At 56.3% G+C, this 57671-nt stretch carries 47 protein-coding genes and 1 tRNA gene (2 of these 48 cut by a window edge); 9 read left to right on the top strand and 39 right to left on the bottom strand.

Annotated elements, in window-relative coordinates; translation table 11 throughout:
- From SADFL11_RS05475 to SADFL11_RS05465, 3 genes are all read right to left on the bottom strand, one after another.
- Positions 1-497: the 5' portion of a DUF2867 domain-containing protein gene (locus SADFL11_RS05475; protein ID WP_008195486.1), read on the bottom strand. Its footprint begins 34 nt before the window's first position; 497 of the gene's 531 nt are visible here — the first part of the coding sequence; its start codon is at positions 495-497; its stop codon lies off the left edge, out of view.
- A 90-nt stretch (positions 498-587) separates the two neighbouring features.
- Positions 588-4073: a transcription-repair coupling factor gene (mfd, locus tag SADFL11_RS05470; protein WP_008193347.1), complete on the bottom strand. Its 3486-nt coding sequence runs from the start codon at positions 4071-4073 to the stop codon at positions 588-590.
- A 19-nt stretch (positions 4074-4092) separates the two neighbouring features.
- Positions 4093-4410, bottom strand: a complete 318-nt coding sequence (locus SADFL11_RS05465; protein WP_008192622.1) for an FAD assembly factor SdhE — start codon at positions 4408-4410, stop codon at positions 4093-4095.
- A gap of 216 nt (positions 4411-4626) precedes the next feature.
- Here SADFL11_RS05465 and recG point away from each other — a divergent pair, with 216 nt between their 5' ends.
- The gene (gene recG / locus SADFL11_RS05460; RefSeq protein ID WP_040452058.1) at positions 4627-6729 is read left to right on the top strand and encodes an ATP-dependent DNA helicase RecG; all 2103 of its coding nucleotides are present in this window, start codon (positions 4627-4629) and stop codon (positions 6727-6729) included.
- On the opposite strand, the gene SADFL11_RS05455 is transcribed toward recG, so the two are convergent.
- Together SADFL11_RS05455 and SADFL11_RS05450 are read right to left on the bottom strand one after the other, a co-directional pair.
- Entirely contained in the window at positions 6726-8039 is a 1314-nt protein-coding gene (locus SADFL11_RS05455) for an MmgE/PrpD family protein (protein ID WP_008191846.1), read from the bottom strand. The genes recG and SADFL11_RS05455 overlap by 4 nt on opposite strands.
- Positions 8040-8159: 120 nt before the next feature.
- Positions 8160-8897 carry a DUF502 domain-containing protein gene (locus SADFL11_RS05450; protein WP_008191604.1) on the bottom strand — a complete coding sequence of 246 codons (738 nt, stop codon included), beginning with the start codon at positions 8895-8897 and terminating at the stop codon, positions 8160-8162.
- 160 nt (positions 8898-9057) lie between these two features.
- On the opposite strand from SADFL11_RS05450, the gene SADFL11_RS05445 reads away from it, so the two are divergent.
- On the top strand, positions 9058-9432 hold the full coding sequence (locus tag SADFL11_RS05445) for a YbaN family protein (RefSeq protein WP_040450488.1): 375 nt from the start codon (positions 9058-9060) through the stop codon (positions 9430-9432).
- A gap of 27 nt (positions 9433-9459) precedes the next feature.
- On the opposite strand, the gene SADFL11_RS05440 is transcribed toward SADFL11_RS05445, so the two are convergent.
- The 3 genes from SADFL11_RS05440 to glmU all read right to left on the bottom strand — a co-directional run bounded on the left by SADFL11_RS05440 (position 9460) and on the right by glmU (position 13204).
- Positions 9460-9897: a GNAT family acetyltransferase gene (locus tag SADFL11_RS05440; protein WP_008195510.1), complete on the bottom strand. Its 438-nt coding sequence runs from the start codon at positions 9895-9897 to the stop codon at positions 9460-9462.
- A gap of 2 nt (positions 9898-9899) precedes the next feature.
- The gene (gene glmS / locus SADFL11_RS05435; RefSeq protein ID WP_134852916.1) at positions 9900-11726 is read right to left on the bottom strand and encodes a glutamine--fructose-6-phosphate transaminase (isomerizing); all 1827 of its coding nucleotides are present in this window, start codon (positions 11724-11726) and stop codon (positions 9900-9902) included.
- Positions 11727-11848: 122 nt separating this feature from the next.
- Positions 11849-13204, bottom strand: a complete 1356-nt coding sequence (glmU, locus tag SADFL11_RS05430) for a bifunctional UDP-N-acetylglucosamine diphosphorylase/glucosamine-1-phosphate N-acetyltransferase GlmU (protein ID WP_040450491.1) — start codon at positions 13202-13204, stop codon at positions 11849-11851.
- A gap of 184 nt (positions 13205-13388) precedes the next feature.
- On the opposite strand from glmU, the gene SADFL11_RS05425 reads away from it, so the two are divergent.
- Positions 13389-14582, top strand: a complete 1194-nt coding sequence (locus SADFL11_RS05425) for a hypothetical protein (RefSeq protein ID WP_008191108.1) — start codon at positions 13389-13391, stop codon at positions 14580-14582.
- Between the two features lie 30 nt (positions 14583-14612).
- On the opposite strand, the gene SADFL11_RS05420 is transcribed toward SADFL11_RS05425, so the two are convergent.
- From SADFL11_RS05420 to SADFL11_RS05410, 3 genes are all read right to left on the bottom strand, one after another.
- Entirely contained in the window at positions 14613-15353 is a 741-nt protein-coding gene (locus SADFL11_RS05420; protein WP_008192212.1) for a cytochrome c biogenesis CcdA family protein, read from the bottom strand.
- A 142-nt stretch (positions 15354-15495) separates the two neighbouring features.
- On the bottom strand, positions 15496-16536 hold the full coding sequence (locus tag SADFL11_RS05415; protein WP_167578956.1) for a TAXI family TRAP transporter solute-binding subunit: 1041 nt from the start codon (positions 16534-16536) through the stop codon (positions 15496-15498).
- A gap of 227 nt (positions 16537-16763) precedes the next feature.
- Positions 16764-17030 carry a hypothetical protein gene (locus SADFL11_RS05410; protein WP_008189278.1) on the bottom strand — a complete coding sequence of 89 codons (267 nt, stop codon included), beginning with the start codon at positions 17028-17030 and terminating at the stop codon, positions 16764-16766.
- 396 nt (positions 17031-17426) lie between these two features.
- Here SADFL11_RS05410 and SADFL11_RS05405 point away from each other — a divergent pair.
- Positions 17427-17502 (top strand) — tRNA-Lys (locus SADFL11_RS05405).
- 197 nt (positions 17503-17699) lie between these two features.
- Here SADFL11_RS05405 and SADFL11_RS05400 read toward each other — a convergent pair.
- The 28 genes from SADFL11_RS05400 to tpiA all read right to left on the bottom strand — a co-directional run bounded on the left by SADFL11_RS05400 (position 17700) and on the right by tpiA (position 52092).
- Positions 17700-18002: a hypothetical protein gene (locus SADFL11_RS05400; protein ID WP_008190278.1), complete on the bottom strand. Its 303-nt coding sequence runs from the start codon at positions 18000-18002 to the stop codon at positions 17700-17702.
- Entirely contained in the window at positions 17999-18451 is a 453-nt protein-coding gene (locus SADFL11_RS05395) for a hypothetical protein (RefSeq protein WP_040450495.1), read from the bottom strand. Before SADFL11_RS05395 ends, SADFL11_RS05400 begins: the two co-directional genes overlap by 4 nt.
- Positions 18451-19521, bottom strand: coding sequence for a major capsid protein (locus tag SADFL11_RS05390; RefSeq protein WP_040450497.1), 1071 nt, complete (start codon positions 19519-19521; stop codon positions 18451-18453). Before SADFL11_RS05390 ends, SADFL11_RS05395 begins: the two co-directional genes overlap by 1 nt.
- On the bottom strand, positions 19521-20285 hold the full coding sequence (locus SADFL11_RS05385; protein WP_134852915.1) for a hypothetical protein: 765 nt from the start codon (positions 20283-20285) through the stop codon (positions 19521-19523). The genes SADFL11_RS05390 and SADFL11_RS05385 overlap by 1 nt, the downstream gene beginning before the upstream one ends.
- Before the next feature lie 106 nt (positions 20286-20391).
- Positions 20392-20676 (bottom strand): hypothetical protein, encoded by a 285-nt coding sequence (locus SADFL11_RS05380; RefSeq protein WP_008191156.1) that lies wholly within the window; start codon positions 20674-20676, stop codon positions 20392-20394.
- Between the two features lies 1 nt (position 20677).
- Positions 20678-22369, bottom strand: coding sequence for a phage portal protein (locus tag SADFL11_RS05375; RefSeq protein ID WP_134852914.1), 1692 nt, complete (start codon positions 22367-22369; stop codon positions 20678-20680).
- A 93-nt stretch (positions 22370-22462) separates the two neighbouring features.
- Entirely contained in the window at positions 22463-26353 is a 3891-nt protein-coding gene (locus SADFL11_RS05370) for a phage tail tape measure protein (protein ID WP_040450503.1), read from the bottom strand.
- 196 nt (positions 26354-26549) lie between these two features.
- Positions 26550-28427 carry a phage terminase large subunit family protein gene (locus tag SADFL11_RS05365; RefSeq protein ID WP_040450505.1) on the bottom strand — a complete coding sequence of 626 codons (1878 nt, stop codon included), beginning with the start codon at positions 28425-28427 and terminating at the stop codon, positions 26550-26552.
- The gene (locus tag SADFL11_RS05360; protein WP_134852913.1) at positions 28420-28962 is read right to left on the bottom strand and encodes a terminase small subunit; all 543 of its coding nucleotides are present in this window, start codon (positions 28960-28962) and stop codon (positions 28420-28422) included. Before SADFL11_RS05360 ends, SADFL11_RS05365 begins: the two co-directional genes overlap by 8 nt.
- Positions 28959-30167 (bottom strand): hypothetical protein, encoded by a 1209-nt coding sequence (locus SADFL11_RS05355; RefSeq protein ID WP_040450507.1) that lies wholly within the window; start codon positions 30165-30167, stop codon positions 28959-28961. The genes SADFL11_RS05360 and SADFL11_RS05355 overlap by 4 nt, the downstream gene beginning before the upstream one ends.
- Before the next feature lie 620 nt (positions 30168-30787).
- A complete protein-coding gene (locus SADFL11_RS05350; RefSeq protein ID WP_008192620.1) occupies positions 30788-31351 on the bottom strand; it encodes a hypothetical protein in 564 nt (187 codons plus the stop codon).
- Positions 31348-31944, bottom strand: coding sequence for a hypothetical protein (locus SADFL11_RS05345; protein WP_040450509.1), 597 nt, complete (start codon positions 31942-31944; stop codon positions 31348-31350). Before SADFL11_RS05345 ends, SADFL11_RS05350 begins: the two co-directional genes overlap by 4 nt.
- The gene (locus SADFL11_RS05340) at positions 31941-32243 is read right to left on the bottom strand and encodes a hypothetical protein (protein WP_040450511.1); all 303 of its coding nucleotides are present in this window, start codon (positions 32241-32243) and stop codon (positions 31941-31943) included. The genes SADFL11_RS05345 and SADFL11_RS05340 overlap by 4 nt, the downstream gene beginning before the upstream one ends.
- Positions 32240-32404 carry a hypothetical protein gene (locus SADFL11_RS25215; RefSeq protein ID WP_008192983.1) on the bottom strand — a complete coding sequence of 55 codons (165 nt, stop codon included), beginning with the start codon at positions 32402-32404 and terminating at the stop codon, positions 32240-32242. Before SADFL11_RS25215 ends, SADFL11_RS05340 begins: the two co-directional genes overlap by 4 nt.
- Positions 32404-32829, bottom strand: a complete 426-nt coding sequence (locus tag SADFL11_RS05335; protein WP_040450513.1) for a hypothetical protein — start codon at positions 32827-32829, stop codon at positions 32404-32406. Before SADFL11_RS05335 ends, SADFL11_RS25215 begins: the two co-directional genes overlap by 1 nt.
- A 46-nt stretch (positions 32830-32875) precedes the next feature.
- Positions 32876-33046 carry a hypothetical protein gene (locus SADFL11_RS25210; protein WP_008196942.1) on the bottom strand — a complete coding sequence of 57 codons (171 nt, stop codon included), beginning with the start codon at positions 33044-33046 and terminating at the stop codon, positions 32876-32878.
- 138 nt (positions 33047-33184) lie between these two features.
- Entirely contained in the window at positions 33185-37753 is a 4569-nt protein-coding gene (locus tag SADFL11_RS05330; protein WP_081450456.1) for a bifunctional DNA primase/polymerase, read from the bottom strand.
- Positions 37754-38089: 336 nt separating this feature from the next.
- Positions 38090-38734, bottom strand: a complete 645-nt coding sequence (locus tag SADFL11_RS05325; RefSeq protein WP_008192651.1) for a hypothetical protein — start codon at positions 38732-38734, stop codon at positions 38090-38092.
- 336 nt (positions 38735-39070) lie between these two features.
- Positions 39071-39556, bottom strand: coding sequence for a helix-turn-helix transcriptional regulator (locus SADFL11_RS05320; protein ID WP_040450517.1), 486 nt, complete (start codon positions 39554-39556; stop codon positions 39071-39073).
- 247 nt (positions 39557-39803) lie between these two features.
- Positions 39804-40409 (bottom strand): hypothetical protein, encoded by a 606-nt coding sequence (locus SADFL11_RS05315; RefSeq protein WP_008195920.1) that lies wholly within the window; start codon positions 40407-40409, stop codon positions 39804-39806.
- A gap of 83 nt (positions 40410-40492) precedes the next feature.
- Positions 40493-40678: a helix-turn-helix transcriptional regulator gene (locus tag SADFL11_RS05310; protein WP_040450520.1), complete on the bottom strand. Its 186-nt coding sequence runs from the start codon at positions 40676-40678 to the stop codon at positions 40493-40495.
- A 104-nt stretch (positions 40679-40782) separates the two neighbouring features.
- Positions 40783-42033, bottom strand: coding sequence for a tyrosine-type recombinase/integrase (locus SADFL11_RS05305; protein WP_008194417.1), 1251 nt, complete (start codon positions 42031-42033; stop codon positions 40783-40785).
- A gap of 560 nt (positions 42034-42593) precedes the next feature.
- On the bottom strand, positions 42594-45773 hold the full coding sequence (locus SADFL11_RS05295; protein ID WP_008193670.1) for an efflux RND transporter permease subunit: 3180 nt from the start codon (positions 45771-45773) through the stop codon (positions 42594-42596).
- A complete protein-coding gene (locus tag SADFL11_RS05290; protein ID WP_040450522.1) occupies positions 45774-46937 on the bottom strand; it encodes an efflux RND transporter periplasmic adaptor subunit in 1164 nt (387 codons plus the stop codon).
- Between the two features lie 1277 nt (positions 46938-48214).
- Complete coding sequence (locus SADFL11_RS05285; RefSeq protein WP_008192118.1) at positions 48215-49039, bottom strand: VOC family protein; 825 nt, start codon at positions 49037-49039, stop codon at positions 48215-48217.
- A 30-nt stretch (positions 49040-49069) separates the two neighbouring features.
- A complete protein-coding gene (locus tag SADFL11_RS05280; protein ID WP_008192600.1) occupies positions 49070-50698 on the bottom strand; it encodes a CTP synthase in 1629 nt (542 codons plus the stop codon).
- A gap of 132 nt (positions 50699-50830) precedes the next feature.
- Positions 50831-51223, bottom strand: a complete 393-nt coding sequence (gene secG / locus SADFL11_RS05275; RefSeq protein ID WP_040450528.1) for a preprotein translocase subunit SecG — start codon at positions 51221-51223, stop codon at positions 50831-50833.
- A 110-nt stretch (positions 51224-51333) separates the two neighbouring features.
- Positions 51334-52092, bottom strand: coding sequence for a triose-phosphate isomerase (gene tpiA, locus SADFL11_RS05270; protein ID WP_040450530.1), 759 nt, complete (start codon positions 52090-52092; stop codon positions 51334-51336).
- Positions 52093-52298: 206 nt separating this feature from the next.
- Here tpiA and SADFL11_RS05265 point away from each other — a divergent pair, with 206 nt between their 5' ends.
- The 5 genes in view from SADFL11_RS05265 to SADFL11_RS05245 are tightly spaced (at most 3 nt apart) and all read left to right on the top strand, a layout consistent with a single transcriptional unit that may run on beyond the window.
- Positions 52299-54218, top strand: coding sequence for a SurA N-terminal domain-containing protein (locus tag SADFL11_RS05265; RefSeq protein WP_040450532.1), 1920 nt, complete (start codon positions 52299-52301; stop codon positions 54216-54218).
- 1 nt (position 54219) lies between these two features.
- Positions 54220-55233 carry an anthranilate phosphoribosyltransferase gene (trpD, locus tag SADFL11_RS05260; RefSeq protein ID WP_008191920.1) on the top strand — a complete coding sequence of 338 codons (1014 nt, stop codon included), beginning with the start codon at positions 54220-54222 and terminating at the stop codon, positions 55231-55233.
- A 3-nt stretch (positions 55234-55236) separates the two neighbouring features.
- Positions 55237-56049, top strand: coding sequence for an indole-3-glycerol phosphate synthase TrpC (trpC, locus tag SADFL11_RS05255; protein ID WP_008194762.1), 813 nt, complete (start codon positions 55237-55239; stop codon positions 56047-56049).
- A 3-nt stretch (positions 56050-56052) separates the two neighbouring features.
- Positions 56053-56559, top strand: a complete 507-nt coding sequence (moaC, locus tag SADFL11_RS05250; RefSeq protein ID WP_008196247.1) for a cyclic pyranopterin monophosphate synthase MoaC — start codon at positions 56053-56055, stop codon at positions 56557-56559.
- Positions 56559-57671: the 5' portion of a molybdopterin molybdotransferase MoeA gene (locus tag SADFL11_RS05245; protein WP_008196418.1), read on the top strand. It continues 93 nt past the right edge of the window; the window shows 1113 of its 1206 coding nt (coding positions 1-1113); its start codon is at positions 56559-56561; its stop codon lies beyond the right edge, outside the window. The genes moaC and SADFL11_RS05245 overlap by 1 nt, the downstream gene beginning before the upstream one ends.

The raw sequence follows: 57671 nt of genomic DNA, 5'->3' as shown, positions 1-57671 counted from the left end.
ATGCTCTGTTTCACTAGCATTTTGTGCGCCGGCAGGATTGCTGCGAGATAGGCGTAACCAAAGAAATTGTGACGCTTGCAGCACGTTGAAACGAAAACCTTCGGTTCAGGCGTCAACTGCCTGAAGACCGAGAGGCGGAAGTCCTGATGCCAGTCATCTTCGCCGAGCATAATTTCATTCTCTCGGACCTCATAGACCTTGAAGAACGCGATCCGATCTCCAGGACCAACCTCAGATAACGGCTTCGGCGGAGCTTCGTTCGCCAAATCGTCTGTGGTCTTGAGGTTCACAGTTCTGGCGAGGCGGTCACGAAGCTTTAGCAGACCCTGCGCCCAGGGCATGTCGATGGTGGTCATGTGCTTGGCAAGAACGCGCATATCGCACTCGATGAGATCCGGCCGTCCGGTCAAATCCCCGCTGTAGACGTCCATGTAGTCTTTTGAAGCGTGATAGGCGTTAAGCTGACTGTCCAAAGGAAGACTGACGGCGGCACTCATCTGACGAACTCCTCAGAAGTTATTGAGACCGCTACTTTATCAGCTCTCTATCAAAACGCTGCGGACATAGTGCCGCAATGTCCACTGCCTTCAAGCCGCCGCCAGACGGGCCAGCTTGGTCAGGATCGTCGCCGCGCCCTTCAAACGCTTGTCGGTGTTTTCCCAGTCGCGGGTCAGAACCACTTTCTGATCCGGCCGGATCTTGGCGAGCACACCCTGCTCGGCAATGTAGGACACAAGGCCAGCGGGGTTCGCAAACTCGCTGTTGCGGAAAGACACAACGACACCCTTCGGACCGGCATCGACCTTTTCGACATTTGCCTTGCGGCACAGTCCCTTGATGTAGACGATCTTCAAAAGATGCTGGACCTCTTCCGGCATCGGGCCGAAGCGGTCGATCAGTTCGGCGCCAAAGGCGTCAATCTCCTGCGCTTCCGTGACATCACCGAGACGCCGGTAAAGCTGCAGACGCAGCTGCAAATCGCCGACATAATCTTCCGGTATCAAGACGGGCGTGCCGATGTTGATTTGCGGCGACCATTTTTCCTCGCCGAAATCAGCGCCGCCGTCCTTCAGCTTGGCAACCGCTTCTTCCAGCATTTGCTGGTAGAGCTCGAACCCGACCTCCTTGATGTGCCCGGACTGCTCGTCGCCCAGAAGATTGCCGGCACCGCGGATGTCCAGATCATGACTTGCCAACTGGAACCCGGCACCCAGCGTTTCCAGGGATTGCAGGACTTTCAAGCGCCGTTCGGCAGTGGGCGTGAGCGTCTTGTTGGCCGGAACCGTAAAGAGCGCATAGGCGCGTGTTTTCGACCGGCCAACGCGTCCGCGCAGCTGATAAAGCTGGGAAAGCCCGAACATATCGGCACGGTGTACGATCAACGTGTTTGCGGTCGGAATATCAAGACCGGATTCCACAATCGTGGTCGACAAGAGAACGTTATATTTGCCCTCATAGAAGGCGTTCATGACGTCTTCGAGCTCGCCCGGCGGCATCTGACCATGCGCAACGGCGACTTTCAGTTCCGGGACAGCCTCTTCCAGGAAGTCCCTACGTTCGGCAATGTCTGACAGGCGCGGACAAACGTAAAAGCTCTGGCCGCCGCGATAGTGTTCGCGCAGCAAGGCTTCGCGGACCACCAGCGGGTCGAACGGAGACACGAAAGTCCGCACCGCCAGCCGGTCAACGGGCGGCGTTGCGATCAGTGACAATTCCCGCACCCCCGTCAAAGCCAGTTGAAGCGTTCTCGGGATCGGCGTTGCGGACAGTGTCAGAACATGAATATCCGATTTCAGTTCTTTCAGCCGCTCCTTGTGCTTCACCCCGAAATGCTGTTCCTCATCGATGATCAGCAGTCCAAGATCGCGGAACTGGATGGATTTGCCCAAAAGTGCATGGGTGCCGACAACAATGTCGACCGAACCGTCGGCAATGCCCTTCTTGGTCTGGGTCAACTGGCGCGTCGGCACCAGCCGGGAGGCGTGTGCGACATTTATTGGGAGCCCGTGAAAGCGCTCCGAGAACGTCTTGAAGTGCTGCCGGGCAAGCAGTGTCGTCGGGACGACAACGGCGACCTGGCGGCCGGACATGGCAGCAAGGAACGCGGCGCGCAGCGCCACCTCAGTTTTGCCAAAGCCAACATCGCCGCACACCAGCCGGTCCATCGGCCGCCCGGAGGAAAGATCCTCGAAGACAGAATCAATGGCGTTCAGCTGATCATCCGTTTCCTCGTAAGGAAATTTGGTGGCGAACTCGTCGTAGACCCCTTCCGGTGTTTCCACTACAGGTGCGGTCTTGAGCGCCCGCTCCGCCGCTGTTTTGATCAACCCGTCGGCGATCTCCAGGATGCGTTTCTTGAGCTTGGCCTTGCGGGCCTGCCAGGCACCACCGCCGAGCTTGTCGAGCTGCGCTTCCTGGTCTTCTGATCCGTAGCGGGACAGAAGTTCAATGTTTTCAACCGGCAGATAGAGCTTGTCGCCGCCGGCATATTGCAGTTCCAGGCAGTCGTGCGGGGCGCCAATGGCCTCAACGGTCTTCAGGCCGATGAAACGCCCGATGCCGTGCTCCACATGAACCACCAGATCGCTTTCCGACAATCCGGTCGCCTCGGTGATGACATTCGCGCCCTTGGACTTGCGGCGGGATTTGCGCACAAGCCTGTCGCCCAGAATGTCCTGTTCACCAATAAACGCGATATCGGAGAGTTCAAATCCATGTTCGATGCCCAGAACACACAGTGCTGAAGTCTTGGCTGGAAGCTTTTCCGTTTCCTCCAGCGTCTCCACATTATGAATCGCGCCAAGACCATGATCGCCAAGGATCTGACCGAGACGGTCCCGGGACCCGTCCGACCAGCAGGCGATGACGGTGCGCTTGCCGCTTTTTTGAAGCTCGCGGACATGGGTCGTGAGAGCATCAAAAATATTGACATCACCGGCAGTCCGTTCGGCGGCAAAACTGCGCCCCTGGCGGCCACCAAGTTCGATGACGGTCTTGCCGCTGCCTGGCGGCGGTGTGAAGGGATCAAGCGTCGCCGTCGCCCGGTCGGCAAGCGCCGCAGTCCATTCATCCTGTGTGAAGTACAATTTTTCTGGTGGCACAGGCATGTAAGGCACAGTACCGGCACCCGATCCCATCTCGCGGGCTTCTTCACGGGCCTTGTAGTGTTCGGCAACCTGGTCCAGCCGCTCACGCACCGCATCCGCGCTGCGGGCGTCCAGCACGACCGGTGTGTCGCCAATGAAATCAAACAGCGTTTCCAGCTTGTCATGAAACAACGGCAACCAGTGTTCCATGCCGGCATAACGGCGGCCGTCACTGATCGACTGGTAAAGCACATCGTCCCGGCTGGCAGCGCCAAAGCTCGCAAGATAGGAACGGCGGAACCGAGAGATGCTCTCCTCAGAAAGCACCACCTCACTCATCGGGACGAGATCGAGGCGTTTCAGCTGTTTCGAGGTCCGCTGGGTTTCCGGGTTGAACGAGCGGATCGATTCCAGCGTGTCACCAAAGAAATCAAGGCGCACCGGCTCTTCTTCTCCGGGAGCGAACAGATCGACAATACCGCCGCGCACTGCGTATTCGCCGGTTTCGCGCACGGTTGGCGTGCGGGAAAATCCGTTCATCTCCAGCCATTTGGAGATCGCGGCCATATCGACCTGATTGCCGGGTGCCATGGACAAGGTCTGCTCGGCCATGAACGCCCGTTCCGGAATCCGCTGAACGGCCGCGTTCAGTGTGGTGACCAGAAGGACTTTGCGCCCCTTTGCGATACCGCGCGCGAGCTGACCAAGGGCCAGAAGACGCCGGGCACTGATCGCCGGATTTGGCGAGACCCGGTCATAAGGCAAACAGTCCCATGCCGGCAGCTGAATGATCTCGGCACCTGGATCAAAGTACCCGAGAGCCTCGCTGATCATGGCCATGCGCGTCGCGTCTCGGGCAACAAAAACCAACGCCAACCCTTGGGCCGGTATTTCTGTCAGCAAGCGCGCAAGCGCATAGCTTTCCGCACCATCGGGCACGCCAGCCAATGTCACATTGGCCTGGTCCTTCAACAGGCTGTCGAACACGAAAACCGTCCTTTTATTCTTATTTTACAAAGCCGGCCGGTCCAGCGGCTTCATGATAGGCAATGATCCGGCGGTAAAGCGGGCCGTCCCATTCTGCAGGCAACGACTTGCGGCCCGTCATCCAGGCATAAAGATCCTGATCGTGCGCGGTCAGAAGATGTTCCAGCTCACGCAGCTCGTCTTCATTGAGTTCATCAATTTTGGCGTTCGCAAACCCGCCAAGCAGCAGATCCATTTCCTTCATGCCCCGGTGCCAGCAACGAAACAGGATCTTCTTGCGCCGCGCATCCCGGCTACCGGTTACATTGTCATTGGTCGCACTCGGATGATCGGACATGGAAAACCTTCGGATCTGGAGCCAGAAGAAAAGACAGACGCGTGGCCTATCACCTTACCGGATCGAATGAAAACTGGCGACTATATAGCGCCCAACTTGCTGGATGTCAGCGGTCAAGTTCACAGAATGTTCCAATTGTTGCACTCAAGCCAATCTTCATGGCAGAACAGATCCCGCCCGCTTCGCCGCCTGTCTGACAAAGGTACGACACCTTCCATGCGCCCCCCGGTCCTTGATCCGCTGTTTGCTCCCGTCTCCACGCTGCCCGGGATCGGTCCGAAGATTGCCAAACTGGTCGCAGGCCTAGTCGGCGGTCAGCCGGACCGAGAGGCGACAGTTGCCGATTTGTTGTTTCACATCCCGCACAGCCTGATTGACCGGCGTCATAAACCGGGAATCGCTTATTCGGAAAACGGCGACATTGTCACGCTGGATGTCACCATCGGACGCCATTCTGCCCCGCCGCGACACTCCAAGGCGCCCTACCGCATTTCCGCCTATGACGAGACAGGTCAGATCACCTTCGTCTTCTTCCATTCCCGTCAGGACTGGCTTCAAAAAACCTTCCCGGAAGGCGAACGGCGGATCGTCTCCGGCAAGGTGGAATGGTTTAATGACCGGCCTCAGATGGTGCATCCGGATTACTCGGTGTCTCCGGAAGAGGCCGACCAGATGCCGCCGATCGAGCCGATCTATCCGTTAACAGCGGGCCTTGCCTCCAAGACGCTGCAGAAGGCCATGAAGGCGGCTTGCGAAAAGATCCCGCATTTGCCGGAGTGGCTGAATGAGCCGTATCTGCACCAGACCGGCTGGCCGGACTTTGCCGAAGCGCTGAAGACCCTTCACGCGCCGAAGGGACGGCAGGATGTCGAGCCGCAATCGCCCTTCATGCAACGGGTTGCCTATGACGAACTCCTGGCCAGTCAGCTCGCGCTTGCGCTGGTGCGGGCCAACATGCGCACGCTTGGCGGGATTGAACGCAAGCCCGATGGAAAACTACAGGCGGCCGTCATCAATGCCCTGCCCTTTGAGCTGACCGACAGCCAGAAAGACGCGATCAAGGACATCAACGCGGACCTCGCCAAACCCACGCGCATGCTCCGTCTTTTGCAGGGCGATGTCGGTGCTGGTAAAACCGTTGTTGCGCTGGCAACCTTGGCCCAGGTTATACAAACAGGGGCCCAGGGCGGCCTGATGGCCCCGACCGAAATCCTGGCCCGCCAGCACTATGCCTCCATGGCGCCGATTTGCGAGCAGGCCGGAATCCGGATGGCGCTGATGACCGGCAAGGACACGCAAAAGGAACGCCGCCTGCTTCAGGAAAAACTGGATGCGGGCGAGATCGACCTGGTTGTCGGCACGCACGCGCTGTTCCAGGGCTCGGTGACGTTCAAGGACCTCGGGATGGTCGTCGTCGACGAGCAGCACCGGTTCGGCGTGCATCAGCGCCTGGCACTATCCTCCAAGGGGCGCGGCGTCGATGTGCTTGTCATGACAGCAACCCCCATCCCGCGCACGCTCGTTCTGACGTGTTTTGGTGACATGGATGTCTCCAAGCTTCTCGGCAAGCCTGCCGGGCGAAAGCCGATCAAGACCGTGTCCGTATCACTGGACCGCCTCGAAGAAATCATCGGCCGTGTTGGCGCTGCGACCCGGGAGGGACAAAAGGTCTATTGGGTGTGCCCACTGGTTGAGGAATCTGAAAAAATAGATCTGGCGGCCGTGGAAGATCGGCACCGGGTGCTGGAACACGCGCTCGGCGAGCGAGTCTCATTGGTGCATGGGCGGATGAGCGCAGCAGAAAAAGACGCGGCGATGGACGATTTCAAATCCGGCCGCACCCGGGTTCTTGTCGCCACTACCGTGATCGAGGTCGGCGTTGATGTTCCAGATGCCACAATCATGGTGATCGAACATGCCGAGCGTTTTGGCCTGGCTCAACTTCACCAGCTGCGCGGCCGGGTCGGTCGCGGCGACAAGCCGTCCTCTTGTGTGTTGCTCTACAAAGGCCCGCTCGGGGAAACAGCCGGTGCGCGTCTCAACATCATGCGCGAGACCAACGATGGCTTCCTGATTGCGGAAGAAGATCTGCGTCTGCGCGGCGGCGGGGAAATTCTCGGCACACGCCAGTCCGGGACACCGGGTTTCCGGATTGCCCGGGCGGATGAACATGCCGATTTGATGGAAGTTGCCCGCGATGATGCGCGGCTCATTCTTGAGACGGATCCGGACCTGAAATCAAAACGTGGCGCGGCCCTGCGCTGCCTGCTTTATCTCTTCGGCCGCGACGCCGCGATCCAACTGCTGCGGGCAGGTTAGCCGGCGACAAGTTTTCCTATTGCCCGCGCATTCATCTGGTCCAGCCGGTCAAGGATTGACCAAATGTGATCTCCTTCTTGACCGAGGCAAGCGTGCGCTTTGGATCGTAGTTTGCCTTCCAGGGTTTCCATTGGCAGTGGCGCTGCAAGATCAAAGGACACTGGGCGCGTCTCTCCGTTTTTGAGCTTCAGAACGCCATCAGCCTGCAGGTCGGTTAGTGTATCATCGCCAACCACAGTCACGGTCTCCCCAAATGCCGCCAATCCCGGATCCAGCGCCAATGCGTCGGTGTAAGTGTCCGGTGCGCCGGTTACATCGCCCCTTAGGGTCATGCCGGCGAGCCAGGCATAGCTGAACTTGACCTCAAGCCCTGTGCGCGGCTGATTGATGTCACAAACCTTCAGCCAACGCGGATTGGTTCTCAATACAAATTCGGCAACATCGTCAGAGGTTACGCCAGTGTTCTTTGCCAACAACAGCCCTTCGATCATGGCATGCAATCCATGACAACAGGCATGCAGTTTGTATTTGTTGTCTTCAAAGCGCAGACGGTTCTGGCTCCCATCGTTCCAAATAGCCTTCTCTGGGGTAGTGTCGGGATTATGCGTTTCCGCAAACCCTTGCAGCCCCATCAGTCCATCCTCACAGGAGGTCATGCCAAGCCGGGCAAGCTGGGCACATTCAATACCATTGGAGGCAGCGATCCCGGCGTTATAAGGCTTGCCCATCGTGCCGAATTGCGACTTCAGCCCGGATGCCCGCGTTGCACAGAGCCCAATCGCCGCCCGCATCTGCTCTGACGACAGACCATAGAGCCGGCCAGCTGCGACCGTCGCGCCAAAGGCGCCTGCGGTTGCCGTTTGATGGAAACCGAGATTGTAGTGCGCAGCTCCAAGAACCGTTCCTATGCGGATCGCGGCCTCCGCACCAACCACAAAGGCCGCAATCATGTCTGCAGCGGACGCCTCTACATCTTCAGCTGCGGCAAGCGCCGCCGGATAGATGCCAACCGACAGGTGGCCGACATGGGAAAAATGGGTGTCGTCGTAATCCAGCGCGTGGCTGACAGTACCGTTGATGAGAGCGGCCATTCTTGGCGGCATCTTGGAACCGCCAAATGTTGAGGCAGTTTGAACACCCCCTTCGCTGGCGCCAAACGCGCGAAGTTTTTGCGCCACCGGTTCTTCCACCCCGGCACTGCCGCAGACGAGCCAATCCAGCAGGGAGAACTTCGCCAATTGGACAGCAGGTGCAGGCAAGTCGGCGGAAGGCTGCGCAGAGAAGGCAATCAGGTCATCAACAAAGGGCATTCGAAACTGTCCGGGAGGAACAAAAGACGGGCCTTCACCGTAACCGAACAGTATACCTCTTGGAAAGCTTTCGTGGTGTTTGCCGGTGTCTGGTCCAGACCCGACGCAGAGACTGGTTTCCTAGACTTTCTCGACCTTTTTCAGGCGCTCCGCCTGTTTCGGATCTACCACCAGATCTTCCACATATTCGGGATAATCAGGGCTCACAAGGCCGGCCGAAATGACCAGCTTGGCCGCGTCTTCAACGCTCATGTTCAGTTCGATGACATCTTCTTTGGGAACGAACAACAAGAAACCGGATGTCGGGTTTGGCGTTGTGGGCAGGAATACAGACACGGTATCTGCCAAGTTCTTCAGCTGCGAGGAGACTTCGCCCTTGGTGTCTGTGGAGATGAACACAATCGCCCACAGGCCTTTCCGCGGATATTCGATCAAGGCAGCCTTGTTGAAACTCGTCCCGCGCTGATCAAGTACTGTCTGAAAGATTTGCTTTAAGCCACTGTAAATATTGCGAACAAGTGGCATTCTGTCGACGAGGCGTTCGCCGAAAGAGATCAAACTGCGGCCCAGGAAATTAGCCGCCAGGAACCCTACGATCGTCAGGACGACCACCGCGACGATCAACCCGAACCCAGGTATCGAAAACGGCAGATAGGTCTCAGGATTGTAGACCCGCGGGACAAAGGGTTTGACCCAGCTGTCGACCCACTTGATGAATGTCCAGGTCAGCCACAACGTGATGCCGATCGGACCGGTAATCACGAGACCTGTAAGAAAATAGTTCCGGACACGCGTTGCGGCATTGGGGCGGTGGGCTACCAAATGCTCATCATCTGCATTATGTTTGTGCTTGCTCATAAGCGGAACCTGAACATCGTTTGTGAGTTTCCATTTTGCATCCAGCCACCAGCTAGATAAGTATCTTTATCGCAGCGCAGTATCCTGCGCTTGAATTAATTTTCGGCTTTGACCGGAGTTTCTGCCGGAATCGGAGGCACGATTGCACCGCACCACGTTCATGATACTCGGACTGGCTTGCGTCGCGGTGGGCATCGTTGGGGCATTCTTGCCGATTCTGCCCAGCACGATTTTCTTCATTCTTGCAGCCGCTTGTTTTGCAAGATCCTCCCCCCGGCTTGAAAAAAAGATCCTCGATCATCCCGTCTTCGGACCGCCGGTCATTTCCTGGCGGGAACACGGCGCCATCCCTTTGAATGCCAAGCTCTATGCGATAGCTGGAATGTGCTTCGGGTATGCTCTTTTCTATTGGGGCACTGCACCGCAGCTCTGGCTCGCGGCTGTAGTCGCGGTGGGGATGATCGGATGCGCCATCTATGTTGTGTCCCGTCCGTCTGGCCCCACTCCTAAGGACCAGGGCGCGGATCCTATGTAACGCAGGTGGTGAGTCCTTGGGTGTCAATCAGTCGTCCGGGATCAGCCGTTTTCCGAAGGCTGCCGACGTTTCAAGCGCATAATCCATTTCCCCATAGAACCTGTGCACGGCGTCATTGTCTTTACGTACGAACAGATTGATCTTAGGGCAGCTAAGGCCAGTCAGATAGTCTTCGCACTGTTGCATAAGCTTGCGTCCATATCCGCCGCCTTGATGCGCCGGATCGACACTCAAATAATAAACCGCGCCACGATGGCCATCGTAACCGGTCATCACCGAGCCAATGACTGTCTGGTCTTTCATCAACACAAACAAGCGGCTGGCGTCCACATTGAGACACCGGTCAATATCCTTGTCCGGATCATTCCAGGCGCGCACCAGACCACATTTTTTCCAAAGCGCGATCACATCCTGGCGGTGCTGTTCCTCAAACAGAACGATGACTGACTTGTCCGCATCCGGCATGATTATTCCACCGTCACCGACTTGGCGAGATTGCGCGGCTGATCGACATCAGTGCCCATGAACACGGCCGTATGATAAGCAATCATTTGAACCGGCAGTGCGTAGATGATCGGTGCAACGATATCCGACATTTCCGGCAGGATAACCGTGTCCTGCGCAGCGTTTCCGCTTTCTGCGGCGCCCTTTTGATCGGTAATGAGAACGATGCGGCCACCACGTGCGGCGACTTCCTGCATGTTCGAAACGGTCTTCTCAAAAATCCGATCGTAGGGCGCGATAACGAAAACCGGAATGTTCTCGTCGATCAACGCGATGGGTCCATGCTTGAGTTCACCGGCGGCGTAACCTTCCGCATGAATATAGGAGAGTTCCTTCAGCTTCAGCGCGCCCTCGAGCGCAAGAGGGAAGCTGGTAGACCGGCCGAGATAAAGCGCGTTCGTTGCCTGGGACAACGTTTGAGACAGTTTTTCGATCGCCTGTTCGCTGGCAAGTGCCTTCAGCGCAAGGCTTGGAACTTCGGTGAGCTCCGCCACGAGTTTTTTCTCGTCTTCTGCAGACAAGACACCGCGTTCCCGACCGGCCTGCAGGGCAAGTGCAGCCAGAACGGTCAGCTGGCAAGTGAACGCCTTCGTGGAGGCAACACCGATTTCAGGACCCGCGATCGTCTGGAACACCACGTCTGCTTCGCGGGCAATCGTGCTTTCCGGCACATTGACGACAGCGCCGATGGCAGCCCCCTGCTCCTTGCAATAACGGAGCGAGGCGAGCGTATCGGCTGTCTCTCCGGATTGAGAGATGAACAGCGCACTGTCCTTGTCGCTCATCGGCGTTTCGCGGTAGCGGAACTCGCTCGCAATATCGATGTCGACCGGAAGCCTTGCGTATTTTTCAAACCAGTATTTGGAAACAAGACCAGCAAGATATGCTGTTCCGCAGGCGGAAATGACCAAACGGGACAGATCCTTGAATTTAATCTTGTCAGCGCCGGCCACCTTTGCAGATTGCGCGCCGTAGTCCAGATACCGGGACAAGGTGTGACCGAGCACTTCCGGCTGTTCATGAATTTCCTTGGCCATGAAGTGCTTGTAATTGCCCTTGTCCATCAGCGCAGCGGTGACAGATGAACGCGCCTCCGGCCGTGACACCGGTTGATTGCCGGCATCAAAAATCTCGCAGGATGTCCGGGTCAGGACAGCCCATCCCCCTTCATCCAGATAGGTGATACGGTCGGTGAACGGCGACAAAGCTATTGCATCAGATCCGAGGAACATTTCACCGTCGCCATGACCAACTGCCAGCGGGGATCCCTTGCGTGCCCCAATCAGAAGATCGTCTTCACCGGCAAACAGTATGGCGAGTGCGAATGCCCCGTTGAGACGGGGAAGGACTGTGGCGACCGCGTCCTTCGGGGAAGCGCCCTTTGCGATCTCGAAATTCAAAAGATGCGCAACGACTTCCGTGTCGGTCTCAGTGTCTAGGACCGCACCGGCCGCAGTGATTTCATCACGCAAATCGAGATAGTTTTCGATGATGCCGTTATGGACGACCGCAACGCGCCCGGCCTGATGCGGATGGGCGTTGCCGACAGTCGGGGCGCCGTGCGTCGCCCAGCGGGTATGACCAATGCCACTGGACCCTTCCAGCGGTGTCTTTTCAAGAGCGCCTTCGAGGTTGCGCAGCTTTCCTTCCGCACGGCGGCGCTGAAGTTCACCGCCGACGAGCGTTGCAACGCCAGCAGAATCATAACCGCGGTATTCCAGCCTCTTGAGCGAATCCACAAGCCTCGGCGCCGCTGCAACCCCGCCCAAAATGCCAACAATCCCGCACATGCAGTTATGTTCCTCACATTACCCAAATCAAATCGTCCGCTCCGGTTTAGACGAGGCGGCGTGGCAAATTGAAATCAAAGCTTATTTCAGAAAGTGACAAGCCGGGTCCGACGGGCACCTTGTCAGGATTTCTGGTTTTTCGCCTTTTTCAGCTTATCGCGGAGAACCTTAGCCATCCCATCCTTGGATTGCTGGCGTGAACGCCCGAAGGCCATTGCGTCGCCCGCGACATCTCTTGTAATGACACTGCCGGCTGCAACGAATGCACCGTCACCGAGCGTCACCGGGGCGACAAGCGTGGAGTTCGATCCGACAAAGGTGCCCGTCCCGATGTGCGTGTGGTGTTTCAAGAAACCATCATAGTTGCACGTGATGGTGCCGGCGCCGATATTGCTGGCCTCACCAACACGCGCATCCCCCACGTAGCTCAAATGATTGGCTTTTGCGCCATCGCCGAAAACGGCATTTTTGGCTTCGACGAAATTGCCCACCCGAACATCTTTTCCAAGGACCGTTCCGGGGCGCAAACGCGCGTAAGGCCCAACAACTGCGCCGTTCCCGACGTCGGCGCCCTCAAGATGACTGAACGACCGAATCTGTGCGCCGGACCGCACGGTTACGCCCGTCCCAAAAACAACATTTTGCTCAATGATAACATCCGGTTCAATGACGGTATCGTGGGCGAAAAATACTGTTTCAGGCGCTAGAAGCGTAACGCCGCTCTCCAAAAACTGCTCGCGCTTGCTTGCCTGAAAATCAGCCTCACACGCTGCCAACTGGGCCCGCGTATTGATGCCTTGGGTTTCCGCTTCAGTTCCCGCAACAGCGACAACCTTCAGGCCTTTGGCATTGGCGACTTCAACCGCATCGGTCAGGTAGTATTCGCCCTTTGCGTTGTCATTGCCAATCGCCTGCAGAATGCCAAGCGCTTTTTCACCCGCAAAGCCCATGATCCCGGAATTGCAGAAGGTGATCTTCCGCTCGGAATCGCTGGCGTCTTTTTCCTCCCGGATCGCCACAAGCCGTCCGTCGTCCGTAAGCAGGCGCCCATAACCGAACGGAGTGTCCGTTTCAAACCCGAGAACAACCACATCGGCGCCGCCGGCAAGTGCGCCCCGCACCTTTTCGACGGTCGCTGCCGTAACCAGCGGCGTGTCCCCGAACAGCACCAGTACGTCGTCGGTCACATTTTCCAAGGCTTTTTCAGCCGCTAGCGCCGCATGCGCAGTGCCAAGGCGATCCGTCTGAACAAAACAACGCGCATCCGGTGCCAAATCACCTACGAGTTCTTCAAGCTCCGGCATGCCGGGTCCGGTCACGACAGACAGACGGCTCGAGCCGGTTTGGCCGAGAACCTTCAGGACATGGCCGACAATCGGCAACCCGCCAACCGGATGCATGACCTTTGGCAAGTCCGATTTCATGCGGGTCCCAAGTCCGGCAGCCAGTACCACGGAATGGCAGCTTCGCAATGTCATAAACGCCTCAATTCACTCAACTTGGGCGGCGCGCCCAGTCACTTTGGCCCCTATATGCCCCGATCCACAGAACATTGAAAGATCTGAACGGCCTACAGTGCATATTACCGTTTCATTAACCATATTCAGCGCCAAATGAACTACCTTTCGAAGGATTCGAAGCGAGAATCGGGGAACAGGACAGTTGCAGGCGGCCAGTGCCAAAAAACCGGTGCGGGAAAATATCCGCGACACCTTCACGCCATCGCGTGTAGGTGTGTTATCTTGGGCTTTTGCCGCGATTGTGATGGGCTCCATTGGCATGGCGTCCTACAAATTCGGATCATCAACCTCCGGCTTTGCGCCCGCAGGAACACGGGTCGCAGGATTGCCACTGCCGCCGGCAGGCGACGTCGGATCCACGGCTTCGATCCGGTCCTACACGAGCCCAAACGCTGTCGAAGTGCTTCATCTCCCGGCACAAACAGCATCTCAAGAAACATTGGGGTTGGATCAGAGCCAGATTTCCGTTTTGCAGGATCAAATCGCCCGCTTGCGCCGCCGGCTGAGCACGATAAGTGAGCAGAATGATGGCTATTCCCGCCGTATTGCTGCACTTGAATCGGAACTGTCGCGACCAGTCGCCGCTATCCCGGCGCAAGAAAACCAGACCTCTTCGACGACGGCATCCTTCATGAAGGACCCTGGTGTTCCTGATCTTGCCGATGCGACTGACATCAAACGCCCGATGGCACCGCTGCCGAAACCGCATGCTTTGGACGACACCAAGACCGCCGGGCTTGAAGCCCCCGCATCTTCAGATCCACAAAATGAACGGCGCCCGCCTTCCCGGCGGATAACAATCTATTCCGGGCAAGCAACACCGGCCTATGAACCGCCGATCGCCTCACAAGCCCCGGTGAAGATCGTTCAACTGCCGTCGGCGGACACATCTCCGGCAACCACAGGATCCATCCGGCAATCAGACAACCTGTTGCCACAAGATGATTTTGACAGCACTCCGGCAGGAACAAGCTTGCGGCCCAAGATTATTGTTCCGTCAGACGGTGTCGGCACCCTGCGCGGTGGTGGATCAAGCACGCTCAGGCGGAGTGATTTTGGAGCAATTGTGGGCCATTACACTTCGCTTGCGGAAGCCGCAAATGCCTGGTCGAATTTCCGGGAGCAGAATGAAGAACGTATGCAGGATCTGCGGCCGCTCATAAAGGAGCGCTCCGCTGACGGCGGCGTCTCACTCTTGATCGGACCGTTTGGAAACGCTGCAGATGCAGCAGCTGCCTGTTATTACCTTCTTGACGTGACCAACGTCTGCCAGCCTGCGCTCTACAATGGAGCGCCGATGGTCTCTGCTGCCGACTTCCCGCAACAGACCTTTTAAAGCGCCCCCTGCCCAGACGCGGCTCGGCGGCTAGCCGATGTATTGGAAAGCCGGGAACGTTTCCAAAAGCCAGTATGAGAAAACGGCCATCTGCCCGGTCAGGAACATGATCCCTGTTAGAACGAGCACCCCCCCCATGGCTTTTTCAACGGTTCCCATGTGCTTGCGGAAACGCTTCATGAACCTCAGGAACGGCCTTGCGAACAACGCAGCGATCAGGAACGGAATGCCTAAGCCCAAGGCATAGGCTGCCAGAAGAACTGTTCCTTGCAGTACTGTATCTTTGGCCCCGGCAACAAACAGGATTGCGGCCAGGATCGGCCCAACGCAGGGCGTCCAGCCAAATCCGAATGCAAGTCCAATGACATAAGCGCCCATCGGGCCAGCGGGCTTTTGGTCCACATGCACGCGGGCCTCCTTGTAAAGAAAACCGATCTTGAACACGCCAAGGAAGTGCAGACCCATCACAATGATGGCAGCTCCGGCGATATATCCGAGATAATCCAGATACATACGAATAAATTGACCAAGGAAACTTGCGGTGGCGCCAAGGAGAACGAAGACCGTCGAGAAGCCGAGCACAAAAACCAGAGCGCTGAAGAAAACACGCCGCGAAGCGGCCTCGTCAGTGTCGTCTTCACCCGTCAACTGATCCAGTGAGACCCCAGCGAGATATCCCAGATAGGGTGGCACAAGCGGCAGGACGCATGGAGACACAAAAGATAGGACCCCGGCAAGGAGGGCGCCGATGATGGTGACGTCTTGGATCATTCCAGAAAATATTCCCTATGGGCCGAAGCGGTCTTATTCCAATGTGTGTCTTTTATCCGGCTCAAGCTGCCGACACAAACACGGCCTGGTCACCATTTGGCGAGCGGTTGACATCACCGCTTGCTCTTTGGTTGTGGGCCTTTCAAGGCAAATAGCCTTGATCTTTATAAAATTGCACTGCGCCAAGATGTAGCGGTGCTTCCGTTTTTGCCTCAACAAGTAGGGCCCCAGCCAGATCTGTGAGAGCTGGATGGACGGTTCTGAATCGCTCTATGTCCGACAAAAGAGATCTCAGGACGGTTGAAACTGCATGAGTAGGCATTTGTTCAACGGTGACAAGCAAAGCGCGGGTCCCGATGGTTTCAATCGCATTGTATTCACCATAAGCCCCTGAAGGGATCTCCGCGGCGCGATAATAGGGAGTATCAGCCACCATCTTCTCTGAGATGTCGGCACCGATCTCAATAAACTGGACGGGGCAGACCTCTTGTGTTTCCTCAATGACGCCCGCTGGATGACCAATCACAACAAAATAAGCGTCGATTTCGCCTACGCATAGCGCTTCACCCAGCCCGGAGAGATCTTCTTGGGTGATCGCTGCGCGATCCTCCTCCGACCAGGGAAGGTGTTGCGTTAACTGACCCCAGGTCGCGGCAGAACCAGAGCCCGCCGGGCCGATATTGATGCGCTGCCCTTTAAGGTCAGAGACGTCCATGAAACCAGAATCTGCCCGCACAACGATGGCTGCCATTTCGGTATGCAGTCCGGCAACAACCCTCAGATCCTCCATGGGCCCGTATTCTGAAAACACGGACGTTCCCAAATAGGCATGGTGTTGCCAGTCGGCCTGAACGATCGCGAAATCGACGTCGCGATCCCGAAGTTGTTTGAGGCTTCCTACTGATCCGCGGCCCGCTTCAGCAGCACACCGCACCCCGTGCTCAGAACGGCTTTTATTGACTGCCCGGCAGATCTCTGTGCCGGCCGGATGATAGACACCGGTCACCCCGCCCGTTGCCAGTGTGAGAAACACTTGGTCCTTTGCAACGGCAGGTGCGGTCAAAACGATGCAACAAAATCCTGCAACGGTGATGAGACTGCTATTGCTTGGGAATTGCGCCAGCATCGACATGCTCTTCTTGCCCAATCCAAGCGCACCCATCAGTGTCCGATACTGTTGCACACTCCACCTCTTCACATGCTTATGCTGAGACTGCATCCTTACCAAAGAGATGAAGCTGCGGCCAGATAAGGCAACACGTGTTCGGCACCTGGGTTGTGTTTTCCAGGCCATGCTTCTCGTGTAGGCTGCGTCCCTGAGTGCAGGTGACACAGCAAAACACGATGTCATGTCAGTTTGTTCAGGGGTGTATTAAGGCTGGTTACATCTGGGTCCCGGTTCGCACACCCTCAGTTGACGCGCCCGCCTTCAATCACGGCAAATATCTGACCTTTCAAAGAATCTTCCGACTCTCCGTTTCGAAGACCCTCACGCCATTGATCAATAATCAGCCTCAAGCTAAGCGTTTCCCGGTCATTTGGCAGATCTTTTACAAAAGCACCAAAAAAACTGTCGAGACGCTCCCGATCGACCGCACCTTGATCAATCAATGCATGAATTAATGTCATTGTCGCCGCAATATGCCCTTTCACGAAATCAAACTCGATCGAGCTCATTTGCGCCTCATTCTTATTTGTGTACATGTAGCCTCTCAATGTTGACATCAAGCTACAGCACTAAAGAACACGCCGCTAGATGACATTTTTCGCAGTAGAAAAGAAAATATTTTCATAAATATGAATCAAATTAAGTCGTGATTATGTAATCATCGACACCCAGAACAACGTATCTTCACCATCAACACCGATATACTTTACAAGCCTACCTGATACCAGTCCCTAATGAGTTTTGACGTGGAATGATCATTCTACCTACACCCCTCCCCGCATTTTTTACAGTCCTGTAGAAAAAATCAAAATTGCCTCTTGCATTGTGTCCGGTGACGGCATAAACACAGCGCCACCGACGAGATGCGGCGCAAACGCGGCACCATAAAACGTTGGTTTTGGTGAGAGCCGATAGCTCAGCTGGTAGAGCAACTGACTTTTAATCAGTAGGTCCAGGGTTCGAACCCCTGTCGGCTCACCAACAAAATCAAAGACTTACCAGCACCCCACACCCCTAACAAAATAAGCCGTAGCACCTGCGTAGCACCTAGGGCGAAAAAAAAGACCGCCCTGCTCTTCGATCCGGCGATCGTATAAAAAAACCCCAGCCGTTTCCAGCTGGGGCCAAGTTTTGCGCTGCTTATGTTTTGGGAGCCGCAGCGCCTTCCGCAGAAGGAATTACTTCACTGTGACGATCAGGCCTTGCGCTTCCAGGGTGCCCTTTTGCGCGGCCGCGTCATCGTGGCCGGACGTGCCATCAGTCAACCTCACAACCTCGCCCGGCGCGATGACATATTGAGAGCCTTCCAGGCGATCTGATCGCCGGTACTCCCTGATCAGTCTTTCACGCAACTTCCGGCGTCCAGGACGCCCTGCGGTGATTGCATCAGCAGCCTCGAGGAATGCCGTCTCGGATTCTTTCCGGAACGCCACCTTCACGGCGCGTTTAGCCGATGCCGGGTTTTCGATCGTCACTGTCATCGCCCCGCCCCGTACTTTGCCTCACGCGCCTGTCGCGCAGCTGCCACCATGTCCGCGCGCCGGTTGTTCTCGGAAGACACAAGCCCGGTGCCTTGCGGATCTGGCCGGACAGCCGGAACCTCGCCGAATAGCTTTTCCATGGCCGCGCGTTGTGCCTTGCCGTTCTCCGCTCTTGGAGCCTGGGCGATCGGTGATGCGCGCAGCATCTCCGCAGCCGTGGAAACATCCATGCCCTTTTGAATGGCAATCTTGGCCAGCTGTTCGCGCCCGGCGTATTCGTCCAGGGCCATGATTGATGCGATCCGGTTGCGCTCGCTTGCGATCGCACCTGCGACAGCGGCCTCGATGGCGTGCTCTTGTTCTGTCATTGCGGCCTCATCGAGCATCCGGTTTGCGGTGCGGGTGCCATATCTGGCCGCCCGCTCCTGTTTCAATTGCTCTTTACTCATCACGCCACCGTCATCACGCCCCAGGAACCCCACCGATGCGGGCCTACCAATGGAGCACTCTGAGAGAGAACCTCCTCGCCGGACGGGTCCCACTGTGAGCGCGACTTGAAGAATTGCTTCACAGCCTCGTAGGAAGCTTCCGTGTCCACGATCTGCCCGAAATACTGGCGTCCGCCCATCTCGCCCGGCGCGCAAACGATCACGGTGTACGGCGGCATATAGTCCTGCCGGGTGCCGGTCTCATCTTCGTATGTGGCGTTGTAAACGAAAATTCTAAATCTGCCGTCCAGGGTGCCAGCCATCCAGCCCGACTGATAGTCCTCGCCCGCCTGAATGCCGAGATCCAGGCTTGTCTGCGCCCAGGCTCCAGATCGGCCAACGTCGAGATCGAGTCTCTCCTTAACATCGGCATGCTCTTTGAACAGCGACCACGCCAGAGGGTCCATAATGATGTCGCGGCAAACAACGCCATAACCGACAGTGCGGACGGTCAACGCCATCTGTTCGATATCGCGGATAGGGCTCGACGTGGTTTGATCCCAGGTCGCAGCGCCCGCCATTGCGATGTTCAAAGCGGACGGCATCATGAAGTCGATCGCGGTTTCCGGGTACTCCTCGCCGACAATGGTGTAACCGCCATTCAAGAGCGTCTGCGCGGCCATCCACTCAATACGGTTATTCAGAGACTCTTTGTGCTGCACGATGTCTTGTGCCAGCAAGATATCAAGACGCTGTGCCGGTGTCAGATCACCACCCCAGGACTCGCCCGGTGTACGGGAAAGTGGCCGCATTTGGTCGACGGTGGTTGTCTGCTTCACATAAGCGGGCTTGAGCGCTTTCGTCACAAAACCCTCGCGAGCCATCGGGCGACCGCGAACGGTTGGCGCCACGAATGGCGCCATGCGGCGGCCCTTCCGGACGATATCCCACTCGATATGCTGCGCGTCGGAATAGACCTCAGTCGGGAATAGCAGGCGAGTCAGGAAGCGAGACGGGACATCTGCCTCCTCGACCATGGCCTCGACATCAGCCTGGGAGTAACGTTGAATATTTGCAGGGTTGCCGCTCATTAGATTGCCACCATTTGTTTAAGCTCAGGGTCCCAGCGCGTCTGCTGCGGTACTTGCAGCGACTCCGCCGTTTGTTCGATCGGCTCGCTTTTCATCATGAAAACGGAAGGGCCATCGAGGTCGATCTCTTGCAGCGCGTCATTGCGCTTTGCAGCGTCGGTGCGGAGCGCTCCATTCCGGAGATCGTATTCAGTGATTGAAAGCCCTTCAGCAGCGGCCTCGAGCTCCTGCTGCGCGCGTTCTTTGATCGCGTCGGCATCAGCACCACCGCGAACCATGCGCGCGGCCTCAGGAGTGACCTGGGCAAGCTCATCGATCACCTTGTCCCGCGCTTCTTGGGCTGCGGCGACAGCGGCCTCATAATCGGCTTGGGCCTGCAGGGCTGCGTCGACATCGGCGGAGATGGTCTCCATGGCCTTTTCGGCATCAGCCTTCCGCTTCGCGGCGGCCTCGACCTCTTGCTCGGCGGCAGCGATCAGATCGGGCATCTCATCCTCGAGCGCCTTGATGACGCGCTTTGCAGCAGCGTGATCGCGCTCAGCCTCATCGAGATTGGCTTTCGCTTGCCGCACGTCCTCTTTTGAGGCTGCTGACAGAATGGCTGCGTTCTCTGTGTCTTCGAGAACCTTCCGCAGATGCTTCACCTCGCGCCCTAATTCAGCGTGCGAGACTTTCTGCTGATCGATAATATCGTGAACGATGTTCTTACGCGCTAATGCGCTCGAGGGGGCATCGGCCCCCAATGCTTGATCTAGGATAGACATCCTAACTCCTGTGTTTTGGTCTTGCTGTTTCCAGCCTTGTTAAAACCTTAAGGGGGGCTGCCCAAAAAGGTAAACCCCAGGGAAAACCTTGGATTCACTCCGGAATCTAACCGCGGAATCTGATCGCCTTCTGTTCAATGCGCCCAGCCTTGCGGAGATCCGGAAGACCGGATTCAGCTCCGCATTGATCCCAGTACATTCCATAGAGCTCGAGGATCTTTTCAGGATCGCCCTGGGCAAACTTCACCCGGCGATATTCCGCGTCCTGCTGTTCGCTGATCGCCCGGCCGGAGGTCAGTTTCATATAGATGTCGTAAAGCCGCTTCAGCTCGACGGAACACTCGTAAGATGATCCGCCGTTTCCAGCGGACCCGTTGTTAAAGCACGGCATCTCAGGACTCCTGATCTTGCTGCTGACGATTGCCCGGCGCGTCATCGCTTTCATCATCGGGGAATTCGTCAATGGTTTCGTTCTTGTTGCTCTCCAAAGAGCGGAGCCCCAGGGCATCGATCGTGTCTTGTTCGCGCTTCTGCTGCAGCAGGGATGCGGAGAGGTCCTCGCCGATACGAGAGCTCGCCGTCTCGAGACTGATCATGCGGTTTTTCACCATGATCTCGAGGCTCTTGGCCATCTTCACGGGGTCCATGCTGAGAGGTGTGCCCATTTTGATCGTGCACGATAAGATCGCGTCACGATGGCTCCAGAAGTCGACCTCGGAAGGGAGGAGATCCATACCCTCCTCGGTCATCAGGAACGTCTCGACAAACAGTGCATAGATCTCGCGAATGAAGGGAACCAGGACACGCGCGGCCATGCTTGCGGTGGATGCCTGCTGAAGGGCGAGGCTTAAGGTCCCGCCCGAGTAGCTCGTTTTTGAGAAGTCCCCCGACACCGCGTCTAGGTTGAGACCCATAGATCTTGCAACCTCTTTGATTGCAACGTCCACGAACGGGGAAAAGTCGCTTGAGATGTCCGCATTCAGGAACTCGACCTCCTGCCCCGGCAACAGCTGCAAGGCTGCTGGCGAGTTTGGACCGCCTACCATGTTTTGAAGCCCGGTCTTGCGGCCTTTCAGGTATGTTGCATCTCGCACTTGAACCGCGCGAACATGGTCATGCAACCCGCCCAGCGGATCTTCAGAAGATGATGCGGAGACGTAGCCGCCACCATCTGTTGGAGTATCAGGTTCAAACACCTGTCCAAGCGCAGCCTGCACCTCCTCCGTGGTCAGCTTCGACTTGAATGCGAGCATGTAGCCGGACTGAAGTGCAGCGGAGCGCCGGGCGGACTCGGACAAATCCATTTGTTGCTTGACCGCGTTGATGGCAGGACTTAGCGGACTAATGCCGCGCGATTGTTCACATCCTACTGGATCGAAATGATGCAAAACGAGCTTGCGACCGGTGGATGATTTCGGCGGGGTCCGGACGTATTCAACCTTCTGCGCAAGGGAGTCGCGCGGATTGCTATTCGCGATATGGTAGAACTTCACCTCGCCGGTTTGCTCATCGTGCTCGATGCCATCCCGGATGTCTTGCTTGTTCTGCGCGGTCGGGGATGTCTTGATGCGAGCTGGGTCTATTAGCATAATCGCCGTGCTGTTCTTCAGCTGCTGCTTCTTGTCGATCTTGCTGAGAGCGGCAATTTCCCCATTCACGAGAAAGCTTCGATAGGCCTGCCAGAGGAACGCCAGGAAGTTGTGCTTCCGCGAACTGTCGACATAATTCTGATCGCTTGAAATGTAGCTTTGCCACTCGAGCTCGACGCGATCTGAGAACGTCTCCGCCCATTCTTCCGTCGCACCCGGGATAAGGCGCCAATTTGGGGTAGACTGCACCCGTGGAGCCTTGCTGCCGATCGCCAGCACGCAAATAAGATCGATCGCCCCGGCCAGGAATGGCGCGGTCTGGGCGAGCTGTTTAAGTCGGGCTTCTGTGTACGGTCGAGCCCCGATGATGTCACCATCAGTTGAGCGGAGCGGCGGAGCCCAATATTCGCCCTCTGACATCTGGCGAATGCGGTCATTGTACGGTGTATGATAGCCGGACCCTTGATGGCGCGGCGAGCTGATTGTGGAAGTCATTTGATATCCTGTGATTTCGGTCTGCAACTATGATCCCCCGCACGGCCAAAAACTGTCCATAGATGCGGGGGACTCTTGAATCAGCGCGTCGACTTAGAGATGCGGACCACTCTGCCCGTTGCTCGATACGACAGAGCGTTGCGGAGATCCTGGGGCATTGGATGCCGGAACCCTTGCAAGTGCTCCTCGCAGCGTTGCGCTGATCTGCGCGCCCAGGTTGGCGGTGTTCGCTGCCGTCTGCCCGGTGTTGGTGGCTGTTTGGCGAGATGATCCGTCGATCGAGTCCAACCGTGTCTGCAGGCCGGTCATCCTGCCGTCCAGGTTGTTAATCGCGGCAACCACTGCAGCGCTATCCTGCCGATCGAGCGGAACTGACATAAAGCCGCTTGGTTCCGGCCGGAAGTCGGTCTCAGTGCCGATCGCGTCCACGGGATCAACATACGGCGCAAGGGCTGTGTTTCCGGAGACTTGGGGCATCTTCGGCATCTCGACCGGAGACCACCACGGCGCCGCATTGTCATTCGCGGGCATTGCGGGGAAGTCCGGAACCGCAAATTCAGCGCTTACGCCCGGCATCTTAGGCATCTCAGGCCACTCGACAGGGGCAAGTTTGCCGGTCTCGATGCCGTTCTCTTTTGCCCATTTCTGCAGCTCGATGATCTCGGCAGATTGTGCAGGAGCTTTGATCTGTTCCTTGCCGAAAATCTTCTCCTGAACCGCATTGTTCATGACAACCGGATCAAACGAACTACCCTCGAAAGGCTTCCAGGTCAGGATACTTGAGAGCCACTCCGGAGCGTTCTCCTTGATCCAGGCATCACCCTTCTGTGTGATCTGCGGGCTTGTCAGCAAGGCGATCCCGCCCGTCACCGCAGCGATCAGGCCGGTAAGAGGAGTCATCAGTCCTGCGAGAGCCACACCGGCGCGGACAGCCCAGCCACTCAGCGTCGAGAGACCAATGCGGAGGATTGCGACCGCAGCCTTGAACGCGCCGCCGATCTTGCCTAGGAGGCCGCCAAACCACTTTGCCATGCTGGCGAGGTATCCGAACGCCGCTTTCAGCAGATCCGCAAAGTGAGAGAAGATCCCGCCCTTGCCGGTCTTTGGTGCGCTTCCGGAACCCTTCCCGGTGCCACCTTTCTTCTTGGTGTCGGCATCGCCTGCACCAGGGAGATCGAATGCCCAGCCCATTTTGCTTTTTGCGAGGTCGACGGCGCCCTTGTAGATGCCGACAGTCGCAGCTGCAGCCTTCCAGGCCTTACTAATCGCCCAGATGCCAGCCAAAATGACGCCAGCCCATCCAGCCGCACCCAGCTCGCCCAGACCGTCGACCAGGGACGCAAACAACCCTTTGCCATCAGCTCGAGCCTGCCGGAACCGATCGAGTGCGTCTGCAAGTTGATTGATGGCAGCAGCAACCGTCTCCAGAACCGTTGCGGCGGCGGAGAGCATGGAGTCGGTGATCGATGTTCCAAGACTCGCAAGTTGCTCACCCAGTGACGCCATCTCATCGCCATTGGCGTTGATGCGCTTCTTGGTGAAAACGCCGATCATCTTGTCGAACGCGCTACCGACGCCTTCAACAGCATCCCGGAAGATTTCAAAGCTTGGTAGCTGTTCGTCCAGCCACCTAACGACGGGTGAGTCCTCGAACAGTGCCCAGACTTCGGACATCAGGGTTTTCAGGGTGTCATAACCAACCCGGAAGCCATCGGCCCAGGTTGCGGACCCGTCCTTGATGCCCTTCATCCAACCGGTGAAACGGTCATTAAATGTCGCCAGTGTCGCATCAAAAACGCCCAGCAGATTGTTTCCAGCGTTTCTTGCCGTATCACTCAGCCAGCCCAGGAAATTGCTCTCTGTGCCGTCCCCTTTGAACAGATCGGAGAATGCATCGCTAACGCTCTTGAATGTCTCGCTAACTGTCTTCCGGAACCCGGCCAGTGCCGGGAATGTTTCCTCAAGACCGTTCAACACGCCGGAGAACGCCCAACGCATCAGCGGCGCGGACTCTTCAAACCCTTTCGTGATATCCGCCCAGGCATCCTTGAGGGATTGCCACGCGCCGGAGAAGTCACCCTGGGTCAGCCGGTTGATCGCTACAAGGCCATCAGTAGCCGCATCAGCGAGCGCCGGACCCATGCGCCGGGACAATTCCGGGAAGACATCGGCGAGCGCGGCAACACCTACGGCAGCAGCTGCGAAGCCGGTTCCCAGGATGCCAAATTTCAGAAGTTTCATTGCGCCGCCGACTGCGGCGAGTGCTCCGCGTAGTGGCAGCAGTGCAGCCTTGCTGGCGATCGACGCTGCGGTGATGCCTTTCAAAGACTTTGCGAAAGCTTTGGCCTTGCGGGTGGAGGTCGGCAGAGCGGCGGCCATTGCGCCAAACCCGCCTGCGAGCTTCATCACTCCGGCTTGTACGGGGGCAAGTGCCAAATTGGAAAGTGCAGCAACTGGGCGGAGTGCGGTGCCCAGGCCGGACGCTGCGAGGCTGAGAGCCATGAGTCCAGGCGCCAACAGGGTCAAACCTGTGAGAGCCTTCAGAGCGCCGCGTGCGGCTTCCGGGTTTTCGCGCAGTGCGTCGGTGATCGAAAAGATCGTGTCCGCGATGCCCTTAAACGCGTTCTTGAATGTCTCGCCATCCTGTCCGCCCAGCGTCTGGAAGAACTCTTTGAACGCGTTCCCCATGCGCTGCTGCGCGTTGATTATGGTGTCGAGGTTTGAGTCGTATACGGACCCAAGAAAACCTGCGCGCTTTTTCATGATGGCGCGCTCGCGCTCTTCCAGGGAATCCAGTTGATCCAGGAATTTTTGGCCTGCACTTAACGTTTCAAGACCAAAGATCTCGCGCATAATCGTCGCGTCAACTTGGCCGGTCTCTTTAAACTTGCTGCGGATCTGATCAATAAGCTTGAGCGGATCGATATTGCCATCGGTCAGCTCGATTGAACCCTTGAAAGAATCCTCCAGCTGTTGCCGCATCTCATTACTGAGGTTTCGGCCATCGGCGGCCATGTCCACAGCCACGTCAACCCGCTGCTGCACTGACATCGTGTCATCGAGAAGCGTCTTGCGGATATCTGCGCGCAGCTTGTCCTCGCCCTCGATGCCGACAAGCTCCAGAGCGGTTTTGATCTTGCCAGACTGGATTTTTGAGATTTTCTGATAGACCTGATCGAAGTTGACTCCGATGCCTTCAAGCTGCTTCCGGAGCTTGGGTGTCGGAGCGGTCAATTTGATCAGCGCTGATTTCAGGCTGTTGCCCGCCTCAGCCCCGAACAGGCCAGCATCGGCAAACCCGGCAATCATGGTGGTTAGCTGCTCGATCGGCACGCCCGCGATCTGCGCGGCCGGTCCCGCCGATTTCATCGCCTCGAAAAATTGATTGCCGTTCATCGCGGACGAACCGACGGCTGCAGCAAAAAGCTCCATGGTGCCCGTCATTTGGTCTCGGGCAATTCCAAACCCAGCCATGACATCGGTCATCTTGTCCGCAAGTGGGCTTATATCGAGTCCTAGAGCAACGCTACCCTTAACGAGATCCGGCATCCCAGCCAGTATGTCGTCTGCAGACCATCCCGATTTTGTAAGCTCAAATTGTGCGGTGGCGATCTGCGGAGCGGTGACAGCGCCGGTCCTGGCCAGCTTGCGGCCTTGCTCCTGCAGTGCTTTCAGGTTCTCCGCGCTTTCGCCGGAGAACGCTGCGATATTGGCGTATGACTTCTCAAGATCGCCTAATTGGGTGACGGTCTGATTGAGACCAATCGCAGCCGGGATGCTTATCGTGCTCGCAACGGCGGCCGCACCTGCGAGCCGATCGCCCATATTCGAGAATGAGGTAGACAGGCGGCGAGCGCCGGTGCGCATTGCGCCCATTTTGGCATCAAGGCGCCGCAGTGCGTTCTCGGCAGCGACAAATCCAGTCGCGGAGAATTTGGAGCCCAGTTTGATCCAGGCCGTGAAACTTTTCTGACTTTCAGACATTGGTTTTTCCACATGGTTGGTCGTTAGTAAGATTTTACTTGACTTCACATGGAAATGGCTATAAAGGCCGGCGCCGCGGACTCAGGCAAAAAAAAATCCCCCGATCTCTCTCGAGACCAGGGGACGGGCGACCAAACCCCAGGAACAACACCAACAATCTAAGTGCTGATTAGCACAGTACCTGCGCGACGTGACTTTAATCAAGATCGCTGAAGTCGTATGATTTCCGCTTGGTTTTCTGCTGTTTCTGGTGCTTCGCGGTCAATTTGTCCCGCAAATGCTCCCAATTTGGTGCGAGAGCCTCTCGCGCTGATAGCGCATACACCACGCAATCCATGCCCTCTGATCGGACGCCTTGCCGTGGCTTCCAGAATTCCTTCAGCTGACCACCTTTCAGCGCAACCATGCGCACCTCTGCGAGGAACTGCTGAAATAGCGTATCGTCTTCCCTGGGGAGTCCAGGTCCGGAGAAATGAACATAGCCGGGCTCATTCGGATCTGAAATTGTGAGACGGTGAACCCAGGTTTCCTTCCCGGTGTCGGACCCGACGATATACAGTTTCGCGCCTTGGGTGTTTGTGGCCTTGCTATCAGACCAGAGGGGACGCTGACCGGATGCACCTTTGATTGCGTAGATGTTGCGGCCTTGCTTGCCAGCGCAATAGCGATAGACGTGAGACGTGAACGCGCCGGAATCAATGCAGGTCGCAGCCACGCCGATCTTGTGGCCTAAAGGATGCTGGTAGGTGTTCTTTAACTCAGCGTCCAGTGCAGGCCAGAGTCCCCCGGTCGGGTCTCCATAAACCTTCTTGTGCCCCAGGATGTAGATCGGCCCCTCTTGGCTCCAGCCGATGTATATGATCTCCGCGCGATCGGCTTGCACGTCAACGCCTGCGGTGATCAGGAGGACGGACTCCGGGATAGCGTCGAGTGAGAAGTCGCCGGAGCGCTTCATAAGGTCCTCGGCGGATAACTTCGTAGTGGAGTCACTCCATATCTGCCCGAGCACGGTGTTTTTGAAGGTCATGAGACGTTCAATGCTTGCGCGCTTCTCGGCAAATTCAGAGATCAGGATCGTCCAGGACGCTTCCGGGAAAGGGCTCAGCAGAGTCGAAACGTGAAAACCCGCGTGATCCTCGACCTCGGGGTTTTGCGCAACCCAGCGACCGCTCTCGACCATCTGGGCCTTGTGCCGTTCTGAGATTCGCTCCTTACAGCAGGCGCACTCCATGACGGTGTGCCGGTGTGTCAAGCTATCGTAATAACCCTTGGTCACCAGATCTGCGCGCTTGAATAACTCCTCGCCGGTCTCTTTGTCATGCCCTACCAGGTAAAGGCTCTCAAACTCGATCGTTTGCTCGCCCTGGCAATGCGGGCAAGGGACGAAATAATGACGCTGATCAGATCTCAACCACCGGGCATAGATCTCTGAAACGTCCTCGCGTGTGGGTGTGCTTCCCGCTATGACCTTCTTTCTGAGAGAGTTGCGGGTGCGGGCTTCCGCAAGGTCTGCAGCGGAGCCTTCGGAGGTCACTTCGTACCCATCTAGCTCATCTAGCATGAGAATGTCGACATCGTGCCTGCGGAGGCTGCGAGGCGAGTTGGCAGCCAAAATTTTGAGTGACGCACCATTTCCGAGTACCTTGTGAGTTAAGCTATCGCGGGTTGCAGTAGTGGCAAGGAGCTTTGCGGTCTCAGGACAGTTTGCAAACGCCGGATCGATCAAGTCCGCGCCGACGCCATTACAGTCATCGCCGGTCTTCTGCAGTAGAGCCACTTCCAAGGGGTCTACGCTGGCATAGTAGACGGCGGCAATCGACATCATCATCGTCATGCCGGTTCTTGCAGCCTTGAGGAATGTGACGTTCTTCGTGGACCTATCGCCCATCACGCGGAGGATCTCGCGCTGGTAGCCAATGGGCTTGAACACGCCATCTTTAGCATGCGCGAAGTATTTCTCAGCCCATTCATCCATGGGGAGTCTGGGCGGTGGACGCCAAAAGCTCAGAGCGTCTTCAGTAAGAATCTCGGCCGCACCCTCATCGGCATCAAACGGGGAGGCATAGTTATTCATCGGTCGAGCCATCCTTCAGCACGCGTTCGACGGCAATCTCGCCACCTGAAGCCAAATGCTCCAGAGTGCTGTGCACCTCGTTATCGATAATCTCAATCTGCTCATCTGTGAGCGACGGCATCTGCTTCCTAAGTCGCGAACCCAGCCCCAGGAGTCTTGACCGGCTTGTCGCCATTACGCGCGCCCAGGCGGACAGGATAAGGTTGCGGCTGATCACCTCTTTGCGGGCTTCAGCGGCCTTTATCTCAGCGAGGTTCGCCTTGTGATACGTCTCTCGAGCACGCTCAGACACAAGGTCATATTCGCCACCGCCTGATCTTCCGGCCGCTTGCTCTCGCATCCGCAGCGCATAGGCTTGGATTGTGTTTTGGACGTTGTACGGGAGATCACTCTCATTCTCCTCGCGGGTCAAAATGCCCTTCTGCGTCAGCTTCGCAAGGTTCTGTTTCGACATCCCCAAGATGTCTGCCATCTGCGATGCTGTGGCATACATTGTGCTAAAACCCGGAGCGAGCCGTTTTACCTTGCCCGTCATTGTGCGGGCTCCGGAGTGGCGTTTTCCATCAGGATTTCAGCGCACTTGATAATTTCCTCCAGGGACATTAGGCGCATTTCGGTATTCCCGTCGGGTGTCATGCGGTTGCCGTCCACAGTGAACTCGATCGGCTCGCCGATCGTCTTGAGAATTGTCTCGACGGTGCCAGGGTTTTTGCACGGCACTTGCAGCATTTCGGAGGTCTCGCCTTCACCCAGGTCAAAAATGACAGGTTCTCCGGAGAAAAACTCAGGGAGGTGTGTCTTAAGGCTGCGCAGGACATCTGTACGCCGCACGCGCGTGCCTTGACCTTTGCCAACTTTTACGATGTAGTTTGCGCAAGCGGTTGCAGCCAGTATATGGGTGTAAGCGTGGGTTGATTGAGACACCTTACTGATCATGTGCTCGCAGATACGATTCATGAACTCAGGCCCTCGACTAAGTGCCGCGTTGTATGCAGAGTTGTCAGCCCTTTCAAATGCCTTGCGTGAGTCATAGAGACCGGCAATCTCGGCAAGACTCTCATCGGTAAGGCTTCTTGGCGGCTGCCTCATGTGCTCGCAGATTTTATTGAGGAACTCAGGACCGCGCTTCTGCGCCGACTTATATGCGCCGCCATCCTCCTCTGCGAACTCCATTCGCGAGTCGTAATGACTAGCAATCTCGGCAAGACTCTCATCGGTGTGGGTGCGGTGAACGGGTTCCATGTGCGCACAGATGCGGTCCATGAACTCGGGACCGCGCTTGCGGGCGGCTTGGTACGCGCCGTAGTCAGCTCGCTCAAAAGACTTGCGAGTCATGTGGAGCATAGCGGCGGCGGCGAGACTCTCGTCAGTGTGGGTGCGCCGCCTTTTGTGCATGTGCGCACAAATGGCATCAAGGAATTCAGGACCACGTGCGCGCGCTGATTGATATGCGCCCGCATCCTTTGCTGCAAACTCGCTTTTCGAGTCATGCTGAAGCGCAATCTTCGCAAGACTCTCATCGGTATGACTGCGGAGCTTTGGCTCCATGTGCGCGCAGATGCGATTTAAGAACTCCTGGCCGCGCCTGCGGGCTGCGGCGTATGCACTTTCATCAGCTTTCTTGAGTGCACCGCGCGAGTCGTAACAACTGGCAATCTCGGCAAGAATCTCATCGGTATACTTGCGATACCTCTTTTTTAGTTTTTGGGGAGATGTTGCACTTTCAGCCGTGCCCGGCATACATTCTAAGGACATCTTCGGAACCTCTATTTCCGTGGGTGCTCGAACCCGGTATGCGCCGCCAGCGCTGCCGGGTTTTTTCTTGTTCTGAAATTAGAGCTCACAGCGCCTTAATTTGGCAAATCAGCGTCAACCCCCTCGAGATTCCAAATGGCGATTTTCTCTCATCGTAAAAATACGATTGATTAATGGAATCAATGCCTCGCTATGCATTTAATAGCGCCAACACCCCTCAAAAAATCGTCCAACAATGAGAATCGGCAAGTTGGCCACCCGTATCAGAGCCGCTTTCTCGTTCTGAGGACCCGTTTGTTTTCAATAACTTAGCTTATATCGTGCGCGATCAATCCACCTACCTACCGTTTTTGTATCATTTTGGGACACGAGATCGATCGGGGGTAGATAAGGGGTAATCCATAACAAATACTTATGGATCGAGCTGAGATTCCTGCTGCGATCAGGTGTGACTCACTGTCGAGTCTTGCGTCAATGAACACACTCGAACCATGTTCCAGGTAAAAGAAAAGCGGCCAGCTTGTGGAAGCTAACCGCTCTTGAGAACGCTAACGTTCATGAGATTTTGAGGGTGTGCCCTGGGGGCTCAAATTGCATGCCGGACATCAGCCGCGCGTGAACATGCGATCAACGGCACTGAACACCTTGTCCCGCATAATGTCGACCGTGGGTTCTGCTACGCTTGGATCAAGGGCAGCTCGAGAGAGAGGTTTGGAGTGATAGGACTCGCCGATAGAGCCGGAGCCCTCGCGCTCCGCCATGAATAGACCGCCATTGGCGCCATTGCGGATGAATGCAGCCTCGCGTGTGAAGATCTTGCGCCTGCCATAGTGGTCAACCGTAACACCGCTTCCACGATAGTCCGCAGTCGGGCTTTTCTTGCCCACGGCATAGCGGGCAAGACTCCGGTTCGTGCGGTCAATGAATGTCAGGGTGGCTTCGTTTCCAGCCACCTTGCGTTTTGCCTTCTGCCGGAACTCTTTGGCAATGCTGCCCCGGCTTCCGACTTTGCCCTTGGAATTTGTGACCTCGACGGCTTCCCGTATCGCAAAGCGCTGGGCATCGCGGGCTCCAGTGCGGAGCCCTCTGTCGACAGCCTTGTTCGTATCCTTTGACGTGCTCCGGAGATCATTCAAAAGCTTGTCAAAGTCAGTGCGGATCTCGATCACTGCTGCAGCCCTGTCATGTCCGCATTCAATTGCTCGCCATTGCGATCAGTTGTGAACCCGATCGTTTCAAGCGGTCCAAACACGGCAGCATAATCCTTGCAGTCAGGTGTGATCAGGAGGACGTACTCCAGGCATCGCATAGCCTTTCGGTTGTTTGATGCCGATGATGCCATCCTGAAGCTTTTGGCCTCCAGGGTGCGGGCATAGAGTTTTTTGAAGCGCTTGGCGTGGACGTTCTGCGAGTGATCGAAGAGAAGATCCTCGACCTCCTGCTGCAACTGATCGAGCTTGGCCTCAAGCTCCGCCGTGGTCTCAGTTGCCGCACTGGCATTCGTCACGCCAATTTCGATCACAAGGCTTTGCAGGACCGGCCAGGGGTACTGTCCGCCCAGGCCAGAGGCCTCCAGGTACGCTGCAGCCTCATCGGTGTATACCAGGATGAATGGCGCATCCTGATCGCTCTCATGGTGCTGCAGGGCATCCTGGCGACTGTCAAAGACGTTCTCACCGGCGATAGTAGGCCACGGCGCCCGGCCCAGGTTTGAGAGCGTGGCCACAGCTGCGCGGCGGAGATCTGTACGCTTGAGACTCATTGCGCAGCCTCCGCAGTAACGGCGGCCAGCTCGATGCCAGATGCCTCATGGATCGCTTGCAGTGTGGCGTTGTCGCCTGCCTCAATTGAGGATTGAAGCTGCTCAAGAACTGCGACCATGGCTCCGATGCCCCCGATCGCCAGATCCTTATGCTGGGGCATTTGACCTATCGCGCACATATGCTGAATCAGTGCTGTTGCGTTCTCCGCGTATGTGACCTCATCGAGCGCACTATCTCGCGTCTCAAGTGCTTTCCGGTGCGCTTGCGCGTCCGCGAAAGAAAGAATGTTGTTCGTCATTTGGATTCCTTGTCGGTGTCGGTGTCGGCCCCGGTCATCGTAATTGCCGGGAGTGTGAGATCGCCGATCGGGCTTTCCTGGGCGGCATCGCGGCCAAGCTTGCCAAGGTCTGCCAAAGTTACCCTGGGAGCGGCCTTGCGGCCGAATGGATTGAGGTTCATCAGTGATACTCCAGCGGGTGCGTTTCAATTTCGATCTGTGATGTCGTATCGATCACGCCCAGAGCCTCCTCGACCATTTTGCAGGACTCGAAGTAGGCGGCATTTGCGTGCCGGATACTCGACAGATCAGACTCCGCCAGATTGTCAGCAGCTCGGGCGATGGCCTCAAAATATTGACGCGCTTCGTGCGCGAATCCGCGTGTTGCCATGTGGATTCCGATCTCAAACATTTGTTCGTGATGAAAACTTTCGCTGCCAACCCTGCACAGGTACATCAGCGCTGCGCGCCACTCGGTAAATTCAACGACTGACCAGTCTTCCAGGTCTTCGAGTGCGGCTTTTACTTCCTTGGCTTTATAGACGTTGGACTTGTTGCCCTTGCCAAGCAGGAGACCGAACGTCTCCTTGCAAATTGGTACTCTCACGGTTAATCACGCTTTCTCTCCTTTGCTGATTGATTGACATTGATGGTTAGATTTTGGCTTGCGGCCGGTCCTCGCTGTTTAAGACGGTTCGAAGCAGGTGGTTTGCAAGGTTGGTGACCGTGCGCCCTTCTTTGGCTGCGATGTTTCGCATCATCGGCTCGATGTCGGATGCAAGACCGACTTTGAGCGGGTGCTGCTTGGGTGTTTTGACTTCCATTCCCTCAGGTTCCTCTGATTGCGTGGGCTTCATTGCCTCACAATTATGATCATCCTATGCGGCCCCTGAAATGGTCAAATCAGGTCAAATCTGGAATGGAAGTGAAAATTTGAACTGCGGGGATAACCCGCCCAACGCTTAGACAAGCTCAGCGCTGGGCCATATTTCACGCAACGCCGGGATGCAGGTGTTCTTATCCACCCAGACTGCAAACTCGCCGGTGTCGGTGCGGACGGTGACGCGATCCGTTAGATTTTTCGGGATAGATGCCTCATTCAATCCCGCCGTGGCAGCGTCAATGTCACCCCAGAGACCAGCTTCCACAGCCCGCTCAGCGTCGGTAGGCCAAACCTTGATGGTTTTCCCGTCCTCGACCTTAGAACCCCTCACAACGCGTTTCTGAGGCTTCTGTGCGGGTTTCTTCTCATTGCCAAACGTCGCAGTCGGGAAAGCCTTCAGAACCTTCTCACGGGCCTCCGCTTCACTCTCAGCAATGACGTATGCATCAGCCGTGACTTTTTGGCGGCCCAGCGCAGCCGTGTACGTCACCTTGATGGCGTCCGGCAACTGCGGAGCCCATGCATCCAGAAAGCGGTTGATGGCTCGCTTTGCTTGCTCGTTACTCTCACCCACACCCTTGAACGCCATATGCGCCGGGCTTGTCGAAATTAGATTGTGTTCGAAAAATGACGAACGCACCACCTCATCGCGTGGTGTTGCTGGTGTCCATTCGCCCGAAAACGAGTTCTCTCTCGTAAGAACAGTTTTTGAGCTGCAAAACCGTGAACCCTCTAATAATAGTACTCTCTTTAGGAACCACGGTTTTTGAGCTGTTTTTTGGTCATTCTGCGAAGTAGCTCGTTTTTCTTCATTAGAACAATCACTTAACCCTCTCAGAGCCCATTCACGGGACTTTTTGCCCAAAATGCCCTTGCTCGTTTTGAGGGTATAGTCGGGAAAAAGCTCGCTAAGGGTGTTCAGCAATTCATAGCCACCCCTCTCAAAATGTGACGAATGTAAGGCAATATTCACCCACGAACCACCTTCAGCCTTCACCTTAACCGTGCGCCAGTCGGACATATCGACGTTTACGTGTCCAAGGATTTTGAACGAACCACCATTGCGGGATGCCTCATTGGCAGCAGCAACAAGCGCCTTTATTTCTGGGTTGTTCTGCGTGGCGTCATCAATCCCCTCCGCAGTCATCTTGCCGACATCCACGCCGGTCAACCGCTTAATAGAGCCCAGCGCTCGAATACGTGCATCCATCAAACCACCCTTGCCGGTGATCCAGATGCCAGCCCCCAGGAGCGCACCAACCCATGACGCGGCGGCCTGATACTGTTCTCGGGTGAATGTGCCATCCACCACGCCGACATCGGTTGCGCTTAAGATGATTTGCGTATGCTGTTGATCTTCATCGATCCAGATGTCCCGGCTCCGCTTTGCAGCCTGATAAGGTTCACCAACGGATGTGGATCGCCGAACAGCCTCGACCACGGGGTCGGGATGATATTCGCCAATGTAACCATTCCGTCCGCCGTTGCGCTTTTCATAAACCCTACGCTCAGTTTCATACATATGAGGTTTCATCTCCTTAGTGTTTTCAATCTCATCAATATCCCGATCGGAAAGCATCCCGGCATAACGCTCCGCAACATTCCGGCGAATTGACGGCCGCGACAAAACGACAAGAGAAGCGCACCCCTTGAAGTGGTTAAGCCCCCGCGTTGCGTTGAAGTGCATTGTCGAGCCTTCCGGCATACCGTGCGCAAGGATCTCCTCCTCTACCCTCTTAGGACCTACCCAGCGGGCTTGCTCGCCATTGACCATGGTTAGAACGCTCATCAGTGCAGCATGATCCCGGCAGCGTTGCCGCTTCTTTTGATTGCGCTTGTCGAGCTCATCCGCCGACGATCCGGCCTCATAGCCGGAGCCCTCAACAAACTTGGAATATGAGAACCACGAGTCAAAACACTGCAGGCGGGTAACGCCCCGCCCATCGCCGACAGTGATCTTCACCTCATCGATGCCGGGGAACCTTCTCTCAAGCAGGAGGGGCTCAGCGCTGGCATCAAGAATGAGTGCCGGCACATGACCAATGCGATCCCAATCGACATCTTTGAACAGCCATGTGCTCGACATGATCCGGATTTCATCCTCCTCCTTTCCAGGTTCTGAAAGGACTTGGATCTCAGCGACTCTTTGATCGTCACTCTTTGAACGCTCTCGGGCCTGCCGGATACCGGCGATGATGCTGCGGATGCTCCGGAGTGCCTGATTGATTTTCCGTTGCTTGCCGAACTTCTTTTTGATGACATCAACGTCCGCCCGGTGCAGGCCATCGCCCTTGTTGATCGCCCAGGTCAAACGCCAGGAGAACCGCTCCGCCCGTGTCAGCGTATCGGCGCTTACGGTTGCGGTGCTCTCGATGCCGAAAGCCTCCGCCGGTATCTCGCCCTCAACAACCGGCCAATCTTCTTTCAGCTTGGCATATGTCAGCTTGTCGAGCGCCTCCGCGTCCTTCAGCCATCCCTGAAGCTTTACGACAGTGTTGCAGAAGTCCTCGACCATAGCGCTGGGCGCGCGTTCTACACCCTCCGCCGTCACCAATGACGCTGCATAGTCGGGATTCCGCTTCAGCTCATCTGCCCAATCGGTCTTGAGGCTTTCCACGTTTACGCCCTTGCGGGTATCGATAAACGATGTCGGTGTCACCTCATCGATGACCACAAGGTCAAACTCGCCGTAGAACGTCCTCTTGCCATCATCCAGGCGGTAAGTGCCGGACGGAAGATTCTCGATCGATGCATCACCGGCCACGATGACGATGCGCTTACCGGCACAATTCTGCTTATGGTATCCGCAAACCGGAGCTTCTCTCTTGAATTCTGGAATCTCATCTTCCGGCTTGCCCAGGAACTCATCAGGAATCCAACGCGCAGCGTGCGGACAGAAGCCGGTGGCGCCGTCACCGCAAAGATCGTTTCCAGATCCGCCCGCGATCGTCAGCTCCGCCCGCTCCAGCTTGCGCGGGCACATGAATGTGGAGTCGTCACTCTCCGGATCGACCAGCTGATCAGGTCCTTTGTAGTGACCGATGATCTCATCGGGGTTGAAACCCTCCGCTTTGAGGTATCCGGAAAGCTCCTTAACCGCCTGCCGTGCGAGACCGTGGTCCGGGATACGCCACAGAATGCGCCCAGGTTCCGAACGGTTGCCGGTAATCTTTAGTAATTCAGTTGCGAGCATGTAGGCGTTCTGAGACTTCCCAAGCCCAGCGGACCCATTGACAACCCGACGCGGAGGTTCCGGGTGTGCCAGAAGCTCCTGCTTCGGTCCGATGTCAAAGGCCTCATTGCTCTCTCTTATTTTCTTATTAGCCTTGCGGACTTCACCCTTGGCCGCCCACCATTTGCGGACGGCTTTCAGAAACTGCTTGTTGATCGCTTCAAAAACTTCAGTGCCAGCCTGCAAGGAGTCGTTTAGCCGCGCGTGCTTGCCCTCTTTGTGGCGTTGCATGCCGGGCTTGGCTGACTTGTCAATCGGCTTCGGAGTGTCGGGGTCCGGTTGCGGACGTGGTGCAGGTTCCCACGGTGGAAACTCTTCATCAATTTCATCTTGAAACAGCTCAAAAAGCATGTTCTCGGCCTCATTATATGAGACTCCGAACTTTGCTTGATAGAGCTTTGCGATACCATAAACACCGGTTGCCTTATCGACCACACGGCCCGGCGAGATCTCAAGCCATTGCGTGCGCTGGGCTGTAGGCCTGTTCGTTGACGATTTGCGGGTTGTGTTGACCGCGCGGAATCCATTGCCAACCCGCTGTATCCGGGCAAGCTCCAGTGGACGCATCCACCGCGCCATGTGATCGAATGACTCTGTTGCAAGATCTTCCAGGTACTTTGAAAAGCCATCCTTCTCATAGCTTTGACCGGAGCCAAGTGCAGAGCCCTTTCCGGCCAGATCGCCATGAACGCCCAACGCATCGAGAAGTGCTTGCCATGCGGTTTCATTTAGGCTTGGAAGATCATCGAGGCTTGAATCTTCTAGCGCGACATCGCCAACCCAGCGATAGCGTTTCCCAGAGGTGTGCATGGACGGCGGGACGATTGTTTGACGCCCGCTTGCAAGGATGTCGATCAAGTGATCGCCGACATGGAGCTTCCCCGGTAAGTGAAGGTCCGGATCTTCCAGTCGGACAAATACAGAAACACCCTTGCCACCAACCTTGGCAACGTAATCACCGCCCAGGCTGCGCGCCCAATCTTCCACGGCATCAACGATTCCGGGGTGGTCTGTGTCAACGTCAACGCAAACCAAGCCGTCGTTTAGGAGGACGCCGATATTGTGCGGGTAAGGGTTGCGGAGATTGTCACTCAGTCGCTCGACAGCGGTCTCAGCCGTGACGTTCTGCCAGCCGTCCAGAGGTCTATAAACCGGATCTCCGCACTCCGGATAAGGCAACCCGGGCCTGCGTGCGATCCATGCAAATTCTTCATCAGGCTGCCAGGGGTGACGAACCTTGTTTGCGCGCGCTGGCAACTTTCCGCCGTATGCAACTTGCAAGAACGCAAAACCGGCCGCAGCCAATTTAGGCGCAGCCGTATGAAACGGTGAATCTTGGGGAGCTTGAGTCTCGCAAGGGGCTTGATTTTTGCCAGTTTCTGCGAGTATATTGGGGTCATAGGCCGCAGCGGGCATTTTCTTTTCTTTCGTGCTTGCCAAGGCTCTGAGGCTCTTGACGTTGTGGTGGCGTTAATCCTTAGCGAATTCTGAGAGGTCGCTTGTCTTGCCGGACAGCGGCCTTTCTTCGTTTTAGGATCGAAGAGCGCTCCTGAAGTCTCCTCCTTTACGCATCGGAGGAGTACCGACGCGAAGACTTCAAGAGCTAGTGAAAGCAGTCTGCGGGACGCGACAAACAATGGTCAAGCCACCCGCAAGAGGCAAAACCGCAGCTATAACACATGGTTATGCCGCGGTATTTTTTCATAAGTTTTAGTTATAAATGATCACCACAACGGGTCCGGCTCCCTGCCATCACGCGGCCTCCGGCACGGGTGCCGTCACCAGACCGTCCGATCGCGGCATCATCCAAACGATCTCGAATTCTTCGCGGTCATTCAACGCGACCAGCACGTCACTCTTTTTGATGTCGGCATAGTGAATGGCGGGGTTTTCGTTGCGGCGGCCAGGACGGCTTCCACGAATGGAGAACTCACGGGCTGTTTTAAGGTCGGTTGTCCAGCTGCAGCCCAGGTCAATTGACGCCTCCTGCCCCCGGTAAACGCGGAACGTTTCCGGAAGCGAGTCGTAGAATTCCCGGTCGCAGTCCTTCATGACGGCACGGGCAATCTTGCCAAGGTCGAGATCCGAACTCGGCAGACCGAACTGATGATAGAAATACTGAAAACCACCATGCGGCACAAAATCAAAACAACTCATGTGCTCGGCAAGTGACCAGATGAAAAATACCTGCTGAAGGTCCCATGAACCCATGCCGGACAGCTCCAGATCTTCAAGTGCGGAATAGACCGTGTTTGGCCGGTCCCAGGACGAGTCAAAACCTATGTCGGCATCGAGCTTCTGCATCAGAAGTTTGGCGAGCATGACGGTATCCGGGTGAAGGTCTGTTTCTTCCTGCAGCCGGAATGATGCGTTTTCAATTGAGGTGAATTCTGACATCAGCCCAGGCCTCCCTCTGCGATCATGCGGACGGTTGACCAGCCGATCGCGGACCCGGCCAGTAGGCTGCAGATGTAACAATAGAGGGTGCTTGCCGTTTCGACGGCGCTTGATGTAATGTTCATAAGGTCAGGACCTTTCTTCTTTGCTGTTGAACGTTTTGACATTCCAGGCCGGTTAGGAGCCCCAACTCCTAATCGGCTTTCTTTTTAGCCCGTTTGGGCTTTTACTCAATTTTGAGTAATACCCAGTTTTGGGTAATTGCAATAAAATCAGAAACTTGCAGACATGCCCTGAGATTTAAGGTCATCTCGCTCCCCAATTTTGGGGAGCAACTTACAAGCAAACACGCCCAGGGAAATTGTCATGCGACTCAGCCGGGTCAACATGGATGCTTTCCGCCGTGATTTCGTTCTGCCCGGCAAAAACAGCGATATCACCATGCTCGCTTTTGACGGCTCCCAGGCGGTCAATAACCTCACTGATCTTGAGAGCGATCGGCGCCGGTCCCTTTTCATTCCACGCCTTGTCACGATCAAATAACTGCGGCTTGAACGCGCGCGCTTCGACGGGCGATGTCATTTTCGGCGGGTCCAGCTCGCTGCCGTCCTCCGCGCGGTATTCATCGGAAAGTTTGCCGATCAACTGGCGATCGTCCTTTTGATCCCGCAGCCATGCGACCACCTCATCGCGATCCCAGATGCGAGAGCGCCCACCTGGGCGCATAGCCGCCGGGAAAGTCGGGATTGCGACGTACTTCTCCGCAGTGCGCTCGCTTACGAGGCATAGCTCAGCCACGCCGGTGATATCGATTGTGTGCATTGAATTAACTCCTTGGTTTGGTGCAACTGAATACATGATTGCTGAAGTAACCAACACGAGTCAACACTTCGAAATGAAATATAGAAAAGTCTATTGAGAGTGAAAGAGAGTCTTCGAGATTGTTCTGGATTGTATTTACTTGTTTTGGCTGATTTCTGCGACTCCTGATCAGGTGATATTCATTTTTCTATTATCCACAAGGGTTGGGATAACTTGCCGCGGCAAACGCCCAGCCCTCGCCCGGCCGCTATGCGGCCCTAGGCTTCACCGCCTTGGGCGCCGGGCAATGAATGACAGGACAGTCATCAAAAACCTTCTCGACCTCCGCCCGCTCACTGGCATCCAGGCCAATCGTGACCGCGCAATGAATGCCGTCCAGAGTCGCCGCATCATACAGGTCGGAGAACAGCGTATAGCGCCCCAGGCCTCTTGCAGGCTTGCTGAAGTGATTGTCCCGGATAGAACCGGCTAACCTCGAAACCACCCTCTGCCCGACGATGACAAGGCTGGCCTCGACCATCATGCTCGCGTCGAAAGCGCCCTTGCAGTCTAGGACGTATCCATCGCCCTCACCCCTTGCCAGGGCATCGCTCACCGCATTTGTGGACGCACTGAATCCGTCCTTCTCAGTCGGGCGATCAAGGGTCAAACCCTGGCGGTCTGCCTCCCAATAGATCGCCAACTCATCTTTGACGATCGCCTTCAGGTCTTTGTCTGGTTTGCGGGTGTCGATCGAGGAGATCAGCGTTTCCTCGCAGATGCCGTTCGGGGTTGGCAGTGCCCATAGGACGGCATCGGGGATTGGATTCGCAGACAGGACAACTCCGGCGCGGCTTGCATTGCAGTAAATCATCGGGAAGGCCTCCTTTCAGGTTGAACTCTGAGAGGATCGCCCGGCGCATATAGAATGATCCAGCCCCCGCCCGGCGCCGTGAGTCATGTCACCGCCCGGCGCGATTCAAGCCATGCGGTCAATTCATGCTCAGCAAAGCCTATACGGCTTCCAGACAGCTTGAACGGTTTAGGAAAGCTTTCGTCCCGCTTCCGAATGCGGGCAAGGGTGGCGATGCCGATGCCGAACCTCTTGCAGACTTCGGCGGGGGATATAAGTTGCATGTCCATTTTGAGACCTCCTGTTTTCAGTCGATCTCACCAATAATCAGCACCTATCAGCGATAGCAACAACCCGAACACATCATATTGTGCCGCGAGTCTACGCCCTCACATCATGTGGCGATCAGTCGTTTTAACTCAGCCTCCCAAGCCATCGCCACGCCCCGCATCGCTCCAATATGTTCGTGATCGTCGCCCACGTTGTAAGTGCCAGCCACCCCTGCCCGATGCCCTGAAATGTGGTTCACAAACCGCTCGACAGCCTCCGCCCGGCAACCTATCCGGCTGCAGTGCGTCGAGAGCGTCCGGCGCAAATCGTGCGGTGTGAAGTGCTCCAGCCCCATGGCCTCATAGTTTCGGTTGATCGCTTTCGACATCACACCCACCGCCGTTGGAACCCATCGCTTGGGAATCGATCGTGTCAGGGATGGAAAGATCAGATCGGTTTCATCGCCGCGCTTTCGTTGCGCCAACGCCCGCGCCTCATTGATCAGGTCGAGCGCCATCGGTGACATCGGCACGATATGCTCCTCGCCGTTCTTGGTTCGATCAGCGGACAGGAACCACAGATCATCTGCGATGAATTCAGATTCCCGCATCCCGTAAATCTCCTCTGTCCGCTGGCCGGTAAGTAGCCGGAGCCGGAGAGCGATCTTTGTCACTTGATCAAGTGGAACCGCGTCCAACCCATGCCAGAACGCTGCCACCTCGTTTATGGTTTCATTGACGCGCAGATAACGCTTGCGCCGTACTGGTTTGATTTTCAGCTTCCGGCCAAGCAATGGGTTTTCGGCAATCCGGCCGCGCTCATGGGCCTCATTGAACAGATGCCGGAGCGTTGCGAACAGTGCCGACGCCATCCGCTTTTTATCCGCAACCTCATAAGGCTCCCAGACCGACGCCAGGACGCTGTAATTCACCTTTGAGAGCCTTATGTCGCCAACCTTGGGAAGGATCACGTTATCGAGTTGCCGCTCGCGCTCGCGCAGCGTGTTTGGCTTCAGATCGATGATCGTCATATACCACGCGACCAGATCCCGGATCGTCTCCGCACCTTTGAGCTCTTTCCGGAGTGTCGGATCGTCACCGCCATCTACAATGGCTTTCACTGCGAGCGCCTTCTTGCGGGCATCCTTCACCGGCAATGCTGGCCACTCGCCCAGCTCCAGTCGGCGATTCTTGCCCTTGCCGTCCTTACCTACCTCAACCGGCGATCGGAACCGGCAAACCCAGGTTTTCTTTCCGGCCGGTGTTACGCGCAGCTTTAGGATGCCAACACGCCCGGCGCCGGTGTCGTTGATATCGATCGGCTTCTCGACGGTGATCTTTTTGATACTGCTTTCGGTAAGTGCTGGGATGTCCATTTGAGCGCCTTTTGGGTGTCACGGTCGCGGGCATAGCACCCACGTAGCACCCAACGCGTAACGGATTCCGGCAAGCGATTCAACGGTTTTCCGCTATAGATTATTGAATAGACTGAGTTTTTTGATGTCAGGTTTTATCAGGCTGCATCAGGAAATATCGATAAAAACTGACTTTTAATCAGTAGGTCCAGGGTTCGAACCCCTGTCGGCTCACCAAATTTCCTCCACGAAAATTATCAGATCCCGCTGGAAGCGCAATCATAGATATTGCAACTCCTCAATCAAGCTCGTTCAACCATGGGCCTGCAGCCTTTTCATTGCATTGGAGCAGCAGCGCTTAGCACGGCCTCGGGAAGCAAATCGATTCTGCATTTCAGAATCAATTGCAAACCGAATTACTGCAGACGCAACGAGCGTCTTTTCTAAGAACAACACGCAGGCATCTGTTTTTGATCCCGACCATCGTCGATAGGATGCCAGCGATGCACCCGAAAGGCTGATACAAAAAAGGCTCCGAATTGCTCCGGAGCCCTTTTGCCTTGCACAGAGTAAGCCGCAGCTTATGCCGGCTGAGCGCCTGTCTCACCGCCTGTCTCACCGCCTTCAGACGGCGCCTGTGGCGGCTTGGAGCCGAACCACCCCTTGACCGTCTCGCGCATGCTCTGGAGGCTGGCATAAAGAACCGGAATGAGTATCACGCCAATTGTGGTTGCGAAGAACATTCCGCCAAAGACAGCAAAGCCGATCGCTTTCTGGCTGGCCGCGCCGGCACTCGATGCGGTCATCAATGGAACGACCCCAAGAAGGAACGACAATGCCGTCATCATAACGGCCCGGAACCTCAAATGCGCGGCCTCAATGGCCGCGTCCTTGATCGACATGCCATTTTCGCGTTGTTCAATCGCGAATTCGACGATCAGGATCGCATTCTTCGCCCCAAGACCGATCAACATGATCATACCGATCTGGGTATAGAGGTTGACATCCCCACCGGTCACCGCCACCGCCACCAACGCACCAAGAAGCGCGAATGTGACCGACATCAGGATCGCCACGGGCATCGTCCAACTCTCATACTGAGCCACCAGGAAGAGATAGGTGAAAATGACCGACAGCATGAGAATGAACATCACGATCGAACCGGAGCCTTGCTGCTGTTGCGCTGTGCCCGTCCATTCATAGGCATACCCCGGAGGCATCGCTTCCACCGCCGCTTGCTCAACAGCATTGATCACGACACCCGTCGATGCGCCGGGCGCCGGATCGGCCATGAGGGCCGCGGAACGGAACATGTTGTATCGAGTCAGGATCTGCGGTCCGAGTACATTTTCCGTTGTCACCAAACTGCGCAAGGGCACCATGGTTCCGTCGGCTGAGCGGACATAGAGATTACCAATGTCATCCACTCGGTCACGGAACTGTCCCTCGGCCTGGATCATGACTTTGTAAACGCGGCCGAAAATGTTGAAGTCGTTGATATAGTACGAACCAAGATAAGCTTGCAGCGTTGTGAACACGTCTGACACGTTCACCTGAAGCGTTTTGGCCTTCTCACGATCGAGATCGACAAACACCTGCGGGACATTCGCGCGGAACGTCGAATAGGCCCTTGCAATCGCGGGGTTTTGGTTCGCCGAGTAGACCATTGACCCCACGGCAGATGCCAGGTCCTGCGGACTGCCGCCCGCTGTCTGCTGCAGCATCGCCTGAACACCGCCGGTGGTCCCAAGGCCCGGGATCGGTGGCGGGTTAAAGGCGATGATGTTTGCGCCAGGGATCGTTGAAAACTCCGCCCAGAACTTGCCCAAAATTGAATTGATATCGAGCCCTGGTTCCTGGCGCTCATCCCACCCGGTCATTGTTGCAATCACCAGCGCAGAATTCGAAGAGGTGGCCCCATTGAGGATCGAGTATCCATTCACAAGGACGATGTTTTCAACACCCGGAGTCTTGGTCGCCAAATCCACGACCTGTTGCGTGACACCCTCTGTCCGTCCAAGCGCAGCCCCATCCGGGAGCTGAACATCGACCATCAGGTATCCCTGATCTTCGAGCGGCAAGAAGCCCTGCGGCAATGTGCTGCCGAGCGTCATGATCATGGCCACCGCACCGGCGACCACCACCAACGACAGGACAGCAACACGCACCAAGCGGCGCACAATCGCCGTATACCCATCACGGATCGACATGATGCCACGGTCAAATATACCCATGATACCCTTGGGCGGACCGGACCGTGCCTTCAGGATGAGGCCACAGAGTGCCGGAGACAGCGTCAACGCATTGATCGAAGAAATGACTACCGAAACGGAAATCGTAACCGCAAACTGAGAATAGAGCTGGCCGGTGATCCCCGGCATAAAGATGGTCGGAACGAAAACCGCAAGCAAAACCAGAGTTGTTGCAACAACAGGGCCGGTAATCTGCAACATCGCTTTGGCCGTGGCTTCCTTCGGCCCAAGCCCCTCATCCGCAATGATGCGTTCGACGTTCTCGACGACGACAATCGCGTCATCCACCACGATCCCGATCGCCAGCACGAGCGCGAACAAGGAGATGGTGTTCAGCGACATTCCAAGCGCAAGAAGAACACCAAACGTTCCGATGAGAGAGACCGGGATGGCAACAGTCGGGATAATCGTCGCCCGCCAATTCCCCAGGAAGATAAACACGACCGACACAACCAGCAGGAAGGTCAGGAACAGGGTTGAAATCACGTCGTTCAAAGACTGCTGCACGAAATCCGTGGTGTCGAACGGCACTCCATATTCAACATCTTCCGGGAAGTTTTCCGAGAGCGACACAAGACGTGCTTTCACAGCGTCTGCAACCGCGAGCGCATTCGCGCCGGGTGCCTGGTAGATCGCCAGGACAGTCGACGGCTGACCGTTGAACTGACCGCTCGCATTGTAGAACTGCGCGCCGCGTTCAACGCGGGCCACATCCCCAATGGTCACAACCGCGCCATCGGAACCGGTCCGCAAAACGATCTGCTCGAATTGTTCAGCTTCCGCCAGACGGCCTTCTGCCTTGATCGTGTATTGGAATTGCTGTCCAGCCGGAACAGGTGGCGCCCCGATCTGGCCCGCTGCCACTTGAATGTTCTGATCACGAACCGCGTTGATAAAGTCGGTCGGCGTCATGCCAAGGCTGGCAAGGCGGTCCGGATCCAGCCAAATACGCATCGCGTAAGCGAAGTCGGTCATAACATCGGCGCGACCAACCCCCTGAACACGCGCAAGCGAATCCTTCATGTAGATCGAAGCATAGTTCGACAGGAACAACTCATCATACGTGCCGTTCGGCGAATAAAGCGTGACAACCAGCAGCATGTTCGTGCTGGCTTTTTGCACGGTCACCCCGTTTTGCGTCACTTCAGACGGCAACTGGCTGGCCGCCTGGCTGACTCGGTTCTGCACGTTGACCGTCGCGATATCCGGGTCCGTTCCGACGGCAAAGGTGACATTGAGTGAATAATTGCCGCTGTCGTTGCTCGTCGACTGCATGTAGATCATGTCGTCAACGCCGTTCACCTGCGCCTCAATGGGCGCTGCAACCGTTTCTTCCAAAACCTCGGCGTTCGCACCTGTATAGGTGGCTGCAACGTTCACCACCGGAGGGGTAATATTTGGAAATTGCTCGACCGGCAGGGACACATATCCCAACAAGCCGGCGAGCGTAATCACAATCGAAATGACCAGCGCGAATTTCGGCCGGTAGATAAAAAAGCGTGAAAACATTTAGCTGCTCTCCGCCGGCTGTGAGGCAAGAACCGGATCGACCTCAACGCCCGGGCGGACTTTCTGCAGCCCTTCGACAATCACTTCAGCGCCCTCATCGAGGCCTTTTTTGACAACGAAATTCGTGTCGACCTGCTGGCCCAGATCGAGATAGACCTGCTTCACGGTTTTGTCGTCGGCGACCTGAAGCGCAAAATCACCCTGCTGATCCCGCTGGATTGCAGATTGCGGCACAACAAGGGCTGTTTCTGTTTCCGGAGCCTCAAGAATGACGGTGACATATGTCCCAGCCAGTAGACGGATGTCCTTATTGGTAAACTGGCCACGGAAAGCGATCGTCCCGGTGGTTGGGTCGACTGCGTTGTCGATATAGACAATCTTTCCAACTTCCTCATATTGCTGGCCATTCGGAAGGATCAGCTTGATATCGGGAGACTTGCTCGCATCAATGTCAGATGGGTTGATACCGTGGTTCTGTACAGCATTGAGATATTCCGACTCGCTCACAGAGAAATTCACATAGACAGGTGCAAGTCGAATGAGTTTGGCAAGCGGCTGGGTGTTCGGGCCGACAACTTCGCCCACGCTGTAGGTCGTCTTGCCCATCTGGCCGGGGAATGGCGCAGACACATCCGTATAGCTGAGGTTCAACTCTGCTTGTTTCTGGGCTGATTCCGCGGCCTCGACCAAGGCTTCAGCTTGCTCTTTCTGAGCCAGTGTCGCTTCGTATGCGGCTTCCGACACATGGCCTTTTTCAAAAAGATCCTTGTCGCGCTTTTCATCAGCAGCCTTCAGCGCCGCATCCGCCTTGGCGCTGGCAACATCTGCCTTGGCCTTCAACAGCGATGCTTCATATTGGGCCTTTTCAATTGTGAAAAGCTGATCGCCTTTTTTAACGACCGACCCATCCGGAACGGCCTTGTTTTCCAGGAACCCACTAACCCGGGCCACGAGGTCAACCTGATCAACAGCAGCGACTTGACCAACAAAACGCGCACTCTGTCGAATGTCGGTTTTTTCAATCTTCGCAACTGTCACTGCCGGAGGCGGTGGTGCTTCAGACTGCTGGTTTGTGCTGTCATCAGAACATCCTGCGAGGACAGCAGCAGCTAACAACGGTGCAGCGGCGAAACGGGTTTTGAGGCTAAAACGCTCAAAAAACATAAGGGTAGGCTCCCACGTGATGGCCGATCCGGCCAGACCAGTGATTTGCCTTTCACTATAAAAGGAGTTCCCGTTTCAACAAGCGATTATTCAACTTTCACAGCGCGCAAGTTTCAGAAGCCGCTGGAGTATTTTCAACGAACCACCCGAGCGAAGACCTGAATATCTGCAGAATTGTTGCACTAAAGTGGCCAGACGAATGAACTGGCAAAGGATTTCCGAAGTTTCCACAAACGCACGGGAAAGCGCCTATTCACGGATCACCTCACGCATGATGTTCGGTTCAGCGGCCACCACCGCTTCCGACTCGCCGAGGCGGCGGTTCAATATATTTACCGCCAACGTAGGTGCCGGGTTCACCTGGCGTTGGGCCGGATCCCCCACCCGTGGTTGGGGAACACCCAACCAACACCGCGCCGATCAGCAGCGTTTGGACAAGAACACGTATTGACCTCTTGGACTGATAAGCATTCATGAGACAACGTCCATCCAAATCTTCCGGCTAAACGCGCATGTCGCATTCCACACCTTGCGCCTGAAGCGATTGTCATATCTTGAAGGCGATTTTGAGCTTTATCAAGAGCCCGCAGTGGACCATTTGGCGCAGTTTAGCGCCCGCCGCCCATCCCGCTGCCGACAAATCGAGGCGGCGGGGCATTATACTTGCCGTTCGTGAAAGTCCCGACTTCTGCTGTCGAACCTTGACCGCTGTTTGTGGTTGGAGAACACCCAACCAACACAGCGCCAGTTAACAGCATTGGAACGAGAAACCGGGATGCAATTTTTAGTCTTTCAGATTTCATCAAACGCCATCCATTCAAACATTCTTACAGTTTCGCTCATCCGCCCTAACCCTGTCGGCGCAAGAGCCAACTGCCAGCAGGCTACTGCTAATAAGCTCGGGTGGGGACGATGGATCGGTATGAGCTGGTCAGCGCCCACCGCCAGACTGTCCGCGTCCGACTTGCCGTGGCGGCGGCTCAATATACGTTCCATTAGAAAAACCACTGGTGCTTCCGCCAGTATTGGCGGTCGGCGAGCAGCCAGCCAACACAATCGCCGAAAGTGCGGCAATGGCAATCTTTGGCGCCAAAGCCTCAAACCGCATCTTGATCATGACAATCACACGCTCCGAGATCCAAATCGCGAGACGAAACCGATCGCGTTCTTAGTCGGATATATTGCGACTTAGAGTTTCAACAAGGGCTGTCGCGAAGACGTGACTGGCAGTGGTGACAGCCATCCCTGCATGGCAGAGGCGGTCTGAGAAGCGAGAATCAGCCAGCCGGGCTTAAGATAAGCGTCAGGCCAAACAAATCATTTGCAGGCACCACTTGGCGCGTTTTCAGACCTTTGCAGCCGACTTCGAGCGCTGCGATTTGCGGAAGATCGCCTGACACAGCATCGGCGGCCTTATCCCCGATCAAGGATCTATAGGCGCGCGGATTAAGAACCACGACCTGACCACGTGCTGTTTCAAGTTCAAGGCCAAGGCTGGTTGCCCGCATCTCCCGCTGGCCAGTGAAACCACCCAAGAACTCGTGATGATCAGACGGATCCTTGGCGATCATGTAAACAGCTTTGACGGTCTGAGCGCCATTGGCATGGTTTTGCACCGCTGGCTGCCAGAAGTTCTCCGGAAAACGGTTGTGGCAGGTGAAGTAACCGATCTCACAGCTCTCAGGATCTCCAACGATTGTCAGATCAAACCCCACTTGCGCCTTCGTTCCATCCGGCCGGTTGGCCACCCGTTCAAATGAAAACGGGTCATAAAGCTGCAAACCGGCCTGTTCGAAATCGGACCGGTCTATCTTGGGATCCACACTGTCGAGGACCAGCATGCTGGCCCCTTCCCGCTTTTTCAGGAATGCCCGGTTGAAGCCGCCGAAAGAGAACGTTGAGCCCTGAGTTTCCGTGATCAGGCTGTCGTCGGCGATGGAGAGGATTTCAATGAAAAAGCCGTCCAACTGAATCAGCCGGTTGGCAGTTCCCCAGGAATGGCGATTTTCCGGCGATGCCGTGAACCCGAGCCGCTCGAAAGCCGCAGCGGCGGCCGCAAGGTCATGAACGGGCATTACGACATGATCCAGGCCGCGCACCATTACTTCAACTCCATTTCCTGAAATGCGACCTTAAACCAAACGGCTTTGACGCATAGCTGCACCGACGAAGGATGCAAAGAGCGGATGTGGTTCAAACGGACGTGATTTCAGTTCCGGGTGGTACTGAACGCCGATGAACCAAGGATGGTCCTCGATCTCAACCGTTTCCGGCAGAACGCCGTCCGGAGATGTCCCGGCAAAGATCAGACCGCAGTTTTCAAGACGATCCCGGTAATCGATGTTCACTTCATAGCGGTGACGGTGACGCTCGGAAATCGACGTTGAGCCATAGACCTCGGCAATTTTCGAGCCCGGCTTCAAGGCCGCCGGATAGGCACCAAGACGCATCGTGCCACCAAGATCGCCATCCTGAACGCGCATTTCCTTGGCATTACCCTTGGTCCACTCGGTCATCAGTCCAACAACAGGTTCACTGGTTGGGCCGAACTCGGTGGAGCTCGCTTCCTTGATTCCGGCAAGGTTGCGGGCCGCTTCAACGACCGCCATCTGCATACCGAAGCAAATCCCGAAATACGGAATGTCCCGGGTCCGCGCATAATGTGCAGCTGCGATTTTGCCTTCCGCGCCACGCTCGCCAAAACCGCCGGGAACCAGAATACCGTGGACACCCTCCAGGTAGGGGCTCGGATCTTCCTTCTCAAAGGTTTCCGATTCGATCCATTCCAGATTGACCTTCACCCGGTTGGCAATCCCGCCATGAACCAGAGCCTCGATCATGGACTTATAAGCGTCCTTCAGAACGGTGTATTTGCCGACGATGGCGATTTTAACCTCGCCCTCAGGATTGGCAACGGCCTCGGAAATACCCTTCCAGCGGTCGAGCACCGGCGCCGGGGCCCCTTTGATGCCAAATGCCGCAAGGACTTCATCATCGAGGCCTTCCTTGTGATAGGCAATCGGCACGTCATAAATGGATTTGACGTCATAAGCCGGGATGACTGCAGTCTCGCGGACGTTGCAGAACAGGGACAGCTTGCGCCGTTCATTTTCCGGGATCGGCCGGTCACAGCGGACCATGAGAATGTCCGGCTGAATACCAATTGATCGCAGCTCTTTTACAGAGTGTTGTGTCGGCTTGGTCTTCATCTCCCCAGCCGCCGGAATGTACGGCATCAGGGTCAGGTGAACATAGACCGCATCGCCCCGTGGCAGATCATTGCCGAGCTGTCGGATTGCTTCAAAGAACGGCAAACCTTCGATGTCGCCGACCGTGCCGCCGATTTCCACGAGCACGAAGTCGTAGTCTTCGTTTCCACTTAGGACGAAATTCTTGATCGCATCGGTGACGTGCGGAATCACCTGCACTGTGCCGCCGAGATAGTCACCACGCCGTTCCTTGGCGATAATGTCCTGATAAATTCGGCCGGTAGTGATGTTGTCCTGCTGGTTGGCAGGACGCCCGGTGAACCGCTCATAGTGACCGAGATCAAGGTCCGTCTCGGCCCCGTCGTCGGTGACATAGCATTCGCCATGCTGATACGGGCTCATTGTGCCCGGATCCACGTTCAAATACGGATCGAGCTTACGAAGCCGAACCTTGTAGCCCCGGGACTGGAGCAGAGAGCCCAGTGCAGCCGAAGCAAGACCTTTTCCTAGCGAGGAGACCACGCCGCCGGTAATGAAGATGTATCGCGCCATGGAGCAATACCATATCCTTTCGAAAGGTCATTTGACCATTCGGGAGTTACGTTCTTAACACATAAAAATGCCCTGCGATTTGGGCCGCAGGGCATATGTTAGGCGAATAGGCCGGGTTCCGGCGCCGCTCTGTTACTGAGCAGCTGGAACCTGTGGCCCGGAGGGTTGGCTCTGTTGTCTGAGCGAATCGAGAATTCCGCCGCCGCCAGCACCGGTGTCTGTGTCGGCGCCAGGCGCACCAGGCGCATCGCTGGTTGCAGCTGGCGCAGCATCAAGGATCGATGCCGGACTGTCTTCGTTGGATGCGATCAGGCTGAGCGTCAGCGATGTTGCGAAGAACGCAACAGCAAGAATGGCCGTCGCACGTGTTAACACGTTGGCTGTTCCGCGGCTGGACATCAATCCGCCGCCTCCACCGCCGCCGCCGCCCATGCCGAGCGCACCGCCTTCAGAGCGCTGCAGGAGGACAACAAGCACCAGGGCCAGAACGACCATAAGGTGTATCACGATGACTACGGTTTCCATCGGCTTCCGTTCAGTTCAAAATACAAGATTGGCGGCCTTCTACACCACAAGTAGGCTGCTTACCACCCATGAATTGATGCTTCTTGTTCAAAGCGTCAAGGTTCGGTGATTTATTGATAGGCAGCAAGGATACCAAGGAAATCGTCGGCCTTGAGGCTGCCGCCGCCCACGAGTGCTCCATCAACGTTGTCCACAGCCATCAGTTCTGCTGCATTTCCGGGTTTCACCGACCCACCGTAAAGCAGACGCATGGCACTTCCCTCGGCGCCAAGCCGCTTGGCAAGATCGACCCGCATAGCTTCATGCATTTCGGCCACATCACCCGCTGTCGGGGTCAATCCGGTTCCGATTGCCCAAACCGGCTCGTAAGCAATGACCGTGTTTTGCGCAGTTGCGCCATCCGGTACAGAGCCCGCCAACTGGCGCTCAACGACGGCTACTGCCTCGCCGGCTTTCCGTTCCGCCTCGGTTTCGCCGACGCAGATGATGGCGACAAGACCAGCTGACCAAGCCGCTTGGGCTTTGGCATTCACATCTGCATCCGTCTCGCCATGATCGGTGCGGCGCTCTGAGTGGCCAACGATGACCGCCTTTGCACCCGCATCCGCGATCATTCCCGCGGAAAGATCACCGGTATGCGCACCCGATGCCGCCGCGTGGCAGTCTTGTGCACCAATTGCCATCACGTTGCCGGTCACTTTTTCGGAAAAGGACGCGATCAAGGTCGCCGGTGGGCAAATCATCACATCCACGCAATCAGCCAAATCGTCCGAAATCCCAGCCAGCATCTTGTGAAGCTCTGCCTGGCCGGCCTTCAGACCGTTCATCTTCCAGTTTCCGGCCACCATCGGCTTGATCGGTGTGCTCATTCATCTCTCCTGCAGATCCGCATTTTTGCGCCTATAGACCAGATGCAAAGCCGCCATGCAATGGGTCAGCAAAATGTCATGAAGATGTTTGTTCTTGCCGCCTTGCTCGTTTATGAAGGCCTCATTATGATCCGCCCGCTCCGCTAACGAGCCGGACCACGGCGCCCGACAGGCGCCCGCATGAGACGAAAGAAACGGGAGACGTCATGCTTGACTCATTGCGCAAGGGCGCAGGTACCTGGATTGCAAAACTGTTCATCGCCCTGCTGATCTTCAGCTTCGCGATCTGGGGTGTGACAGATTTCCTCCAGGGCTACGGCCAAAACACGGTCGCCAAGGTCGGCGAAAAAGAAGTCTCCCTATTGGAATTTGACCGAATGTACCGCCAGGACCTGAACCGGCTTGGCCAACAATTCGGACGTCCATTGACGCCGCAAGAAGGTGCATCGCTCGGAATTCCGCAACAAGCGCTGGCCCGCCTCATTGGCCAGGCGGCGATGAGCAATGCCGCACAGGAGCTGAAAGTCGGCATCTCCGACGATCGCCTGGGCGCTATCATCCAGTCGGATCCGGCGTTCCAGGGCGCTTCCGGGCGGTATGACCGCAGCCGCCTTCAACAGGTGCTGAACGCCAATGACTACCGGGAAGATGAATACGTGGTCCTGCGCCGTCAGGAAGCAGAACGCGGCCAGGTGATCGAAGGCCTCATCGGCGGCATGAGCGCGCCGCAAGCTTACCTTGCAGCGTTCGACGCCTTCCAGAATGAAACCCGCTCCGTCGAGTATGTTGCCATAGCGGCGGAACAGATTGGCGACATCGAGGACCCGGCAGAAGATACCCTTGTCACCTACTATGATGGCAAGAAGGCTGACTTCCGGGCTCCCGAATACCGCGAAATCAGGTATGTCGAACTTGTCCCGTCTGCCCTTGCGCGTCCTGAGGACATCACGGACGCGGACGCCCGCTCAGAATATGATCGCCGGATTTCCGACTTCGCTGAACCAGAGCGCCGCCGTGTGCGCCAGCTGTCGTTCAACTCCGATGAAGATGCACAGGCTGCGGCTCAAGCCCTGGCGGGCGGCAAAACCTTCGCGGACCTGATGGCAGACCGCAATCTGACCAACAATGATGTCACGCTCGGTGTCATGTCTCGTGCAGATTTCCTCGACGATGCGATCGGGGACGCAGCGTTCACGCTTTCCGCGGGCGATACCAGCGATGTCGTCGAGGGCCGTTTTTCCAACGTTATCGTGAACGTGGAAGAAATCATTCCGGCAAACACGACCCCCTTCGCAGATGTGCGGGACGAGATTGTAGAAGAGCTCGCACTGGAACAGGCTGAACGCGAAATCCTCGATCTCCTCGATGAAGTCGAAGACGCGCGCGCGGGCGGCGCCCTTCTTGACGAAATCGGTGAGCGGTTTTCCTTGGCGGTCAAAAGCACCGGCTCTTTTGACCGCGACGGCAAGACCACAATTGAGACCGACGCCATTCTGCCGGATGCGGAAGGCCTGATTGCGGGCGCGTTCGACAGCGATATCGGCATTGAAAACGACGTCCTTCAAATCGGCAATCGCGGATACCTCTGGTACGACGTAACCAGCGTCACTCCGGAACGAGATCGCGATCTCGATGAAGTACGTGATCAGGTTATTGCTGCCTGGAAATCGGATCAGCTGAACGAACGGCTTAGCCAAAAGGCAACGGATCTGCTGGCGAAAGCCGAGAGCGGCACAAGCTTGGGCGACCTTGCAGCGGCCGAAGGCGTATCTGTTCAAACCGCAGAAGGTGTCACGCGCAGTATGCCGACCGGCGATCTTGGCAGTGATGCTCTCACTGCGATCTTCGAAGGGCCGGCAGGCTCTGTTGCGACAGCCGAATCTGCGGACGGCAACGGCCGGGTTGTTCTAAAGGTCACCGGTTCTGAGATCCCCGAGTTTAGCCCTGAGACATCAGAAGTCACGGCGCTTGAAGGTCAGCTCTCCCAGCAGGTTCAAAATTCCTTGCTGGATCTGTTTGTCGCGGAACAGGAAACCCGGGCTGGTGTTGAAATCAACAGCGCGGCTGTTGCGCAAGTTATGGGCTTGAACCCGGACGGAACGGCTCACAGCGGCAGCGGAATGTAAAATGCAGAGCTTCAAGGACTATATATCTAAGGTCGCGGATGGCCATTCGCTGACCTTTGAAGAGGCCCGGAATGCGTTCGACATCATCTTGAGCGGTTCGGCAACGCCATCGCAACTCGGAGGCTTTCTGATGGCCTTGCGGGTGCGCGGTGAAACCGTTGCTGAAGTAACCGGCGCCGTTGCCACAATGCGCGAGAAAATGCTGCCCGTCGATGCACCGGCAGATGCGATTGATATTGTTGGCACCGGTGGAGACAATTCCGGCAGCTACAACATCTCGACCTGCACGGCGCTGGTTGTCGCCGGCTGCGGTGTGCCTGTCGCAAAACATGGCAACCGCTCGCTGTCTTCCAAATCGGGCGCGTCCGAAGCTCTCGTCGAACTGGGTGTTGATATTGACGTCACCCCGGACGTCATTTCCGACTGCATTTCCAAAGCCGGCATCGGCTTCATGTTTGCCCCGCTTCATCACGCTGCCATGAAAAATGTCGGCCCGACGCGTATGGAATTGGGCACCCGGACGATTTTCAATCTTCTTGGGCCCCTATCCTGCCCGGCCCGCGTGAAACGCCAGATGACCGGCGTCTTCGATCGCAAATGGGTCGAGCCTGTCGCCCAGGCCTTGAAGGAACTCGGGACAGAAAAAGCCTGGATCGTTCACGGATCTGACGGCATGGATGAGATCACGACCACCGGCCCGACATTCGTCAGCGAGTTGTCAGGCGGCGAAATCCGGTCATTCGAAGTCACGCCCGCAGACGCTGGTTTGCCGGAAGCAAAACTTGCGGATCTGAAAGGCGGCACGCCAGCGCAAAACGCCAAAGCCCTTCGTGAAGTCCTCGCTGGTGCAAAAAACGCGTACCGGGATGTCGTGCTCTTCAACGCAGCTGCATCCCTGATCGTTGCGGACAAGGTCACCGACCTTAAGGAAGGCGTTGCAATGGCCGCCCAGTCTATTGATTCAGGGTCTGCTGCCAGCACATTGAACGAACTCGTCGCAGTCTCGAACGGATAAGACATGGCCGACATACTTCAAAAAATCGAAGCCTATAAACGCGATGAGATCGCAGCTGCCAAGGCAGCAGTCTCTTTCGACGATCTGAAGGCACGTATTCAGGATGTGAGTGCATCGCGCGGTTTTCAAAAAGCCCTTGAAACCAAACATGCTGCTGGCGACTACGCTCTGATTGCCGAGATCAAAAAGGCGAGCCCTTCCAAGGGACTTATTCGCGAGGATTTCGATCCGCCGCTGCTTGCAAAAGCATACGAGGCGGGAGGCGCTGCATGCCTGTCCGTTCTGACCGACACGCCTTCTTTCCAGGGCAAGCCAGAGTTTTTGACCGCGGCTCGTGATGCCGTCAGCCTCCCTGCCCTGCGCAAGGATTTTCTCTACGACACCTATCAGGTCTACGAAGCGAGAGCCTGGGGCGGGGACTGTATCCTGATCATTCTCGCTGCGATCGATGACGACACGGCGAAGGCGCTCGAAGACACGGCGTTTGAGCTCGGCATGGACGTCCTTCTGGAGGTTCACAATGCAGAGGAGCTGGAACGCGCGCTCAAGCTGTCGTCTCCTTTGATGGGCATCAACAATCGAAACCTGAAGACATTCGAGACCAAACTGGAAACCAGCGAAGAACTGGCGACGATGATCCCTGATGACCGGATCATCGTCGGCGAATCTGGACTGTTCACGCCAGCTGATCTTGCGCGGATGAACAAGGTAGGCATTTCCACCTTCCTCATCGGTGAGAGCTTGATGCGTCAAGACGACGTCGCCTCAGCCACGAAGTCTCTTCTTGCCAAAGAAACACTGTCAAAGGCAGGTTGACACGTGGCTGAACCGACCCTCACACATTTGGATGCAGCTGGTGCGGCCAACATGGTCGATGTCTCCGAAAAGGAAACAACACATCGGATCGCTGTTGCGCGCGGGCACATCACCATGCGTGCTGAAACTCTGGAACTCATCCGCTCCGGGAACGCCAAAAAAGGCGATGTCATCGGAACTGCCCGGATTGCGGGCATCTTGGCTGCCAAAAAAACCCACGAGCTTATCCCGCTCTGTCACCCGCTGATGCTGTCCAAGGTGAACGTCGACATTGAGCCGGATGATAGTCTTCCGGGCCTTGTCGTTACGGCGACCACAAAAGTGAGCGGCCAAACCGGTGTTGAAATGGAAGCGCTGACAGCGTGTTCGCTGACTTGCCTTACCATCTATGACATGGCCAAGGCCGTCGATCGCGGCATGGTCATCGGAGATATCCGCCTTGTTGAAAAGGCTGGCGGAAAATCCGGTCACTGGACATTGGAAAAGGACGGCAGCGAGGGCGGCACCTGATGAGCCTGATGCCGGTTTCGGAGGCCCTTGATAAGCTCTTGAAAGGCGTTGCTCCTCTGGAGGCGGAGACTGTACCGCTGGAGGCAGCCAATGGCCGGTTTCTCGCACGGCCCCTCGCCTCAACGCGAACACAGCCGCCATTTGCGGCATCCGCGATGGATGGCTATGCGATCCGGCGCTCCGATTTGACATACGGGCTAACAGAACTCGACGTCATCGGCGAAGCTCCGGCAGGTCATGGATATTCCGGACAGGTTGGTCCGGGACAAGCGGTTCGGATCTTTACAGGCGCCCCGGTTCCAGATGGCGCCGACACAATCTTGATCCAGGAAAACGCCGAACGTTCCGATGGTCGTATCAAGGTTCTGGAAAACCCCGCAAAAGGTGCGTTCGTTCGCGCGGCCGGTCTGGATTTTTCAGAAGGCGACATCCTCCTAAATCCACCGTTGAAACTCGACTATCGGCATTTGGCTCTTGCCGCTGCGATGAACCATGCGGTCTTGACCGTCGTGAAGCGGCCCAAGGTTGCCATTCTCGCGACAGGCGACGAACTTGTCCGGCCAGGCGGCAGACCCGGCCCTGACCAAATCATTGCGTCCAATCATGCCGGCATTGCGGCGATGGTTGAGGACTGCGGCGGGGAACCGCTCGACCTTGGCATTTCACCCGATGAACCAAAGGAACTTGCGGCTTGCGTTAAGCGGGCCATTACCGAAGAGGCCGACATTCTTGTAACCCTTGGCGGCGCGTCCGTCGGCGATCACGATCTTGTACAGGATGTTCTTGGTAATGAGGGGATGGACCTGTCGTTCTGGCGGATCGCTATGCGCCCCGGAAAGCCTCTGATGGCGGGCCGCCTCGGGAAAACAAAGGTTCTCGGGCTTCCGGGAAACCCGGTATCCAGTCTCGTGTGCGGTCTTTTGTTCTTAAAACCGCTCATCGCAAAAATGCTAGGCGCTCCGAATGGTTCGGCAACTCCAAAAGAAGCAATCTTGGCCGAGGCGATCGGAGAAAACGACCGGCGTCAGGACTATGTGCGTGCAATGCTCAGTGAAGACGCTGATGGCCGGCTGATTGCAGCTCCGTTCCCAAAGCAAGACAGCTCAATGCTG

Origin of the sequence: Roseibium alexandrii DFL-11, from assembly GCF_000158095.2 — a bacterium.
GTDB classification, from domain to species: domain Bacteria; phylum Pseudomonadota; class Alphaproteobacteria; order Rhizobiales; family Stappiaceae; genus Roseibium; species Roseibium alexandrii.
The sequence above is the reverse complement of the archived record's forward strand: the minus strand, read 5'-3'. Positions and strand labels throughout refer to the sequence as shown.

Coding starts and splice junctions, on each gene's coding strand:
- SADFL11_RS05465 (WP_008192622.1), bottom strand. CDS start 4,410: ATGTCCGATCATCCGAGTGCGACCAATGACAATGTAACCGGTAGCCGG.
- recG (WP_040452058.1), top strand. CDS start 4,627: ATGCGCCCCCCGGTCCTTGATCCGCTGTTTGCTCCCGTCTCCACGCTG.
- SADFL11_RS05455 (WP_008191846.1), bottom strand. CDS start 8,039: ATGCCCTTTGTTGATGACCTGATTGCCTTCTCTGCGCAGCCTTCCGCC.
- SADFL11_RS05450 (WP_008191604.1), bottom strand. CDS start 8,897: ATGAGCAAGCACAAACATAATGCAGATGATGAGCATTTGGTAGCCCAC.
- SADFL11_RS05445 (WP_040450488.1), top strand. CDS start 9,058: ATGATACTCGGACTGGCTTGCGTCGCGGTGGGCATCGTTGGGGCATTC.
- SADFL11_RS05440 (WP_008195510.1), bottom strand. CDS start 9,897: ATGCCGGATGCGGACAAGTCAGTCATCGTTCTGTTTGAGGAACAGCAC.
- glmS (WP_134852916.1), bottom strand. CDS start 11,726: ATGTGCGGGATTGTTGGCATTTTGGGCGGGGTTGCAGCGGCGCCGAGG.
- glmU (WP_040450491.1), bottom strand. CDS start 13,204: ATGACATTGCGAAGCTGCCATTCCGTGGTACTGGCTGCCGGACTTGGG.
- SADFL11_RS05420 (WP_008192212.1), bottom strand. CDS start 15,353: ATGATCCAAGACGTCACCATCATCGGCGCCCTCCTTGCCGGGGTCCTA.
- SADFL11_RS05410 (WP_008189278.1), bottom strand. CDS start 17,030: ATGAGCTCGATCGAGTTTGATTTCGTGAAAGGGCATATTGCGGCGACA.
- SADFL11_RS05400 (WP_008190278.1), bottom strand. CDS start 18,002: ATGACAGTGACGATCGAAAACCCGGCATCGGCTAAACGCGCCGTGAAG.
- SADFL11_RS05395 (WP_040450495.1), bottom strand. CDS start 18,451: ATGAGTAAAGAGCAATTGAAACAGGAGCGGGCGGCCAGATATGGCACC.
- SADFL11_RS05390 (WP_040450497.1), bottom strand. CDS start 19,521: ATGAGCGGCAACCCTGCAAATATTCAACGTTACTCCCAGGCTGATGTC.
- SADFL11_RS05385 (WP_134852915.1), bottom strand. CDS start 20,285: ATGTCTATCCTAGATCAAGCATTGGGGGCCGATGCCCCCTCGAGCGCA.
- SADFL11_RS05380 (WP_008191156.1), bottom strand. CDS start 20,676: ATGCCGTGCTTTAACAACGGGTCCGCTGGAAACGGCGGATCATCTTAC.
- SADFL11_RS05375 (WP_134852914.1), bottom strand. CDS start 22,369: ATGACTTCCACAATCAGCTCGCCGCGCCATCAAGGGTCCGGCTATCAT.
- SADFL11_RS05370 (WP_040450503.1), bottom strand. CDS start 26,353: ATGTCTGAAAGTCAGAAAAGTTTCACGGCCTGGATCAAACTGGGCTCC.
- SADFL11_RS05365 (WP_040450505.1), bottom strand. CDS start 28,427: ATGAATAACTATGCCTCCCCGTTTGATGCCGATGAGGGTGCGGCCGAG.
- SADFL11_RS05360 (WP_134852913.1), bottom strand. CDS start 28,962: ATGACGGGCAAGGTAAAACGGCTCGCTCCGGGTTTTAGCACAATGTAT.
- SADFL11_RS05355 (WP_040450507.1), bottom strand. CDS start 30,167: ATGCCGGGCACGGCTGAAAGTGCAACATCTCCCCAAAAACTAAAAAAG.
- SADFL11_RS05345 (WP_040450509.1), bottom strand. CDS start 31,944: ATGAGTCTCAAGCGTACAGATCTCCGCCGCGCAGCTGTGGCCACGCTC.
- SADFL11_RS05340 (WP_040450511.1), bottom strand. CDS start 32,243: ATGACGAACAACATTCTTTCTTTCGCGGACGCGCAAGCGCACCGGAAA.
- SADFL11_RS25215 (WP_008192983.1), bottom strand. CDS start 32,404: ATGAACCTCAATCCATTCGGCCGCAAGGCCGCTCCCAGGGTAACTTTG.
- SADFL11_RS25210 (WP_008196942.1), bottom strand. CDS start 33,046: ATGGAAGTCAAAACACCCAAGCAGCACCCGCTCAAAGTCGGTCTTGCA.
- SADFL11_RS05330 (WP_081450456.1), bottom strand. CDS start 37,753: ATGCCCGCTGCGGCCTATGACCCCAATATACTCGCAGAAACTGGCAAA.
- SADFL11_RS05325 (WP_008192651.1), bottom strand. CDS start 38,734: ATGTCAGAATTCACCTCAATTGAAAACGCATCATTCCGGCTGCAGGAA.
- SADFL11_RS05320 (WP_040450517.1), bottom strand. CDS start 39,556: ATGCACACAATCGATATCACCGGCGTGGCTGAGCTATGCCTCGTAAGC.
- SADFL11_RS05315 (WP_008195920.1), bottom strand. CDS start 40,409: ATGATTTACTGCAATGCAAGCCGCGCCGGAGTTGTCCTGTCTGCGAAT.
- SADFL11_RS05310 (WP_040450520.1), bottom strand. CDS start 40,678: ATGGACATGCAACTTATATCCCCCGCCGAAGTCTGCAAGAGGTTCGGC.
- SADFL11_RS05305 (WP_008194417.1), bottom strand. CDS start 42,033: ATGGACATCCCAGCACTTACCGAAAGCAGTATCAAAAAGATCACCGTC.
- SADFL11_RS05295 (WP_008193670.1), bottom strand. CDS start 45,773: ATGTTTTCACGCTTTTTTATCTACCGGCCGAAATTCGCGCTGGTCATT.
- SADFL11_RS05290 (WP_040450522.1), bottom strand. CDS start 46,937: ATGTTTTTTGAGCGTTTTAGCCTCAAAACCCGTTTCGCCGCTGCACCG.
- SADFL11_RS05285 (WP_008192118.1), bottom strand. CDS start 49,039: ATGGTGCGCGGCCTGGATCATGTCGTAATGCCCGTTCATGACCTTGCG.
- SADFL11_RS05280 (WP_008192600.1), bottom strand. CDS start 50,698: ATGGCGCGATACATCTTCATTACCGGCGGCGTGGTCTCCTCGCTAGGA.
- secG (WP_040450528.1), bottom strand. CDS start 51,223: ATGGAAACCGTAGTCATCGTGATACACCTTATGGTCGTTCTGGCCCTG.
- tpiA (WP_040450530.1), bottom strand. CDS start 52,092: ATGAGCACACCGATCAAGCCGATGGTGGCCGGAAACTGGAAGATGAAC.
- SADFL11_RS05265 (WP_040450532.1), top strand. CDS start 52,299: ATGCTTGACTCATTGCGCAAGGGCGCAGGTACCTGGATTGCAAAACTG.
- trpD (WP_008191920.1), top strand. CDS start 54,220: ATGCAGAGCTTCAAGGACTATATATCTAAGGTCGCGGATGGCCATTCG.
- trpC (WP_008194762.1), top strand. CDS start 55,237: ATGGCCGACATACTTCAAAAAATCGAAGCCTATAAACGCGATGAGATC.